Raw genomic sequence first — 56223 nt, 5'->3', positions numbered from 1 at the left:
GCGAGGGTGAGGAGCAGGCGTTTGGCGGCCATCGAACACTGATTCCATTTAGTGCTGGGGAGCGCGGGATACTAACAGCCCACAGGGCTTTTTTGCGGGCATAAAAAAACGGCCTACCTTTCGGTAAGCCGGTTTTAGTTGCGCAGGCATTTGAATGGGGTGGATAAGATCATGATTTCATTTATTTTATATTGTGCGGTTAGGGGTATACGCGGCGCCCGATTGAACGCCATAACGAAGTCTAAACGTAAGAAATCTGCGTTGTACGCAACCAGTGGTGCAGATTTTTAATGTCTGCTTGGCTATCTGCTAAGCGGGCCAGCAGTGCTCGTTCAGCGCTTTGGGTTACGCGTCAATCGAGGGCAAATGCTGTTCGATTACGCCTAGCCACCCCATACCCGGATATGTTTCAAAGCCTGGCGTTATCGAGTAGCCCTGAATGAGGTTTTTACTCAGGACGCTGTATCCGCTCGATTGGGTGGCTTTAGTCTGTAACTCGACGCTTTCGCCCAGATGATTCTGTGTATCTGAGCTAGCAATTATCCTGTGGTTGTCGTCGATTATCATCAATCGACTTCGCGGGCGTTCTTCCTCGCTCAAGCGAACTCCTTTTAGAACGGAATCGGCTTGATTTTTCCAGTCGAAAAAAATCCCGATAACGCCAATCACAGGCGTCTGTTTACCGGCCTTGCTGCGCACAGCAGCACTGAATGCGCAGGTTTGTGAGTCGTTCAGAAGCGGCTCGGCAGTTACTTGGCCAGCGAAATACTGATCACCTGAAGAGTGAAGCATTGCTCTTTTAAACCAAGGCTCGTTCGCGACATTGGCTCCGATGACTCTGCCAAAGGTCCCCGGTCGGCCCGACGCTATGATTCGTCCACTGCTGTCAGCGACCCAGATATCTAAGTACACGGTGTAACTGTCGAGAATGATGCCAAGGCGTTCGCTGGCATAGACGCAGCTTTCTGGTGAGCGATTGGTCAGCGCGTCTACCAACGATGCATCAGTTGCCCACCAGCGCACGTCGCATGTGCGCTCGTAAAGGTTTCGATCGATGATCTCGATCATGTTAAGCGACAGATCAGCCAATCGCTGACCCCGTACGTCAAAGCACATACCGCGACCGAGCGCTGTCAGTTCATTGACCGAAACCTGCAAGTCTTCGGTCAGCCCGCTGGCAATTTTCGAGATACGTTCGGAGATATTTTTGACTTCTTCGGCCACAACCGAGAACCCCATCCCGGCCTTGCCTGCATGGGCGGCTTCAATGAGTGCATTGATTGCCAGCAACCGAGTTTGGCGAGTGATTGCCTGTATATCACTGACACCACGATTCGCCAGAGACTCCACTTCCCGGGAAAGGGAGACGATCCGTTCGGGTTCGATCATTTTCTTTCTGCTTCTACCAGTTATTGATGGCGGCAGTGGGTTGCTTATCAATGAACGAAGAAAATACAAAACTGGGCTATAGCTGCCCTCTAATCGAATGAAGGTTGGGACCCCTCTCACAACAAGATCGGCTGATTTCATTGGGCCATTAGGTGAATCCGAAAAAATTAATCCAAATATTCAAGCCCCGGATCCCTCTTGGCTTGGGTCGTAAGGAATGGGGCCCCCCTGAGCGCTGGCAAGAGCCTAGAGACTCAGCAGTTTGAATACGGCATTCTTGACGTGGTCAGTCCTAGGAGGGCAGGGCGGCGGTGCCGCATAGGGTTGACCCTGTGCGCATCGAGCGCCGAACCTAGACGGTTTCATTCAGAAAACTCAGTGCAGTGCAGGGAGTTGCTTCGGGTGGAGCAATCCCATGAGCATCGTTCAGATCGGATAGATAGCTCTGGTTCTGGTTGTCAGTTGGGTTGCTACCCGTGAAATCTACTTGGTCTTGCACGGATCATCAGGAATATCATCAGCTAAGGGAAAAGACGATGAAGCTTAGTTTTTGGCAGTATATGAGGGGTTACGCAATTGGTATGGCAGCGTTTCGCCTTTGGAAACTCTACCGAGGTGATCCTTTGCCAAGTGTGCTGGCGAATTATGGAATTTCGCTTGTTCTCGGCGCGATTTTTTACGGGATCGGGACGGTTCTCATAGTGAAGCGCGACCAGTAAGGATGAATCGCTGCGCACCACCGGCCCTTGATTGGGATGCGTCTGCGCGTAGATCAGCCGCTTTCTGCCGAGCGAAAGCGCCGCCCACTTCCGGGTAGCCGCCAAGACCAAGCCATGACCATTTGCCGTCTGGCTTCTTGTAGCGTAACTCCCAGGACTTTTGGCCGTTTGGCTTGACCCTGAAATACAGGCCTGGGCTGTCTAGTTCGCGGTATGCCCCGGCCTCAGGCTCCAGGCTGGAAAGTGTCGTGCCAGCGAGAGGGCGCGTCGCTTGATATCGGTGCGTTTCATCCTTGTATGTCTTCAGTTCAATTATTTGTGAAACATACACGTGGGCATAGGCGGAGGGGGATGATAGGAGGATAGAGGTGAACAGCCAGAAACAAGAAAGCCCGCACTAGGCGGGCTTCTTGAGGTGATTCATAGACTGCTGTAGACATCTATGGATCGGTACTTGGTGGTACACAGTCATTTGAACTGGTGTTGTAAGTTGATGTAATTAAAGGGTTTTTTGATTCTATGTTAAATATGGCATACATGTAGGCATACAAGCTGCATGTTTCTGTCTGTTGTCCTCTCGGTATCCCCGCTTGGTAAAGCACCACCAGATGGTCAGTGGAGTAACCCCATTAGTGCGGATATCCTCGTTTACCAGGGCTGTCGTCGTCTCAATCCACGTTTCTCATCGACCTGGGAACTAGAAAGGAAGCTAAATGAAAGTTATCGATTTTGTGCACAACTATCCTGATGGATTCGGGGGGTTAGATCGCGGTATGTGCCGGGTGAGATCATTTGTGACAGATGCAGGGACTGTAGTCTTGCTTACCGAGCTGGATCGAAAAAACGACGGCATGTCAGTCAGTAATGCGATCGAGCGGATCATTCCAGACCTTCAAAAGTTGGGCATTGTCTTAGGGGTGGCGATTTACATTGACCACGATGAACGTAAAGATCCCCTTGATGACAGGTTTGAAATTGTGAGCCTGAGCTCCCTGCGAGGGGCGCAGTGGAAGTCCATAAGTAGACCAGCAGCATTGGAGCTGTTGGGATGTGAACCCGAAGAGCTTGATGAGCGAAGCGAGCAGAACCACCGGATCATTTATCGAGCGGATCAATTGCGCTATTCACGTGACCCATTCATCGACTCTCCTTGGCAGCAAAGTCAATCGACAATCAAGCGGCGCCTCGAAATAGCAGAGTCCATGGTGTCCAGGGCAGAGATTGAAGAGCTAATTGAAGCTGGAGCTGGAGAGCGAGAGATTCAACGTCTTTTGAAACGAGATCTCTCAATTTTTGGTGAGGCCTATGCAAAGCCTGACGATGAGTACATATGCTTTGCAGAGTTTCCAGTCGGTGATGGACAGGTGGACTTCGTTGTGTTTACGGGTCGATCTCGCATGGATGTGATTCTGATAGAGGTGAAGGGTGCGAATTTCAACCTGCTAAATGCTGATCACTACAAGGCGTTCAACCACAAAGTAAACCAAGCAGCAGCTCAGATCAGGGATCGAATTAGCCATATCTACAAAGGCGGCTCGTCTTTTAGGGATCATGTCCATTCTCTTAGGGAGCGAGCGGAGAGTGGGGAGCAGGTCCACAGTGTATTTGTTGGGCCGTATGGTCGGCTTCAGGTTGATCCTCAGAAAGAAATCAACATCCGGACGGTCCTCATAGGTGGGAGGACTGTCGATGACCGGTTGGAGAGCGATAAGAGATACGCTTTTGAACGTGAGATGGTGCCGCCGATTCGAGTTGAGTCATGGGATACCTGGGTGCGCAGGCTCCAGCGACCCTGATTGCAATAGCTTCTCCTCCAGCTTCAGAAAGTCGCTGGGGACCCTGAGGAGTTAACAAGTACACGGGGCATGAAACCCGCGGGATCGTGGTAGCGGCAACCACACCAGCTTACTGAAATTTCAATGTTGAAATTGAAAGGATTTTGAAGAAAAAAGGGCATCGTTACCGTATTGGTAACGGTATTCGCAGATGGCTGAAAGGGTAGGGCATATGCACAGGTGAACTGGAGTTCACCAGGTTCACCTGTTCACTAAGCTGGGTGCCCTTCCGCTAACAAGATCCCGCGGGTTTCCCACTCGTACCTAGTCAGCTGTCCAGGGGACCCTGAGTTTTTCAACCGGGAACAGTATAGCCGTGACTCCAATCGCTGAAGGACTACCCACTTACGGGGCTAGGGGGGGATAAAAGTTGGTGTAACAGGTGTTGCAGGTGTTACATGTCCTTCTATCTATATGATTTATTTAGGTTTTTGCTAAGTTACACTTCCGTGATCTTCGATCTCAATGAGGTGTTACAAGCGGTGCAGGTGTTACATCCCAAGTGATAATCTAGCTCACAGTTCCCAGTATTGGCGTATCTCTATATGAAGACCTTTTCCGGCCATTCGCTGCGGGAAGCTGTCGGCAAAAGCAGACGGTCGAGCGGGCCTTCAATTCTGGATACGCCTACGACGCCTGCTTCGGGTCGATAGCAACTCCGTACTATGATGCCGCCAATTACAGTGGCTATCACCACTGCGAGTTTGACCGAAATATGGTTCTGCTAGAGTACGTCCCTAGTCGTTTACCTTCCGCGCTTTTTGCCTTGCACATCATGGCGTTGGCCGGCGCAGATGGCGACGAGTTTGCGAAAATCACCCAGACCGGCTTGTAGTCCTATACGCGGAAGGTTGCAATGGGGAATGCGGTTGGTGCAGCCAGGCCTCTGGGCATGCACGCGGGGAAGTGCGCTAGGTCGACCATGTATTTGCTTGGACGTTATCGGTCATCTTTAGAGGCTTGAGCAGATATATTCGGTGCTCCGGAACGTCTACGTCAGGAGTCCACACGCCAGCAAGGTGGACCCTAGCGATACTGAATGGCACATAGCTACCCTCTCGGGTACGATTAGGTTCTGAATGACGACTGGAGGCGTACTGGAATGAGCTTTTCCTTGGCTGAGAACCCTGAATTGATCCTGGGCGGCGCGTTGGCCCTGTGTCTGATAGTTGTGGTGAGCATTAAGTTCGTGCGAAATCGAAACGTAAATGTCAAAGCAGACAACGGTTCCGCAGCGTTCAACGGGAAAAACTCTGGCAACATTACGATCAATCATAACAAAGAGAAATAGTAGTGGGTATTAGGGACCTCATCAATCGCCTAGGATGGAAGTCTATTGCCACAAACGTCTCAGCGAAAAATTCGAGCGTTGCTATCAATGGGCCAAATAGTGGCCCTGTGACAATAAATGATGTTGACACGATTGCTGAGGCTCTCTCTAAGTCAAGTGCACTTCAGTACGCAGCATTGGCCCAGGGTGTGGCTGGAGATCTTCAGACTGAGTTTGATCGCCAAGTTGATCACTATCGAGAGCAAATGAACTCCGGGGCTGTAAAGTCGGCCCTGGGATCATTTGAAAAGCTCTTAGTGGACCAAAAAGACAATCTCAGTGATGTTTTAAAGTTTCGTATCAAAGCAAATATTGCACTCTGCCAGCATCAGTTAGGGAATGTTGCTAAAGCTCCAAACCTCCTTCTAGAGGCTTGCACTTACGCACCTGATGACAAGCGGGCTATAGCACTCAAGGCATTGGCATATATCCTTCAGGAGGACTGTGACAAAGCGCTGGAGTATGGGTATGAAAAAATTCGGGAGTACCCCGATAACGAGAATTTAGCAGGATTTATTTTACAAGCCGCTCGTATCAAATATCATAATGAAGATACTTTTGTAGATCCGTTTGACCAGTTCAGTGAACGGCTCCAATTGAACCAGGCGGTTCGTATCGCGCACATTCACCTCCTTGCCTCGCGACGGGTTGAGGGGTGGAGGGCTATGGCCCAGGAGTTCCTAGAAGAGTATCCTGACGATGCACAGGCCAAAAACCTTATAGCTATAGGCATTCTTCATCATTATGTTGATAATCGTCAAACCGCCAATGGCTTCACTTTTACTCAGGATGAGGTGGGCGAGTTAAAGTTAGCTGCCGATTATATAAGTTCTGATTGGAGGCAGTTTAAATCAAGCGACCGTGCTGCTCACGCTAGCGACCTCCAAAATATACAAAATCTCCTCATATTATATAAGCTTTTGGACAATGTCGACGCGCGTGTCAAAGAGTGTTCATACGTGTTGGCTGAGCTGGCAGGCGATCAGGAAATTATTGAGACGATAGCGAGAAGTCTAATTGATCTTCAGGAGGCTGAGCTGTTCGAGCAGGCTGTGCAGAAGGTCGCTGATCCGATCAGCGCAAAAAAACTTCGATTCCTAAATAAATTAGCAAGAAAAGATTGGCATAGCCTGAGTAGTGTTCAAGATTATAATCTTGATAAATTTGATGACCCGTTTGCCAGTCATGCGCGAGTAGTGGTGTACATAGCGAGAGCTTTTGTCGGCAAAGCACGTGGTAAGGATCAGTTAGCTCAGCTTCTCTCAAGCTGCGAGCTAGACAGTCGGGGTAGGTTGCTGCTATTTGAGTTTGCAGCTGCGAGCAAAATCAATTCTATCGCTAACATGGCCCACTCATACGGGCATAGTCGAGTGACGGAGCACAGTGAAACCATTGAGTTCTTTCACTACATGAAACTCGTCCGCTTCTTGATGCTATGGCGAGAAATTGTCCTGCGGCTTGAGTTTCATCCAGCGGCCAATGAAAGTTATGAGCTGAAACATATGCTCGCATTGGGTTTCCTCAACGAACATCCAATAAGAGCAGAAGCAGTCACTTTTTTTGAAAAGCACATCATCCCAAACACTCAAGGCTTCGAGCTTCTGGCTGGGGTTTTTTACTTTAAACGTAATGATTTTCAGCGATCCATCCCCTTGGTCGAAAAGTATCTAAATGACGGTGGAGAAGATTTATTTGCTTTCATAGTGCTATGCGATATTGCCAAGTTAAGTCACGATATTTCGGCTCTGAAGCATCTCTTTCATACGTATAATCTTAGTTCTTTAGACGGCACTCCTGAGCAGCGAATGCATGTGGCGAAGCTACGTGCATCACTTGGACAGGGGGCAGAAGCTCTCGCTGAGGCCTATCAAATATGGGTGAAAAACCCTGATTCAGCTCCTGTAGCACTAGGCTTCTTCAGCATCTTCCTCATGGTTGAGAAAGACGGTATTTTTGATGACTCAATGTGTGTCGGAAATGGATATTTCTATCGCCTTGTCCCTTCAGAGGGGCAGGCAATTGAAAAGTTGGTTGATATCAATACTGAAGACCTTCTAGAGCTATCCCCGGAAAAAGTCGACTTCTATACCCAGCGCGTCTGGGGGGAAGGAGTTGGATACCAATTCACTCAAGAAAAACTTCAAGGCGACATTGCGTGGACGGTTGAAGAAGTAAAGCATCCTTACCTCCATGCGTTCCATGAGATATGCCAGACTTACGAAAACCGGTTTCCAACTGCGGGAGGATTGTGGGCTTTACGCGTTGAAAATGACAACATCGAATCATTGTTAGCATTCATGCAGCGGCAAGCTGAATTGGACGACACTGTATTTGGCGAAATTCTTGATAAGAACATGCCTCTCGAAATTGCTTCAGGATTGAGTAAGAAGAACATCTTCGCTGTTTACGATCTCGTTCGATCCAGAGGCGGCATGATCAGCACCTGTGTGGGTACGAGTGAAGAACGGCAGATTGCCATGACGTTAGTTGATAGCTACCAAGGCAGACCAGCAATTCTAGATACCTATACTGCCAAAGTCTTAGTTGAGTTGGGTATTTTAGACGCTCTGAAGGAGTTTTTCGGCAGTATCATCGTATCGCACAGTACCTTGCAGGCATTGCAGATGATATCTGTTGATAGAGTTGAGTTTCTTAACGGCGCAGCCGCTGACGATGCTCCTATGGTGCAGGTTGTCAATAAGATTCAAGAGGTGTGTGAGATTGTTGAGTATAACTTTCCTAGAGAGTCTGATGAGTTAACGGATCAACTGGTCGAAACGAATGCTGGTGGTATTGCACCATATTTCATCGCTAAAGAGAGGGGGGCGCTGTTTATCTCAGAGGACTCTTATTCAAGGGTATTCGCGGCAAATATTTATCAGGTTGCAGATGGCGTTTGGCTCCAAGTGGTAGTAAATGTTTTATTGCAGCGAGGGCTGATCACAAGGGAGTTATATGCTAGAGCAGTCCTTGGCTTGGCAGAGCGAAAGCATCGATTCGTGTCAGTCTCCCCCATCCTCCTCGAGCATATTTATCAGGCTGATACGACCGCAGGCCTTTCGCAACTATCTACCTTGTGTGAGTTCATAGGAGGGCCTCAAGCTGAGCTTGAGAGTCATTATCAGCTAGTGCTCCAGTTTATTTTGGCGCGCTGGTTGATTGACTATAACCGTAACTACGACTTGACGCTGGAGAGCTTGCTTCTGATCAGTCACGGAAATGCTTTTCCGTCTGCTAAAGCGATGAAAGCGACGTCAATGTTATTAGATAAGCTGATAGCGATACCTGGTGGGAAGCAAAAGCTGTTCGTACTAATGGACTTGCCTGTTTTGAGATTGAAGGACTTTATCATTGGATGGTGGACGGGGCATTTTTACAAAGAGTGACCGTTGCTGGAACCTACCTCAAGTTATGGAAACGCATGGGGTTCAGGCACCTTTCTTCGCCACGTTGATCACCTCTTTTATACCGGTATTGGCACATTGCCCGTGGGAATATCCTCAAGCTGATCATCAGGCTAGTGACCCAAATAGCAGAACTGTTTTTTGGTGTGTAGAGATTTTTGGTGTTTACAGCCAATCGTTAAAGTTGTGAGCGGCCGCTTCTGTCTGGTTGCTGCCCTGCGTTACAGATCAGCGATCTGCCAGAAGCGGACAGTCATCCCAATAAATAAATCTGGCTCCTTTCTGTTGTGACGAAATACGCCGTCACCGAGCTGGACTTTTAAATAACTAAGGTGCTCTTGAAGCCAAGAGCCCCAAATGGGTTTTGAAGTAGATGAAAAGAAAAAATATTACAGAGTATGCTTTTGGCTACATGAATAGTTATACTTCGATGATGACAGCCTATCAGCTCATGTCTGGCGGGAGTCTTATCGAGGGTCAAGACCAGCTTGATAAATGCCATATCTATATAATTGCTACTCGGCCCAATTCATATTTCATTGCCGATAGCTTGACGCATGATGGAAAGCTGTTATCAGGCCAGATTGGCTACAAAATATCTGGCGTAGAAAAACGTGTTGACTTCAAAAACTTTCCATTCGAATTGTCGGATGGTGCGATTGAAATTCGGTGTGACTACCCTTTCCGTGAGCTGTGGACATACAACTCCGCGGGAGAACAGTCCCATTATCTTCCAGCCACACATTTTGCGTCGATATTGGGCGCTTACAATTCTGACGGTGTGCTGAACCGCTTCGAGGTGCTATATGTGGGGCAGGCTATCGGCCAAGGCAACCGTTCGGCACAGCAGCGTCTGATAAGCCACTCGACTTTTCAGAAGATTCTCGCGCTCACCGCCCACGCCACACCTGACAATGAGGTCGTTGTGTTCATGTTCCAGTTCGATCATGAGCAGGTGTTCACATCGATGGATGGTCGAGCTAGCGGTGCTATAGCTGACGACTCGAACGAAAAGCGCTTGATGGGGGCGATCAAAAATCCGCCTGACAAAAAGCAAAAGATAGCGATGGTTGAGGCTGGGTTGATTCGCTATTTTCAACCGCTCTACAACGAGATATTCAAGATCAAATTTCCCTCTATGAAGCATAAGACGTTGCAGTCTTGTAAAGCTCTGGACGTGTCTGCACTAATCGTCGAGCTTGATACCTCTGACCTCGGTTTTACTATGTGGTCGTCAACCGTAAGGGCTAGTGACCACCACATAGCTCGCTACGACCTTGTAAATTTACAGAACCGCATGTCTTTCTTCAATCTGACGGGTATGACTGAGTTTCCCGGTGTGATCAAAACTGAGAAATGAACGACCGCCTACAGCGATGGATGATAAGAATTTTTTCCATAGTGGCTTAAAAGGTTTCACTGAGGCAGAGCTCTACGGAACCTGGGACGATTTTAGGATGGGCAATGAGTTCAAAAATACCTAAAGGGTTACAGCCAGTCTCTGATCCAGCTGAGAAAACCGCGCAGAATCTAGATTCGTCAACAAAAAATGAGCAAGCGCCCGCCGAGCTTGAGCTAGCTACGGTCGAGGACTTTGAGCAGACTAAAGTTGGCTGCTTGCTGGAGTTCATCGACACTCTGGATTTCTACTCGTTGGACTCCAAGCTCAGCGTCCTGTCCAAGAAGGCCCGTGCCGAGGGAAATGAAGGCGGGTTTCGCGCCTACAGGGTGTTGATGGTCGTGTGCAGCTATCACTTTAGCGTCGATCGCGAAGACGCTTTCGGCCCGCGATTTGTCGTAGATGGTATGCGCACCCCTATCCCAAGGGACATCGTTGGGGCACAGAGCCAAGTGCTCGCCACTATTGCAGGAAAAATCGATCACCCGTTGCTGCGTGCCCGTATCGCGGATGTTGCCTGGTACAACCACAGGAACCTGCACCATAGTGCGGGTGTTGCCATCGAGTCTTACTGCCAAGCAATTGAGTACTACCTCGAAGACAAGATGTCCTTCGACTACGAGCCACCTTCAGGCCTTTCCTCGAAGGTTGTTGATCTAGTCGAACGGGTCTTCCATATCCTTTCCGGTATCGGAAAGCGAAAAAAACCTCCTGCGTGCGCTGTCGGAACTTGGAGTCAGCTGTATGCCCGTTCGCAAACACTAAGCTGCTTCCTATCTCTCAGCCGTCTGGCACGGCTTGGCCAGGCGTTTAAGCTCATCGAATGGACGCAGGTGGCTGAGGATGCCGAGAAGGTGGCCCAAAGCGCGGTGCTCAATGACTATGCCATGGCTGTGAAAAGTGTATGGGAACTTGCCGCCCAGGCACATCACCATTCCAAGAACCATGAGGGCTTTAAGCGCTGTAAGCTGCAGTCGGTTCAGCAGACACTCAAGATGCGTGAAGGGGTCACCAGCTTTCTAGTCATGGCGAGTTGGACGCGTGACGCTATCCGGGAACTGCGCACGATTCCGGGGATGCAGAAGGAGTTGGAAGAGCTGAGGCTCGAGTTGCTTGAGCAGCAGGAGCAAGCTGCTCATGAGTTCGCAACTGTTAGTGTTCCCATGGATTTGACCGATGAGCGTCAAGGAACCATTGAGATCTTCAAGGGATTCACGCTTCCTGATTTCTTTTACGAGTTTGCCCGGATATGCAGCGTTCCGGAAAAGATGGCATTGCACACTAGCGTCATCAGCGGCCGAAACGATTCGTTGCTGTCTGACCTGTTCAATGGCCGGATTTACACGGATATCTTGGGGCGGGTCGTAAATAAGGCCCCGTACCTCAACCTAAACGAGGCGCCATCACCTGAGTGGTATGACCATGAAAGCCTGTTACACCTAGACATCCATTATCAGATTGAGGTCGAAAGCCGGATAAAGCCTGCAGCGCGGACCTTGCTAACCAAGTTTGCCGTTGATGACCGGCATTTGATGGCCATTGTTTCTGCCAGCCCGTTCGTAGCTTCCGGGTTTGAGCAAAACTACGCTCTGGGCCTAGCTCGCTTCTTTCAAGGCGACATGATTTCAGCCTGTCATCTGCTGTTTCCCCAGCTTGAGAATTCTTTGCGTCATGTACTCAGCGACGCCGGCATAGACACCTCGAAGCTCGATGAGGAAATGCTGCAGGAAGACCGGACAATCAGCGGACTGCTGAAAAATAGGCGAGGGCAGCTAGAGTCAATTTTTGGCGTCGATCTGATCTACACCATTGACCTGCTGTTCAACCTCAAAGGCGGGCCGTGCCTTCGGCATGAACTCGCTCACGGAAAGCTACTCCCTGGATCATGCCATCTTCACTCTAGCGTTTATGCGTGCTGGCTGATGTATCACATGGCCTGCTTACCGCTGCTGCCCCATTGGCGGACGCACATCGCACCAGAGCTAGAACTGGCAGGCCTATGAAAAAACTATCCGCATGCTCTGCGACTACAGACTGATCGTCCGCTTTTGGCTGATTTTGGCCTTGTCGGGAATACACGCTCCCTACTGTGTCGCGCTCGCGTGTGGAGGCGCGTTCACTCGGGCTTGAATCATTGCAATTGCTCATTTGCACGTGGGTCCTCGCTTTGCACCTGCGGCTGTTGATGCGAGATGTTTGGGAGAGTAAACAGCCCGCGAGGGCGAGCTGTTTAGAGGTCACGCGGCCAGTAGTTCGTCCAGGGAGATGTTACGGGCGACCGCTGCCACTTCGGCACGATCAAGTCTCGAATGGAAGGGGCCGAAGCGAGGCACGTCCAGCCTGGACAAAGCATCGCCCATTCCGCCTTTTTGGTAGCTGACGGCAAGTATCCGTGCGCCTACAGCGAGCAGTTGCTCGGTAGCCGTGTTCCACTCCTCATCCAATGCAAACCCAACCGCGCTCAGTGCGGCTGTCTTGGATTCATCTCCCCGTTGGCGGGCGTTTGTAATTTGAGCCTCGAGGGTATCAAGCTCGACTTGCAGAGCTCCGAGAATCAGGTCTTGCCTTCTGACCTGCTCGTCCGTTGCTGCCAGTTGCTTGGAGGCCTTTTGTATTTCGCTGCTTGCTGATTTTTCCCCTTCTACATCACCGCTTGCGAGGCATTTGGCGTAGAACGTCGCGGCGTCACGCTCAGCTTGTTGCGCTTTGCCCAGTGCTTGATCCGCTTCCGATTGAATCGTCTGAAACCGTTCACTCAGATGCGCTTTTTTTCGTTCCAGCGCTTCGACTTCAGCGGTTGCATCGGTCATTGCTTGAATCGCGTCAGTTTTGATCTGATCAATTTTTTCCAGGTGTTCCAGGTGTTGGATCTTCCGATCAATTGATGCGAGCTCGCCTGGAATCGCATTTATGCGCGATTTGACGCTTGAAACCTTCTCCATAGCTTCGCGACCCTCAGGGCTCCCAATTACGTTGCCATTAGCACTGTATCCGCTTGGAGCATTGCGCCATTCGGCCTCCAGTTGCGGCAGGCTTTCTTCCAGGGTTTCCAGTTCTTGAATCAAGTCGGCTTGTTGCTGTTTTAGCTGGTTCATGTTGCGTTCCTAAAAGCGAAAGGTTGATTGGTTTTTTTCGCTGGCGGGCCAGGCCAAGGTGAGCCTACATTCCTCAAGGCGAGGCCGTTGTTAGGCCGCCTGGGCGCCGTGATCACCTTGTTCTGGCACTGCGACAACCACATAGCAGCGCTGCAAGCCCAGTCCCGGTAGTCGCACTGCGGTCGAGGCTTTGCCATCCTTTCCAGGCTCTAGAACACCTCTTCGCAAAAGTTCTTTATTGACCGCACTCAGGTTCATGCCTCGGAATATTTCGGAGCGCCATGCCTCGGGCAGCACGTAGTAGGTGTTGGTGGTGTGCAGGGCATCGCCCATGCCGTGTTCCATAGTCTTACGAAAGCCCAGCCGATCAATCGTGCGGGGTCCGTGTTCATCGATCTTGGCGGCGGCAGATTCCCAGCGGGTGAAGCGGCTTTCTCCAAACCGCTCGATCACCTGGCGCAGTCGAGCCAAGATTGCATCACCCTCGAAGTTACCGGCGCCGCCACGCTCAGCCAGCCACGCGTGCAAACACACGCGTGCGGCGGTCGTGGCGTTGCCATCCGGCCAGCCTGTGACACCGAAGGCGGTGGCCAACTCTCCGGCCGCTGCTGCGAGGCCAAAGCGAAGGGCGGCACGCTGGGCCTGGCCGCTGGCCGAGGCGGGCAGGTTTTGGGTGATGAACTGCTCCACCGTGCGGCGAACAATCACCGCCCATCTGAGCATTTCTCCAGGCGCACACAGTGCGTGCAGGAAGGCGGTGAGGGGTGTGCCGTAGTATTTGGCGACACGGGCCTTGAGCGCATCGGAGAGGGCAGCAGCATCCTCAAAACCGTTCAGCACATCGAACATGCCGAGACCTTTGCTCGCATCGGCTGGGACTGCGAGCATGCGCACCTCCATACCGGCTTTCAGCTCCTTGTTGGCATCCGCCATGTGCTGCGCCAACGTCTTCTCGCCGGTCGAGAGAAACAGCAAGCGCCACTCCTGCACCTGTCGGCCCGCTTGTCCTCGATCATTCGCCCGGGCCTTGCCGGTGCCATTGCCGAGCATGTAGACCGTCTCGCCGATAATGCGCGGGTCGCACATGCCGATTTCATCCAGCACCAGGAGGCCGTCTGAGTGTGCAGCGGCGATGGACTCCAAGGCGTTATCTGTCGAGCGCCACGAACGCACCAGACGCGGCCCGCCATAAACCGAGGCTGCGACTTGCAAGTGAGTGGTCTTGCCGCCGGAGCTGTCGCCGTAGAGGTGGAAGCCGCCCGACTCATGCCCCAGCAGGTTCAGCAAAGGCCCTGCAAACGCCACAGAGACGACAAACGCCAAGCGGTGGTTGCCAACGCACAGTGCGCCGATTTGCTGCTGCCATTGCTCCAGAGAGCCCGCCTCGCTGATCGGTGGCAACTGCGCACCGGCCTCATAAAAATGCAGGTGTTCGGCGTGCGAGCCAATCTGTTGTTCGGGCAATAGAAACGCCTTGTCGTGCCAGCCCAGGCGCGTTACCAAGCGTGCGCGCTGGGCACTGTCGAAGCCGCCGAGATAACTCTGCAGATCATTGCGTGCGTTACGCCCGGATCGACTTCCTGCAAGGCGCAAACCCATGTCTACCAGTGGACCTAGTACGTCCTTGCCGAAGTCACCGGTCATGGTTCGGGCTGGAATGTTCCAACGTTTTTTAGCGCCGTCCGGGTCATCGAACTCAACCAACAAGCCCCAGTTGTGGCCCTTGTCGTCGCGAGTGCGAGCGATGATTTCGAGAGGCGAACACACGGGGCGTGCCTCACCATCATCGCCGGAATAAAACACCCCTTCAGCGGTCAGGCGAAAGCCGCCCGGCAACAGATCATTTTTCGATTTCGCGGGGCGTTTGACGGGCGCCTTGGCCTTCTGTTCTTGGGGTTCAGTTGGCTCAGCGGCACCGCCGAAAAACTCACCGCTGCGCACCAGCTCGGCTACGTGGCCAGCGGTCCAGCCTTTGGCTAATGCATCCGCTGCATCGTCGCCGTCTGCCCATTTTCCACCCTTGATCAGCGTAGGCTTGCCGCCTTTGCTGGTGGGCTTGAGCTTGAACACGTCGAGCGAGATTCGTTGTACTGAGGCGGCGCCCAGCTCAATCAGTTTGAGCTCGACGGCATCCATGCAGGTCTTCCCGCTGGCATCGTTATCAGGCCACAGCACAACGCTTCGTCCTTTGAGTGGCGTCAGATCGGCCTTGTGCCAAGAGTTGGAGCCGTTCGGCCAGCACGTGGCTACGTGGTCGGGCATCAGTTCAGCGGCGGCGTCAGCAGCCTTTTCACCTTCACACAGCACCACAGGCGCATCGGCGCGCTGTGCCAGCTCATTCAGGCGCAGCAAGGGCCGAGGTTCCGGCAAACCTTGCCAGCGCCATTGTGTGGCTTGCCCATTAGAGCGCTTGCACCAGGTCAACGGCGCAAAGACCTTTCGCGGCTTGTCGTCTTCATCGGGGGGGCAGGTCGAAGCGGTACAGCGCCATGACCGGCTGGCCCTGAACATCGCGATAGATCCACACCTTGGACGGAACACCGTGTTGCCGGTGTTTGGTTGGACACTTGTTCATGGCCTCGGCCGGGATCGGTTGAATCGCCATCCACTCCGGCGTTGCGCTTTTGGCCGGCGCGCTTTTGGTGGTCGCGGAACCAGCGGAAACGCTGAGCAGGTCCGCCAGCTTTTTGCAGGCCTCAACGTCCGTGCCGCCATCGATGTAGCGCACCAGGTCGATCAGGTCACCGCCCTTATCGCCGGTGGCAAAATCCGCCCAGGTGCCTTTGCTCAAATTGACTTTGAGTGAGCCTGCGCGTTTGTCCGTGCGCGTCGGGTTCGGTGCGGTGTATTCCTTGCCACCGTCGACGCGTTTGCCGTTCGGCAGCCAACTAGTAAGGACGTGGTCGATGTTCTTCAGGGCGGCATTTTTTACGTCGGCAAAGCTCGGACGTTTTGAGGTGTTGCCAATGCGCTGAGTCATGGTGTGGTCCTCGACTCAAGCAACGCCTCGTTCACGTCGTCGATCAGCGCTTTGGCCATCTCGCCGAGGTAGAACGCAGGCCAACTAAAACGCTCGCCCGCATCGCTGATGGCGGCGTCAAGGATCAGTTGATTGGCGTGGTGCAGAATCTGGGAGACGGCTTCAAGTGCGTCCTCCAGCGGGATACCGGCATTCACCCGAAACAGGTTTTGGCCGTTACCGTTGGCAGGGGAAAACTCGGAGCGTCCAGGCGTGTTGGAGTGGGTCACAGCGCACCGCCTTTCTGGCCCATCGGCACAGAGGAGGCATCACCGTACATGGCGAGTGTTTTGATCAAGCCCAATGTGCCGCGCACGTCCCAAATTACGGATGACAGCACGCGGTTCGAGAGCTGGGGTTTATCGCTGTCTAAGTGATCTTCCAGCAGCATGAGAACTGAATTGGCACGGTCGAGGGCACAGGTGATGGCGTCGATAGGCAAGCCAGCTTCGGCTTCCTGGCTGACGCAGAGTAGATCTTCGGGGAGTGCAAAGCCTGGGAGCATGCTCATTGGGCACCCCCTGCGGCTTCCAGGGCGCGAGCCTTGGACATATGGGCGTTGTAACGGGAGAGGCGTGTAGCGAGGCTGGAGTTGGCATGTAAAGCGGCGAGAGCCATTGCTCGATGAGCGGCGGCGCGAATTTTGGACGGATTGAGGGCGTGCATGTGGTGAGCTCCTACTTTCAGACTGGAGCCGCCACCGTCCTTCCTACGGGATTGGGTGGCAGCTGTGCACGGGGTAGGAATACCGGGATAGTAGGCACCCGGCCAGGCCGAAGCCTGCCCGCACACAGCCGCCATAACACGTAACTGCGGACGAAAAAAAACGCCGGCAGTTGTGATCTGGGCGCTGATGCGCCTACTAGTTCTCGGGTTCCTACGCCCGGTCGCTGAATTTGCAGCGACAGGCAGAGAGTAACGTCCGTTTTTTGAAAGCGCAACTGTGTGGTTCGCTTGCGGATTTTTTCGAGGCGGCATAAATTGATCAGGCATGTAGATTTACCTCAACGCCTCCGGTTGCCGCCGGGGGCGTTTTCATTTCAAGCATGGATTTCCCAGCTCAGGGAAACAAAGGGCAAGAAGTCGCTATCGAGGCAAGCGCGTGCATCTTCGTAGGCGTCTATCTGTTGGCCTTCATCGACGATGATTGCTCGGGGGGATTGGCAGGGAACTGACAACGCGCACCAGATGCCGTCTGCCCATCGCATCACCATCACGTCCCGATTCAGGCGTTTTTGCTCTTTGCGATAGCGTTCGAAGCGTTGCATCCACCGAGGCGTAAATCCGACTGTTCTGAGTACAGAAAAGGGCTGCAAGATGGCTCTATTGGCGACTCGATTTTTCATGCTGCCACCTGGTCGCGAGCCTCTATCCGGCTTCGTGCCCATGTTTGGATTTCGGATAAAACCCAAGCTACGGGCGCACCGCGGGCGTTGCTGTTGCTCAATTTGACGGGCAGGGGAAAGCCGCTATCTGCGCGCTGCATGAGTTTGTAGATAGTGGAACGCTTCATGCCCACGATCCGCTCGACCTCGGGCATACGGATCAATGTCGACGATGCGTCAAAGATGGGGTTTGGAATGGTTGGGTTAAAGCGGGGAAGTTTGGTGATAGAGGCTTTCATAGGTCTTGCTCTCGACTGGTTAGGACTGAGAGCAATGATCTAGGTGCAGGTTGGTGGCGAGCAGTTCACTTCCAATTGAAATCCGATTGAAATTTCTGGCTTACAGAACGAAATAGCGTTTGAGAATGGCCTCAACTCTTTTGCGTGATAGGGCTTTTTCAGTCTCAAGAGCAAGCCACTCAGGCCGTTGTTTTGGAGGCTTTGCAATCTCACGCTGTAGCCAGTCATGCACCTTCGTCGCAACGTTGCGTTTGGACATCCCCGCTGCGCGGTAGTGAAGCCCCTGTTTAACTATCGCGGCGTCTCGAACGCTTATTTCCTCGTTACGCTCCATACCGCTGATGAGGCCGCCTTTTTTGCGGATGGCATTTTTGATCGCTCGGTCGGCGATGGGTCTTAGTTCATCGTCGGTCAAGCAGGGTAGGGATGTGATCGGTTTCAGATAGAGGGCGTAATCATCAATTGTCTGAATGCGCTCATCCGGATCGACCTGCATCTCGACGAACTGGCAGTAGAGATCCCTGGGCCAGTCGGTGGGAGATTCAGAGACGTGAGACCAAGCCTCTTGATCAGCTGTCTGCATCCAGTTGGCTAACGTTTCCAGCGCTTTTACGGCACAAGCCATGATGTATGCAGAATGAGCATCACGCTCTGATGCCGAGTAGCAATTGCTATACATGCGGACCCAATGCGCGAGGCGTGCCCTGGTGTCGGTGGAGGCATATTGAAAAATTGCCTCCTCATGGATCTTCGTCTGAATGCACATGCTGGCGAGATCTTTGTTGATATCGTCACCATGAATGCGCAGACAGCAGTGGTCGATCAAGCGGCAAGCGTCAGCGACCTGCTCACGGCAGAGGTCATAGAGCGGTTGTGCGGAGAGATAACCGAGCAGGCCCCGGCTTAATGCCAAATGCAAGATGGGTTGGTGATCAGTCATCGCGAAGTGTCATCGTTACCGTGTAACGGAGAGTCCCGCGCCCTGCATTTAAAGCGAGTAGCCAGCGAAAGCCGTTTTGTAGGCATAGGCTTAGACCGCTTGCCCACAGCAGGCATGTAATGACTTTGGCGTTACACGTAGGGGCAGCGTTACATCGCATGTACGTTAAGCTGTTGAATTGTGTAACGGGCGTGAAAGCCAATGAATCCGGGCACTTTGCGAGTGGCGTTACACGAGTAACACGCGTTACACCGGATTTAGAGGGGGGCAGGGTAAGTACTCTCACACTGCCTTCCCAAATTGACCTTGCACAACATTCCCAGCCTCTAGGGAATCGAGATGATCGGCGTACCACTGCATCATCTGTGTGCGTTGCTCAAGGTATTGAGCCTTGTTGTAAATCCCTCGAACACCTTGTGCCTTGTGGCTGAGTTGGGCCTCGATGTGGTCAGCTGGATATCCGTGCTCGTTGAGGATCGTGCTGGCGATGTGGCGGAAGCCATGGCCGGTCTGGCGGCCCTCGTAACCAAGGCGTCTGAGTGCCATTAGGAATACGGTATCGCTGCGGGGTTTAGTGCGGTCGCTTCTGCCTGGAAACAGGAGTGGGTAAGCGCCGGTTACTTGTCGAAGCTCTATTAGTGCTTCCACTGCTTGAGTGCATAGTGGCACCAGGTGCTCACGACCTTTCTTGCGACCCTTGCGCTCGACTGGAACGGTCCACAGCCTCTTGTCGAAATCGAACTCTACCCAGTGTGCTTCTCTGAGTTCGCTGGGGCGTACAGCCATCAGGGTCAACAGCCTAAGGCCAAGCTGAACATCTTTGGCGTGGGGATAGGAACGTATCGCTCGGAGTAACCCTGGAAGCTCATCGGGGGAGACGTGGGCGTAGTTCTCTGCCTTTCCCGAGGACAGAAATTTATGCACACCCTCCAAAGGATTGTTGACGGCTCTGCCCGTCACGCGAGCCAAGTCATAAATATCTTTGCAGTAAGCCCTCACACGGCTCATCTGTTCCAGAATCCCCTGACGTTCAAGACCTCTCAATAGCTCCATCCACTCCATCGACATGATAGAGGTGTAGGGGCGTTTACCGAGCGAGGGGAATACATGGCGTTCGAGTGCGCCAAGTATCCTTTTGGCCGTACCAACATCCCAGCCGCTGAGGCGAGACGTGTGCCACTCCCTTGCCAATGCTTCAAAGGTGTCGTTGGCCGCATCGATCTCGGCGGCTTGGCGAGCTTTCTTTGAGGTGATCGGGTTCTTACCTTCAGATGCGTCTGAGCGCAGATCAGCCGCTTTCTGTCGAGCGAAAGCGCCGCCCACTTCTGGGTAGCCGCCAAGACCAAGCCATGACCATTTGCCGTCCGGCTTCTTGTAGCGTAATTCCCATGACTTTTGGCCGTTTGGCTTGACCCTGAAATACAGGCCTGGGCTGTCTAGTTCGCGGTATGCCCCGGCCTCAGGCTCCAGGCTGGAGAGTGTCGTGTCAGCGAGAGGGCGTCGCTTGATATCTGTGCGTTTCATCCTTGTATGCCTTCAGTTCAATTTTTTATGAAGCATACACGTGGGCATACACGGAGGGGAAGGATAGGGGTAGATAGAGGTGGACAGCCAGAAACAAGAAAGCCCGCACTAGGCGGGCTTCTTGAGGTGATTCATAGACTGCTGTAGACATCTATGGATCGGTACTTGGTGGCTACACAGGGACTTGAACCCCGGACCCCAGCATTATGAATGCTATGCTCTAACCAACTGAGCTATGTAGCCAAGTGGCGCGCATTATTCGCGTAGAACGGAAATGCGTCAAGCGTTTTTGTTGAATTTTTATCTACGCTTTCAACTGTTTAACCGAAAACCGCTGTGACGGCGACGAATGGCGAGGCGGGTGCAGGCTTTATAGCGTTGCAGATCCTATGGGCGCGCGGGCTTGCTCGCCATAGCGCCGTCTCAGCCTGTACCTCCACCCATTGAACAGCAAGCCTGCTCCTCCATTGGGCTTTCGGTGATTTCCAGAGCGCGTTCTTGGCGATGGTGGTGTACGCACAGGAATCGGTACCAGGCAATGTGGGGGTGATCGCGGGGGGGCTTTGGGCTGCTGGCGATTTTTTTGCCACGCGCGGAAAAGGTCTCAATCGGTTGGGCAGATATCCCTGCCGCCCAACGGTTTCCAGCTAGGCTGGCTTACGGGTGCAGTGGGTTGTGGGTGACGCGCTTGAGTTGTTCACGCGCCCGTGACAAGCGTGAGCGCACCGTGCCAATGGGGATGTCCAGGGCGTCGGCAGTGTCCTGGTAGCTGCCGTCGGTCTCCAGTGAGGCGTACAACGTTTTGCGCATCTCCGCCGGCAGGTGCTTGATGGCGATCAGGGTTTTTTCCAGCCGGCGGTTGATCTCGAACTCCCAATCCAGGTTGTGGTTTTCCTCTTGGCCATGCCACAGCGCTTCATCGAATTCGCAATGCACCGGTTTGGCGTACAGGCGCCGAAAGTGGTTGCGAATCAAGTTCTGGGCGATTCCGCACATCCAGGTGCTGAGGGTGGCCTGGCCGCTGAAGCGGTCCCTGTTGCGCCAGGCTTCCAGGTAGGTGAGTTGCAGAATGTCGTCTGCGTCTTCGGGGTTGAGCACACGCTTGTGGATAAAACGTCGGAGTTTTTTCTGATGGTCGTCCGTCAGGTGGAGCATGAATTGAGGCGAGCCGCTGACAAAGTGAGCTAAAGCACCAATAGGGATATCCATGATTTTTTCCTCAGGGTAGACGCTATCGAAATGGTTTCGACGGAAAGCCCTTTAGCACTGCCTGTGCCAAGCGGAAAAAACACATAACTAATTGATTTATATAAATAAATATTCTGAAATCAGCCTGCTTTGCGCAAGGCTTTGCAAAAAGGCGCTTGAGTCCGTGCCGGTCTTTTCAAAAAGCGGGTCAAGAGGGGTTTCAATGGAACCGTAACGGGATTGTTTGCCACACAAGCACACACTTCCTGTCCTGGCACGCCCATGAAAGTCGAATCCCTCCCTGATGTGCAGAAGCTCCAAGGCCTGGATCAATCCGCCCCTGCTAGCGACACCCGCCCCCAAACGCCTGCCGTGTCATCAGATGTCGATGCTCTCGCCAACCTCTTCAGTCAGGAAGTGGTGTCTAACAGCAAGGCCCTGAGTCAGCGTTCAATGGGCGTTCGAGTCACCCCGATGGAGCAACTGTCCCAGCTTTATGACCAGTTGGGGCATCCGGCCCAGGCTACCCTGGCCTCGGTTTCTCGACGTGTCAGGCTGCAATTGCTGCAGCAACCCAGTGTCGGCAAGCTGCTGGAACTCACCGGCAACGATCCGGCGCGTACCTACGTGGTACTCCAGCAGATAACGGCCCAGGCGGAAGCCGAGGTGCGCAAGACCGAAGCGGCATTGGCACGTGATGCCCTGGCCAGGCTGGAGATGCGCTACAAGCGAGAGATCCAGGCCGGCCTGAACATCGCCATGGCCTTGCAGGCGGCCAGTGATGACCCCCAGGAACGTCAGGCGGTGCGCGCGTTGTACTACGCCAGCGTGGTGGTGCGCCAATCCCTGGCGAGCATGATGCAGTCCCTGCTGGGCGTGTACGGCGGCGAGCAGTTCGCGACCGGGCTCAAGGTGATGCGTCGCGCTCTGGCGGACGATATCGCGGCCTGCACTTCGTCGGTTCCGACGGCGCAGTTGCGCACGCTGCTGCAGGGGCTGCAGAGCTGTGGTCAATTGAGCGGGGTGTTGTGCAACTGCCAGTCGTTGATCCTGCGCCTGAAGGTCGAACATGACGCCGTGGTGCTGCTGCAGCGCCTGTTGGGGTATGCCGCAAATGGTATCGCCGCCTCTGAAGTCCAGCGCCTGGCGGAGGCATTGGTGGGGGAGGCGTCGAGCGGCAAGTTGGCCTCGCTGAACGCGCTCTACCCGATGCTCAAGGGGTTGCCATCAGTCCTGTGGCGCGATAGCCGTGGGCGCCAGGAAGGCCTGCATAACTTTTTGCTGGTGATGGATGAGCTTACCCGTCTGGAACAACTGCCGCCGCGACTTGGCGATGACGCGAGGGCCAAGGCGTGACGGCGCTGGCGTCTATCAACCGGGTGCTGCTGAAGGTCGCACAACGTGCCGAAGTGTTGGGCGCCGTGGTGGTGATGGCCATCGTGTTCATTTTTATCGTGCCGTTGCCCACCTGGCTGGTGGATATCCTGATCGCGCTGAACATCTGTATTTCCTGCCTGTTGATCGTGCTGGCGTTGTACCTGCCCGGGCCGTTGGCGTTTTCCTCGTTTCCGTCGATTCTGCTCCTGACCACCATGTTTCGCCTGGCGCTGTCGATCGCCACCACACGCCTGATCCTGCTGGAGCAGGACGCGGGCGACATCGTGGAGGCCTTCGGCAATTTCGTGGTCGGCGGCAACCTGGCGGTGGGGCTGGTGATCTTCATGATCCTCACCATCGTCAACTTCCTGGTGATCACCAAGGGCTCGGAACGGGTGGCCGAGGTGGCCGCGCGCTTCAGCCTGGACGCGATGCCCGGTAAGCAAATGTCCATCGACAGTGACCTGCGCGCTGGCCTGATCGATGGCGCGCAGGCCCGTGACAAACGTGAGCAGCTGTCCCGTGAAAGCCAGTTGTTCGGCGCCATGGACGGGGCAATGAAGTTCGTCAAAGGCGATGCGATTGCCGGCCTGGTGATCGTGGTGATCAACCTGCTGGGCGGCTTTTCCACCGGGATGTTCCAGCACGGCATGAGCGCCGCCGATTCCATGGCGTTGTATTCGGTGCTGACCATCGGCGACGGCCTGATCGCGCAGATCCCCGCGCTGCTGATCTCCTTGACTGCCGGCATGATCATCACCCGTGTCGCCCCGGACGGACGCCGGGGCGTGACCAACATGGGCGCCGAAATCGCCCGGCAGATGACCAGCGAACCCAAGAGCTGGATGATCGCGTCGGTGGGCATGTTGGCATTTGCCGCATTGCCGGGGATGCCGACGGTGACGTTCATCATCATCTCTTTGATGACTGGGTCGATTGGCTACTATCTGGCGTACGAGCGTAAAAAACAGGAGCAGCAAGAGGGCTCGGATGGCGACGCCATCGCCCCGGAGCAAAACGGTGAGGAGGACCTGCGTTCGTTTGACCCGTCGCGGCCCTACCTGCTGCAGTTCCCCGCTGCGCTCAACGGTAGCCGCCTGGCAGTGGAGTTGATGCAAAGCATTCGCCAGACCCGCAATGGGCTTGTCGCCAACCTGGGCTTGACCCTACCCCCCTTTGAAATCGAGTTTTCTACGGTGCTGGCTGAGGATGAGCTGCGCTTTTGCGTACATGAGGTGCCTGTGCTCAGGGCCACTCTGGGGCCGTGGCTGGCGGTGGAATATGCCGCGCTCAGCGAGGTGCCGCATGACGGTGTACGCGGGCAGGTAGCACGGGAAGAAGAGGAGTGGGTGTGGCTGGCAATGGATCATCCGCTGCTCACCGATGAGCATCTGGAGCGGGTCACCGCGCAGAACTTGATCCTGGAACGCATGGAGCGCGCGATGATGCTCAGCGGGCCCCAGTTTCTTGGGGTACAGGAGAGCAAGTCGGTCCTTAGTTGGCTGGAAATAAGCCAGCCGGAACTGGTGCAGGAGTTGCAACGCATCATGCCGTTGTCGCGCTTTTCGGCGGTGTTGCAGCGTCTTGCCAGTGAAGGCGTACCGCTGCGGGCTGTGCGTTTGATTGTCGAGTCGCTGGTCGAGTACGGCCAGCATGAGCGCGAGCCGGATGCCCTGGCCGACTATGCGCGCATTGCCCTCAAGTCGCAGATATTCCATCAGTACAGCGAAGCCGACGGCCTGCATGCCTGGCTGCTGTCGCCCCAGACCGAGAACATCCTGCGTGAGGCGCTGCGTCAGACCCAGACCGGGGTGTTTTTTGCCCTCGACAATGACAGCAGCGCGGTGCTGATCAGCCTGCTCAAGCAAGCCTTCCCCATGCGCTTCAAGCGCAAGCGCGTGCTGCTGGTCGCGCAGGACCTGCGCAGCCCTCTGCGGACCCTGTTGTTGGAGGAGTTCAATCATGTGCCGGTGCTGTCTTTCGCCGAGTTGGGGAGTGCCTCGAAGGTCAAGGTGCTGGGGCGTTTCGATCTCGCCGGCGATGGTCAACTGCATGAGGCGGTGGCATGAGGCAGTGGCATGAGTGTGCGCGGTGATGACTGGCCATTTTCAGCGGTTTCGAGGGCCTGACCATGTTTGAGTTGCGCGTACTGAACGGCTTGCACCAAGGAGCCGCGTTGCCGTTATTTGGCGAGCAGTGGTGCATCGGCTCCAATGCGGAGGCCGATCTGGCGCTTTACGACCCGGGTATTGCCACGCGCCATGCCTGGCTGCGCCAGGTGGAGCAGCGCTGGTGCGTGCAGGCAGAAGAAGGGTTGCTGCACGACGACCAGGGGCAGGTGTTGGCGCAAATTGTTGACCTGGCCCTGGACCGGCCGTTTTCCATCGGCGCCATTCGGTTGTGTGTGTCGCTCACCGATCAGCCGTGGCCTGCGGAGCCTGCGCCTGAACCCAGTGTCGAGATGTTTGAGGTGCCCGCTGAGGCGCCGCCGGAGCTGCGCCTGAGCACCCTGCGCGGGCCTGCACAAAAACGCGTGATCAGTGGGCTGGTGGTATTCGCGGTGCTGGTTGCTGCGGTGGGCGTGATGAACGCCGGCGATCAGGATGTCCAGGCTTCACTGATGCCTGCGCCCGTGCAGAAAATTGATCTGGCCACCGTCGCTGAAGTGCGCCAGCAGTTGCTCAAGATGCTGAGCGAGCGCGAGTTGGCGCAACGGGTCAGCATGCAAGTGATCAATGGGCAGATCTCACTCAACGGTGACGTGTCATCGGAAGAAATGGCGCTGCTGTCGCGCATGCTCGGCCGTTTTGCCGAGCGTTTCGACACCCCCGTGCCGGTCATCAGCCGGGTGAGAGAAGGCAATAGCCAGCCGCCGTTCAAGATTACCCAGATTGTCGGTGGCCCGAACGGTCATGTCGTACTGGAGGGCGGACGCAGGTTGTTCCTTGGGGATGAAGTGGACGGGTTGCGCCTGGTCTCCATTGATAATGCCAAGGTGGTGTTCGATGGCCTGCGTCGCTATGAGGTGCGCTGGTGAGCCAGGACCTGCAGGACCGCCTTGACGCGTGGCAGGCACGCCAGGTCAGTCATCTGGCCAGCTTTGCGCCGGTGGCGGTGCGCGGACGTATCCAGCGCGTCAACGGCATGCTGTTGCAATGCCGGCTGCCTCAGGCGCGCATCGGCGACCTGTGCAAAGTGGATAAATACGGTGATGACAGCATGCTCGCCGAAATCATCGGCTTTGATCACCAGGATGCGGTACTCAGTGCCCTGGGCAACCTCGAAGGCGTGCAAGTGGGCGCCAGCGTGCAGCGCCTGGGCGTGCCGCATCGTGTGCGGGTCGGCCATGAACTACTGGGGCAGGTACTCGATGGTTTCGGTCGGCCGATAGCGGGCGAGGGGCCGGGAGCGTTTGTCGATGATGCCGACACCAAGGACGCGACCACGGTGCTGTGCGAAGCGCCGCTGCCCACTGAGCGCCCGCGTATTCATCAGGCGCTGGCGACGGGCGTGCGCTCGATCGACGGCTTGCTGACACTGGGAGAAGGCCAGCGCGTGGGGCTGTTCGCCGGTGCTGGTTGCGGCAAGACCACCTTGCTCGCCGAGATTGCCCGGAATGTCGAGTGCGATGTGATTGTGTTCGGCCTGATTGGTGAACGGGGCAGGGAGCTGCGCGAGTTTCTTGACCATGAACTCGACGACCAATTGCGGGCCAAGGCGGTACTGGTATGCGCAACGTCCGATCGCTCAAGTATGGAGCGGGCGCGTGCCGCCTTTACCGCCACGGCGCTGGCCGAAGGGTTTCGCCGCAAAGGCCAGCGGGTATTGCTGCTGATCGACTCCCTGACCCGTTTTGCCCGGGCTCAGCGTGAAATCGGTCTGGCTGCGGGTGAGCCGTTGGGGCGCGGAGGTTTGCCGCCGTCGGTCTACAGCTTGTTGCCGCGTTTGGTGGAGCGCGCTGGCTTGACTCGCGAAGGCGTGATCACGGCGATCTACACCGTGCTGATCGAACAGGACTCCATGAGCGACCCGGTGGCCGATGAAGTGCGCTCGCTGCTCGACGGGCACATCGTACTGTCGCGCAAGCTTGCCGAACGCGGGCACTACCCTGCGGTGGATGTGCTGGCCAGCCTGTCGCGGATTCTGAGCAATGTGGCCGAGCCTTCGCACATACAAGCCGGTACCGCGCTGCGGCGCCTGCTGTCGGCGTACCAGCAGATTGAACTGATGCTCAAGCTGGGGGAATACCAGGCTGGCAACGATGCCCTCACGGACATGGCGGTAGACAGTCGGCAGGCAGTCGATGGTTTCCTGCGCCAGGATTTGCGCGAGCCTTCGCCACTGGCGTCCACCCTCCAACAACTTTCGGAGCTGACGGCGTATGTCCCTTTCTGAACTGGAGACCCTGCGCCGCCTACGCAGGCATCGCGCCGATCGCGCCGAGCGCGCGTTGCGTGAAGCGAAGCGGCACCAGCGCGCCCTGCAGGCGCACATCGAGCAGGCCGAGGACGCGCTGGAGCAGACACGACAGCAGGAGGCCAGGCAAAGCGCGCAATTACTGAGCGAGCACCAGGGGCAGGTGGTGTCGGTGTGCATGCTCAAATCCTGGACGGCCAAAGAACACACCCTGTCCGCCGACACCCGCCGTGAAGAGGATCGTTTGCAGGGGCTGCATGGGCAGAAGGAGACGCATGTGATTGAAGTGGAACGCGCACAAAAGCAGGTCAACCAGTGCTTGCGCCAGGTCGAAAAACTCCAGGAGCTTTCTGCTTTGTTGACACAGGAGGTGCTATGACGCAGGTCCCGGCAGGCAAGCCTGAACGCCCCCGCCCATTGCGTGACGAGCGTGAGGCGACGCCAGGTCTCGTATTCCTGTGGGAGCAGGGCCGGCTCTTTGCGAACCTGTGCGCTGGCGAAGGCGGCGGGGAGGGGTTCGGTAGTTCGTTGCACGCCACGCAGGCATCTGCCGATACGGCGATGGTCGAGGCGTTCGCCGAGCAATTGGTACCGCGCCTCAATGCGGCGTCTCAGTGGCCTTTGCAGGCAGTGTTCTATTTGCCGCGGCTGGGCCGCATCGACGTCAACGTACGGCGAGAGATGGGGGCGCTGCAGATTGAACTGGACCCGGAGGAAGAGCGCACGCGGTCGTGGCTGGGGGATATGCGCCAGCGATGCGAGGACCGCTTGAGCGCTGAGTTGAGGCGGCCAGTGCAGGTGTCGGTGACCCTGTCAGGCTGCCTATGATGATTTCGCCTTTGACGCTGCCTGTGGTCGACGGCGCCATCGTTGCCGCCTTGCGACGGCTGGGACGGGGGTTGCGGCTGTCGTATCAGGTGGCGGGCCAGCATGGCGAGCTGTTGCTGGAGCCGGGCCATATGCCCCGCGCGAACGGCTCTTTTGTTTTCGATACCGCCTGTGGGGCGCTGGCGTTCGGTGATCCTGGCCCGGTCCTCAGCTTGCTCGGTGACTGCCCGGTGACATTGGCTGAGCACGGCAATGACCCTGATGCGTGGTTCTGGGCGTTGTTTCAACATCAACTCAGCCCTCAAGTGCAGTCGTTACTGGGGTATCTGCGCTTGCAGGAAAGCGTGCAGCCACACGATTTCAGTTGTCGCCTGACGGTGAGGTTGGGCGAATCCCGAGTGGTGGACCGCCTCTCACTCGCGCCGGATACCTTCCTCGCACTGTGCGATGCCGGCCCCTGGCAATCGCTTGCCCCGTCGTTACCTCATTCGCTGACGCTCTCGGTGTCGGTGCTGCTGGGGCATTCGCAACTGCCTATCAGCCAGGTGAGCAGCGTACGCCCCGGTGACGTACTGATGTTGAAAAACCCGATGTTCAACGCCAACGGTGACGGGCGTTTGCGCGTGGGCCGCCAGGGCTTGCAAGGGCGGCTGGACCATGACACCGGGGTCTTGCGCTTTACTTTTTTTTCTATCGAGGAAATATGTGTGGATGAGGTTTCAGCAGACCAGAACCAGGGCTACGAGTGGGCCGATCCGTCGCCAGCCACCGATCAAGCGCCTGTGGATATATTCGGGCGTGAGCCATTTGACGAACTGGCGATGGGTTTGAGCGTGCGCTGTGGCACGTTGCAGCTGACCTTGGGTGAGTTGCACCAACTCGCGCCTGGTGCCGTGCTCGGCGTCTCGGGGTACGCGCCGGGCATGGCGGGGCTGTATTACGGCGACCGGCCTATAGGGCATGGGCAACTGGTGGATGTGGATGGTCGCTTGGGCCTGCAATTGTCCCGTGTGATTTTTTCCCGATGAACTTCCAGGGGATCGACCCGCTTCTGCTCGCGCTGTTCCTGGGGGCCCTGTCATTGATGCCGATGTTGTTGATCGTGTGCACCGCGTTCCTGAAGATCGTGATTGTGCTGATGATCACGCGCAACGCGATTGGCGTGCAGCAAGTGCCGCCCAGCATGGCCATCAACGGTATCGCGCTGGCGGCGACGATGTTCATCATGGCGCCGGTGGGTTATGAAATCGCCGAGGCCGTCAAGGTAACGCCGGTGGACCTGAGCAGCGTGCACGCGTTTGAGCAGACCAGTGTCAACGCGATACAGCCCTTGAGGGCTTTTATGATGCGCAACACTGACGCGGACATCCTGACGCATTTGGTCGAAAACACCGCGCGCATGTGGCCCGCGGAAATGGCCCAGGCCGCACGTCGTGACGACCTGATCCTGCTGGTGCCGGCCTACGTACTGTCGCAATTGCAGGCGGGGTTCGAGATCGGGTTTCTGATCTATATCCCGTTTATCGTCATCGACCTGATCGTCTCCAACCTGCTGCTGGCGTTGGGCATGCAAATGGTTTCGCCGATGACCATTTCGCTGCCGCTCAAGCTGCTGCTGTTCGTGCTGGTTTCAGGTTGGTCGCGGTTACTCGACAGCCTGTTCCTGTCCTACCTCTGAGGCGCTTATGGACCCGATCATGCTGTTCAAGCAGGGCATGCTGCTGGTGGTGGTGCTGTCGGCGCCGCCGCTGATCGTCGCGGTGATTGTCGGTGTGCTGACGTCCCTGATACAGGCCCTGATGCAGATACAGGATCAGACGCTGCCTTTCGGCATCAAGCTGGTAGCGGTCGGCATCACCCTGGTGTTGACGGGACGTTGGATTGGCCTGGAGTTGATCCAACTGATCAACCTGACCTTCGACATGGTTGCCCGCTCGGCGCTGAACTGAGGTAACACCTGTGCTGCTTTATCTTGATTACTTGCCCAGCCTGGTGATCGCCATGGCGCGTATCTATCCCTGCGCGATTCTCGTACCGGCGTTTTGCTTTCAGCACATTCGTGGCATGCCGCGACATGTCATTGTGATGGTTGTGGCGTTGATGCCGGCCCCTGGGATTCATGCTGCGTTGGCGGGTGCGGATTATTCGCTGTTGATGATCGGCGCTCTGGTGCTGAAGGAAGCGGTGCTGGGCTTGTTGCTCGGTGTGTTGCTTTCGATGCCGTTCTGGTTGTTCGAGTCGGTCGGCGCGTTACTGGACAACCAGCGCGGGGCCTTGACCGGTGGCCAGATCAATCCTTCGCTGGGGCCGGACGCAACGCCCATCGGTCACATGTTCAAGCAACTGGCGATCTTCCTGCTGATGGTAACCCTTGGGCTTGGCGTCCTGACCCAGGTCATTTGGGACAGTTACCTGATCTGGCCTCCCACCGCATGGTGGCCGGTGCCGGCGGTCAATGGCTTTGGCGAGTTCCTGGGGCTGCTGGGCGATACCTTCATGCATATGATGCTGTACGCCGCGCCCTTTATCGCGGTGCTGTTGCTGCTGGAATTCGGGGTAGCGTTGCTCAGTTTATACAGCCCGCAATTGCAAGTGTCATCGCTGGCGATGCCCGTCAAATGCCTGGCTGGGCTGGCGTTCCTGCTCTTGTATTTGCCTCTTCTGCAAGACTTGATCATGGGCAGGATGAGTCTGTTGGGCGACCTTAAGCATTCTCTGGGCTTGATGTTCCAGGGGGCGCAGCCGTGAGTGACTCTGGGGAGAAAAAACACGCCGCGACTCCCAAGAAGCTGCGTGACCAGCGTAAGAAAGGCCAGGTTGCTCAAAGCCAGGACGTGGCCAAGCTTCTGGTACTGACGGCCTTGAGTGAAATTGCACTGTTCACCGCCGAAACCAGTATGCAGCGTTTTCAGCAACTGCTGGTGTTGCCCATGGCGCGCATGGGACAACCTTTCGTGCGCGCACTGGAAGAGGTCCTGTTCGAAGGCTTGCTGGTGTTTTTCTCTTTTGCCCTGCTGATGGTGGGGGTGGCCATCGCGGTCAAATTGATCAGCAGCTGGATGCAGTTCGGTTTCCTCTTCGCCCCGGAAACCTTGAAACCAGATTTCAATCGGCTCAACCCCCTTAACCAGGCCAAGCAGATGTTTTCCGGCCAGTCGGTGATGAACCTGTTGATGGGGTTGGCCAAGGCCGTGCTGCTGACGCTGATTCTGTACGTGGTCATTGGCCCGTCGTTGAGCGCGTTGGTGAGCCTGGCCAGTGGCGACCTGCAAAGTTATGTCTTGGCGCTGATGACGCTGTTTCGACACTTGCTGCACATGTGCCTGGGCTTGCTGCTGGTGCTGGCAATCGTTGACCTGGCGTTGCAGAAGTACTTTTTTGCCAAGCGCATGCGGATGACCCAGGTGGAAGTGGTCAAGGAGTACAAGGATATGGAGGGCGACCCTCACGTCAAGGGCCAGCGCCGTCAGTTGGCCTACGAGTTGGCGAATGAGGAGCCCAAGGTCAAGCTGCCCAAGCTGGAAGAGTCCGACATGCTGGTGGTCAACCCGACGCATTTTGCGGTCGCTTTGTACTATCGCCCTGGCAAGACGCCGCTGCCGCAGCTTGTGGAAAAAGGTACGGACGCCCAGGCCCGCAAACTGATCGACCGATGCAAGTCGGCGGGCATACCCGTGATTCAGTGTGTCTGGTTGGCGCGCACGCTCTACAAGCAGAAGTTGGGAGGCAACATTCCCCGTGAGACGCTGCAGGCCGTTGCTTTGATCTACCGTACTTTGCGTGAACTGGACGATGAGGCCAAGCGAGAGACCCTGGAGTTGCCCGAACTGGACCAGCGTTGAGCCATCGTGTGTTCAACGATTGCAGTGTCGATCCAGGGCTTCAAGTTCTGCGAGCGAGAGCAGGCGGCTGAGGATTTGATCCAGGGGAATATCGGTAGATACCACCGGGTGCCAGAGAATCAGGGCTCCCCCGGCATTCGAAAAGACAAAGCAGCCATCGAACGCCAAGGCCTGTTCGAAGCGGCGTTCCAGCACACGCTGGAACTGGCCGGCCTGTAAGACACGCGGTGCAATTTGCAGGGCCAGGCCGAGCTGTTCCCCGGCTTTCAGCGCACACAGGTGGATGCCTTTTGACAGGTGCAGGTGAGTGGCAGCGCCACTCACCAGGTCATTGAGGAGTACCCGACGATGTTCGGCGTCTGTGGGTATTTCCATAGGGGTCATCGTTCCAGCGAAACCGTCTGGTGATCCGAACGTTCCCCGGAGGGGCCGGGTTGCACACGCATGTGTTCCGGCCACCAGATCACCATCTTGTCGGCGCTCGATTGTGGACGTGAGCACGAGTCACCCCGGCAGGTGGGGGTGCAACCGGCGACAAACAGCACCAGGCTGATCAATGTAAAGCTGGAGAGTAGGCGAGTCATTCTGGTTTCTTTCCGTTAGGTGCGATCAACGAGGGACGAGAAACGCCAATGTGTTCGTCTTTCACCACAGGGCGCATGGCGATGAACACTTCCGCTTCTTCACCCGGTTTGAGCCAGGCACGCGGCCAGGCGGTCACTGCCAGGGTCTGCGAATTGCTGCACTCTTTCTCATCGATGCGCACATGGCGGTCGTACTGGTTGCGCAGTACCACGACGGCGACGTTGAATTGCGGGCCGACATACCATTGGCTGCGTTCGGTATTGAGTGCGAGCAGGTCGCGGGTGGTGCACAAGGTATCCAGGCCCAGTGGCATCGGGGTCGCCTTGAAGGCTTTGGGGACTTGCCCGGTGACGAGTGTGGCCATGGCATGGATCAAGTCGTTGCGCTTGATTTCCGGTGCGTGGGGCGTCATGCGCCGTGCCAGTGGTTTGAGGGCTGTTTGCAGTTCCAACTGATCGGCCTGGGGCAAGTAGCGCGAAGGGTCGGCCTGGTCGCCAATGACCCTGGGCGTGATGATGAACAGGCGCTCGCGTCGATTGTTTTTGCGTTCAGTGGACGAAAACAGCGCCTTGCCCAGCAACGGGATATCACCCAGCAGGGGAATCTTGTTGAGCTGGTCAGTGTTATCGGTGACGTGGAAGCCGCCCACCACCAGCGAACGTTTTTCGGCCATGACCGCTTGGGTGCTGACCGCGCCCTTGCGCACATCGGGCCCGATGCGGTTGGGGTTGGATTCGTCGAAATTGCCGTCTTCGATATCGACCGCCAAGTGGATCTGATGGCTGCCACGCGAAGTGATCACCCGTGGGACCACCTGGAAGCTGGTTCCCACGGTGATCGGCAGGATGGTTGCCACTTCGGAGCCGGCCGTGAGGTACTGCGTGCGGTTGAAGTCGATCACTGCCGGTTGGTTTTCCAGGGTCAATACGGATGGGTTCGACACCAGGGTCGCCAGGCCACGCCGCTCCAGCGCCCTGACAGCGGCAAAGAATCCATCCCGGTTATTGATCGCCAATTGCGACGAGGTGCCTGGGGCGATGTTGTTCACGCCGCCCTGGAAATTGCCATTGCGAAACCCCCAGTTCACGCCGAGCTCACGCATCTGCGTGCGTTCGATGTCGAGGATGATCGCGTCGATTTCCACCAACTTGCGCGCGACGTCCAACTGGGTGATCAGGTCGCGGTACATCGCGTGGCGTTCCGGCAAGTCGTAGATCATCACGGCGTTGTTGCGCACATCGGCTTCGACGCGAATTCGCCCGGGCGAGACCCGTGCGCGCGGGGTCAGGGACATGCCCGGGTCGGCGGTCGCCTGGCTCGTCGGCGGGGTGAGCATCTGGCCCAATAGAGGGTTGCCGAGCCGGGGAAAGCCCTGGGCCAGGGGCGATATTACAGGGGCGCCTGACGCGGCTGAGGGGCGCTGGGTAACCTGCGCGGCAGCTGAGGGAGAGCGAGGTTCAAGCAAACCCTGCAGCATGCTGGCGATACCGGGGATGAGCATTTTCTCGCCGCGATAATCGATCTGGCGGTCTGCCGCATTGGCGAATTTCAGCGGGTAGGTCAGCACGCTCTGTTTTTCGTCGGTAGAACGGCGCTGGCTGCTGAATTGTTTGATCTGTTCTATGTAGCGCTTGGGGCCGGACACCAGCACCACGCCGTCCTCGGGCAATTCGCCCCAGCCGAAACGGCTATCGAGAAGGCCGATATCGGTGAGTGCCTGCTTCAGGTCGGCTACGGTTTCGCTCGACACTTCCAGGCGCGCGGACTCCTGCTGGTCCAGGGTGCTGATGTAGAGGGTGTTGTTGTACAAGTACCACTGGAAGCGGTGTTCAGTCCCCAGGCGGTCGAGCAGTGACTGCGGGGTATTCGCGCGAATCTTGCCGTTGACGTTGCCTTCCAGCAGGCCTTCGATCTGCAATTGCGTGCCAAACGTCTGGGCGAAATCATCGAGTACTTCGCGCAAGGGTTTGTGCTCGGCCTCGTAGGCGTAGGCGGTGTTTTTCCACTCTGGGGGGATGGCGGCAAGGCTGCTGTGCAGCGGCGCCAGCAAGAAGGGCAGGGCCAGCAGGCAACGCCACTGAGTGGGTTTTACGGCTGCAACGGGCGAGCATGAGCGCAAGCGGGGGTGCTTGTGGATCTTGTTAGGCATGGCAGGTTCTCGGTTTCAGTACGGCAACTTACGTAGCGAAAGGGACCTGGACGGGGGGCCAGGCCTTGCCAGGCGCGCGACTACGCTGCGCCAGGTGTCGCGTTGGTTGAAAAGCGCTTCAAGGGATTTCAACAGGTGCTCCTGACTGCAATCCCGAGGCAGGCCTTGCAGCAGCCAGAGGTGGCCGGTTGCGGGAGCCAGGGCCAGGGCGCCCTGGAAATGCGCGAGACTGGACTGACCGAGACGATGCCAAGACTGCAACGAGTAATGTTCGAGGCGTGAATGCGTCAGTTGAACGCCCAGAAGTACGCGGTGTTCAGAGCATTGCACGCTGACTTCATCGTCCTGTTCAAACAGCAGCACATGCTGTTCGCGGCCAGCCAAACAGTCAGCCAGTTTTTGCTGGCAACTACTGGATACCATTGATGACGGCTTTTATCGTGTCGTGTTTGTAGCTGAGATAGCTTGAGCTTGTGGCAAAACTGGACACCAGGTTCGACTTCACCTCGATCATCTGTTCAAAAAGCCGTTGAGCCTCTTCACCGCCTTCGCTGTTATCAACATCGGCGCTGATTTGACTGAGCTGCTTTTCGGCCTGGGCCTGCTGCCGGTAGTGCCTTATGAGTAAACGGTCATCAAACGTCATCGGGGTTTCTCCTCGTTGGGGCTACCCCTGAGTGGCAGCCGATTTGTGACAAGTTCCATCCACCGATTTATTTGTTTTAAAAAACAACCCGCGCTCGCCAAGTCGTATCGTTACTTGATATTGGCCTTGGTGGAGGGCGTCACCAGGTTGTCCAGGGTATCGGTCCAATTGATGTGAAACCCACCGTCTTCTGTTTCCAGGACCAGCGATTGGGCGGCGAGCGTGCTTTCGACTCGAAGCGTCCAAGGCACACCGCAATGGCGGCTGAGCCACTGTTCGACCGGCTCGCGGTCCAGTGGATTGCACAGCAAGCTTGCCTTGATCGGCGGCAACTGGGCATCCAGCAGCTTGTTGAGCAGCGCGGTGAGGCGTTGAGCGGGTAGGGTTTCTTCCAGGAAACTTCGGATCGCTGTGTTTATGACTGACGTCGCGACCTGCTCCAGCTTTTCGTACATCGCCTGGCGTTCCGATTCCCAACGATGCAGTTGGGCGTTGGCGCGCTGCCAGAACTCATGCCCAGCGCTTTCCAGTATTTTTTCGCACTCTGCCTGTGCTTGGCAGGTGAGTGCCTGTGCGTGGGCTTCTGCCTGTTCGATCAATTGACGGGCCTGCGCATAGTCAGCCAGCATTTCTCTGGGAATCAGCGCCGTGGGCAGGTTGGGCGTGAGGGTGTGCAGCTCAATCGTGTGGGCGCAAAACATGGCGGGAGTTCTCGCGTGGGGCGTGCGGGGCATCATCGAAGGGAGCAGAGGTGGCGCGCCAGAGAGCGGCTTGCCACAGGGTGTCCAACCGGCCTTGACTATCCATCAGCTTGGGCTGCCGCTCGACTTCAAGTACCCGTGGGGGGGCAAAGCTCAAGCGCAATCGTCGCCAGATGGCGGGGGCCACCCATGCGCGCAGGTAGTGCAAAGGGTCGTCGATGTTCATCTGTGTCGGGTCGGGTGCCAGTGCCTTGGCCAGGCGCTGGCACCAGAGAAGTTGTTCCTGGTTCAAGCGGCTGTCGTTGGGCGCGTTGTAGACCTCATTGACCAACACCAAGACGAGGTCTCGTTGGGGGGCGCTGGCGAGGACCAGTTGCAGCAAGGCGGGCGAAGGGGCAGGGGGGAGCTCGGGTTCGATGTCGAACAGGAGGCTCATCCTGCCGTGATGACTGCGTGAAAGCGCCTCTGTTTGTTCAACGCCCGTATGAGTACGCCAATCCGGGTGGGCATGTTTCCAAGGCGAGGCCCACCATCGTACCCAGGCCAGATCCTCACTCATGGGCGTGATCGATTGCCGGTTTTGAGGTGGGAGCATGCATTGTCCTGCGCCGCCAGATCACCCATCCAGCGCCTGCCAGTACCAGGGCGACAAGAGGGGCGGTAACGCTGGTACGCCAGAACCCGAGGTCTTGTTCCGGCACCAGGAAGGGGCCGAGATAGGTCAGCTGTTGCTGCTCCTGATAGGCTGCCGCCGGTACGAAAACGACGGTCAGTTTTTGCGTATTGTCGATGGCCGACGTCATGCCGGGGATGCTGCTGGCCACCATCCTGCGTACCCTGGGGCGAATATTGTCGGGGTCCAGCCGAGGGTCATGCTTGATGAAAACGGAGGCGGATGCCGGTTGCACCGGTTCGCCGGGCGCCACCCGCTCCGGCAGCACTACATGGACGCGCGCAACGATGACACCGTCTATGTTCGATAAGGTCGCCTCCAGCTCCTGGGACAGCGCATAGATGTAGCGGGCGCGCTCTTCCAACGGGGTGGAGATGACACCTTCCTTGCGAAAGATATCCCCCAATGTCGAGCGGGTCACTTTAGGCAGGCCAACGGCTTCAAGCGTGCGGACCGCTCGGCTGATGTCATTTGCCCTGACACGAACGATGACTCCGTCTTTCGCCGGGACTTTCTGGGCACGGATCTGTTTGTCTGCCAACTCCGCAATGACTTCGTTGGCTTCCTGCTCGGATAATTGGCGATGAAGCTCTACGCTTTCACCGCAGCCCGCTAGCAGCAACACCGATGAAAAAAACAACGTAGTGGTTAGACGGCGGGACATACACCTACCCCATGCTGGCGACTTTATCGACGCCTTTCACGATTGCGCCGAGTACCTTGACGCCTGCCACCACGTTAACGTGCGATTCGGAAAGCGACTGGGCGAACTCATGTGCGTCCTTGGTTTTCTTGTTCAGGCTCATGTCCCGAAACCCCTTGGACACTCGTTTCGATAACGTCGCAGACTCAGCAGGCCCCAAGGTCAAGGGGAGGCCCATACCCGTGGGCGCGGTACCTTTGCCTGGCCGCTCGGAGAGGTTCAGTTGCGCGGTGAAAAAATTGCTGTCGGACGTCCCGTCGAGCGCAGCCGGCGTTTCAGCCTGAGTGATGGTGTTCCCGTTTCCCGGGCCCCCTGCGTTGTTGGTGTACATATGAACCTCCAGCGAGCGCGTCGATTGTTGCATCTGTTGGGCAGTGGAGACCTCCTCTGCCGGATGGGCAAAGGAGGTCGGTTCTTACTTAGGCGAATCTCAACGATTTTACGCGGCCCGCTTTTGCTGTAGTCAGTTCTTGCTCAGCGGTTTTTGCAGCCTCTTCGACAACTTTCTTTTCTTTGTCGGCGTTGATTCGGTCCAGTTGTGCTTGAGCGCCAGCGCTCACTCCACCGGTAGGTATTGAGGAGGACATAAGAGTTACCTTCGTATTTGTCTGGATTGAAGTGCGGACAACGCTTGTTCGTTGTCTTTAGTGTTCTGAGCAACAGTGCAGTTGCTCATTGGCTAGGTGGTCAGCGACAAGAAGAACGTTCCGATATATAAATAAGTTATTTGTTTTTAATTATTTCTTGTGAGACCGGGGTTCATGCGCTTCGCGATGGGCGATCAAGTGTTATTGCAATGTTGATGGATTCATATTCAATATGCTTTTTGTTATTGTTTGTTTCGTAGCAAGGGCGCTCCGGTGGTTTGTTGCAGCACTTTGCATTGTCAGGAGGGGCATCGTTTTGCGGGGGGCGTTTGATGTTGGTGATTAAACTCATAAAGTTGTTGATCAGGGTTAAGCACATGAAGTTTTCCTGTTGGCGTGTGAGTTAAGTCGCTCTAGAGGCTCACACGTATGTGGGAAATGCCTTCTGCTTCGTTCCAGGCACCCTACGCCAGTGATATTTCGAGTTGCTTCATCCGGTAGTAGAGCGTGCGTTTGGCAACACCGAGTTCTGCTGCAACGTTATCGACACTGCGTGCGTGACGGCGCAGCGATTCCTCTATCAAGGCTTTTTCAATTTGCTGCAACCTTGCCTTCAGGTTTATTGGCGTGCTCTGTCGATTGGCCAGCGAGGAGGAGAGCGGGGGCAGGCCCAATACGAATCGCTTGGCGGTCGAGCGCAACTCACGCACGTTGCCCAGCCACGGGTGGCACAGTAACTGTTGCAACAACGCGGGGGGCGGAGGTGTTGCGGAACACTTAAAGTAGTTGGCCTCCTGCTCGATCATGTCCATGAACAAGGGGATGATGTGTTCACGCCTGTCACGCAGGGGGGGCAGGTGGATGTTGACGACATTCAGACGGAAATACAGGTCACGTCTGAAGGTGCCTTGCTCCACCATTTCATGCAATGCGTGCTGGGCCGAGGCAATGACGCGCATATCGACCTGGATGGATCGGGTCGATCCAAGGCGCTCGACGCCACGAGATTCCAGTACCCGTAACAGCTTGGCCTGTAACGAGAGTGGCATGCTATCGATCTCATCCAGATACAAGGTGCCCAAGTGGGCGGCTTCTACAAAGCCGGCGCGGGATTGCAATGCGCCGGTATAGGCGCCGCTGTTGACCCCGAATAGTTGGCTTTCGGCAAGGGTTTCCGGGATGGCAGCACAATTGACCGCGACGAAGTTACCCTTGCGCCGCGATAAACAGTGAATGCGTTGTGCCAGGGTGTCCTTGCCAGTGCCGGTTTCTCCAAGAAGCAAAATGTCGATGTTAAGAGGGGCGGTATTGTTGATGGTGGTTTCGATGATGGGGCAGTCGGTGAAAGGTATATCAGTCATAAGTTCATACTGATTGAGGGCCGACATAGTGCGAGTGCTCCAATGCAGTTGTCGCTTTGTTGAAGTTTAAGTTGGCGGTGGGCGCTCGCAAGTAAACCGGAAAACAGCTGCATTGTCATCGTGTTTTCGAACTGAGTTAGCCTTTTTGGAATGTGAGATGTAGAAGATTTTTAATGTGCGAATTCTATTTGGAGCCGGCGGGAATTGTGGTGTAAGAAAAGTCTTAAATATGCTTTGAATGGTTTTAAAGTATGCATTTTTTTGAGGGCGGGCTGGAAATTGGCCACTGACGATATCTTTGTTAAAGATGCAGGGGAAGGCCGGGATGACAAATAGAACGCCCACAAAAAAGCCGATGCAGTGCATCGGCTTTTTATTGAAGCGGTAACGCTTACACGTTGAAACGGAAGTGCATTACATCGCCATCTTTAACGATGTATTCCTTACCTTCCAAACGCCACTTACCGGCTTCCTTGGCACCGGCTTCCCCCTTGAACTGGATGAAGTCGTTGTAGGCAATCACTTCGGCGCGGATAAAGCCCTTTTCGAAGTCGGTGTGGATCACGCCGGCAGCCTGTGGTGCGGTAGCACCCACTTTGACGGTCCAGGCGCGGACTTCTTCGACACCGGCAGTGAAGTAGGTCTGCAGGTTGAGCATTTCGTAACCGGCACGGATCACGCGGTTGAGGCCAGGCTCTTCCAGGCCCAGGGCCTCGAGGAACATGTCCTTCTCTTCGCCGTCATCGAGCTCGGCGATTTCCGCTTCGATCTTGTTGCATACCGGCACCACGATCGCGCCTTCTTCGTCGGCAATGGCCTTGACCACGTCGAGCAGCGGGTTGTTTTCGAAGCCATCTTCGGCGACGTTGGCGATGTACATCACCGGCTTGGTGGTCAGCAGGTGGAAGCCCTTGACCACGGCCTTCTCGTCAGCGCCCATGCTCTTCATCAAGCTGCGTGCCGGCTTGCCCAGGGTGAAGTGTGCGATCAGCTGCTCCAGCAGGCCTTTCTGGACCACTGCGTCCTTGTCGCCACCCTTGGCGTTGCGCGCGACTTTCTGCAATTGCTTCTCGCAGCTGTCGAGGTCGGCGAAGATCAGTTCCAGGTCGATGATCTCGATGTCGCGTTTCGGGTCGACGCTGTTGGAGACGTGAATCACGTTCTCGTCTTCAAAGCAGCGGACCACGTGGGCGATGGCATCGGTTTCACGGATGTTGGCCAGGAACTTGTTACCCAGGCCTTCACCTTTCGACGCACCGGCCACCAGGCCGGCGATGTCGACGAATTCCATGGTGGTCGGCAGGATGCGCTTGGGATTGACGATGAGCGCCAGTGCTTCCAGGCGCGGATCGGGCATCGGTACGATACCGCTGTTGGGTTCGATGGTGCAGAAGGGGAAGTTCTCCGCCGCAATACCGGACTTGGTCAAAGCGTTGAACAAGGTGGATTTGCCGACGTTGGGCAGGCCGACGATGCCGCAATTGAATCCCATGGTGTTTCCCCTCGGTAAGAGTCAGGCCTTCTGGCTGTGCAGGTTTTTCATCGCGCGGTTCCATTCACCGGCGAAGATATCCGGCAGCACGCCGAGGGCAAAATCGATGCTGGCATCGAGTTTTTCCTGTTCGGCGCGTGGCGCACGACCCAGGACGAAATTTGAAACCATACTGGCAACGCCTGGGTGGCCAATGCCGAGCCGCAGACGGTAAAAATTATTCTGATTGCCCAACTGCGCGATGATGTCGCGCAGGCCATTGTGCCCGCCATGCCCGCCGCCCAGTTTGAGTTTGGCAACGCCGGGTGGCAGGTCCAGTTCGTCATGGGCCACCAGGATTTCCTCGGGTTTGATCCGGAAGAAGCCCGCAAGCGCCGCGACAGCCTGGCCGCTGCGGTTCATGTAGGTGGTGGGAATCAGCAGACGAACATCCTGACCCTGATGCGAGAAGCGTCCGGTCAGGCCGAAATATTTGCGATCGGCCACCAGGTTTACACCTTGGGCGTGGGCGATACGCTCAACAAAAAGGGCCCCCGCGTTATGCCGGGTCTGTTCGTATTCGGCGCCTGGATTTCCCAGGCCAACGATCAGTTTAATGGCAGTCACGACAGGGGCCCTTCCTTTGGAGTTGTGGATAACATCGCCGCAACCGGTGTGCGGCGAAAGTGGACAACAAAAGATCATTTACTCAAGAGTAAACGCCGCGTTATCGCCCGCTTTCTCGCTACGTTTCGGTCCGCGATGTTTCCTCAAGCTCCGGCAATACAGAGTGAATTACTCTGCAGCGCCTTCTTCAGCTTCTGGTGCAACGCGTGGAGCGTGAACGTTTGCAACAGCTTTGTCATCACCGTGAGCCAGTGCAACAAACTCAACGCCTTTAGGGGCTTTGAGGTCGGACAGGTGAATGATGTCGCCGATTTCCAGAGCCGACAGGTCGACTTCGATGAACTCAGGCAGGTCTTTCGGCAGGCAGGTCACTTCGATCTCGGCAACAACGTGCGAAACTTCGCCGCCTTTCTTGACCGGAGCGTCTTCACCAACAAAGTGTACAGGCACGATAGCGGTCAGTTTCTGGCCGGCTACGACGCGTACGAAGTCAGCGTGCAGCACGTGACCTTTAGCTGGGTGACGTTGCAGGGCCTTGATGATGACGTTCTGCTTGGTGCCACCAACGTTCAGCTCGATAATGTGGCTGTAGGCCGCATCGTTTTCCAGCAGTTTGGCAATTTCTTTGGCCAGCATGCTGATGGACTCAGGGGCTTTTTCGCCACCGTAGACGACAGCTGGAACCAGGCTTGCGAGACGACGCAGGCGGCGGCTCGCACCTTTCCCCAGGTCGGAACGCACTTCAGCATTCAGGGTAAAATCGTTCATGTTGTATCTCCAAAATAACCACATTCGCCCCAGCGTTTGCGACCAGCGCTAAAGGCGATATGGGCAAAAAAGCCCCGCCCCAACAGTATGCTGGGGCGGGGCGCTTTTCGTCAGTGAGGTGTTCCGTTGGTTTGACCCTTAACGGAACATCGCGCTGATCGATTCTTCGTTGCTGATACGGCGAACCGCCTCGGCAACTACCGGTGCGATATCCAGTTGACGGATACGCGAACAGGCTTGAGCAGCTGCGGACAACGGGATGGTGTTGGTCACCACCAGTTCGTCCAGCATTGAGTTTTCGATGTTCTCGATCGCTCGGCCCGACAGCACAGGGTGTGTGCAGTAGGCGAAGACTTTAGCCGCACCGTGCTCTTTCAAGGCTTTGGCCGCGTGGCACAGGGTGCCGGCGGTGTCGACCATGTCATCGACCAGAATACAGGTACGCCCTTCGACATCACCGATGATATGCATCACTTCAGAGTGATTGGCTTTCTCGCGGCGTTTGTCGATGATCCCGAGGTCCACGCCCAGGGATTTGGCAACAGCCCGTGCACGCACGACGCCACCAATGTCCGGGGACACGATCATCAGGTTTTCAAAGCGCTGGTCTTCGATGTCATCCACCAATACTGGGGAGCCGTAGATGTTATCTACCGGGATATCGAAGAACCCCTGGATTTGGTCAGCGTGCAGGTCAACCGTGAGGACACGGTCGATACCTACCACGGTGAGCATGTCAGCCACGACTTTCGCGCTGATAGCCACACGTGCGGAACGCGGACGGCGATCCTGACGGGCATAACCAAAGTAAGGGATTACAGCTGTGATTCGAGTCGCTGAGGAGCGGCGGAAGGCATCAGCCATCACGACGAGTTCCATCAGGTTATCGTTGGTCGGAGCGCAAGTCGGCTGAATAATGAAGACGTCTTTACCGCGAACGTTTTCATTGATCTCGGCGGTAATTTCGCCGTCGGAAAACTTGCCGACAGAGATGTCACCGAGAGGGATATGCAGCTGACGTACGACACGTCGAGCCAGATCGGGGTTGGCGTTCCCCGTAAAGACCATCATCTTGGACACGCGCAGTACCTAGAGGCTGAGGGTAACCTGGATGAGTATAGGAAAATGGCAGGGGCGGCTGGATTCGAACCAACGCATGGCAGGATCAAAACCTGCTGCCTTACCGCTTGGCGACGCCCCTGTATCTGTTGCAACGAGTACCCAGTACTCGATTCCTTTTAGAGCAGACTTTGCAGCTTGCGATGCAACATCGAAACGTTGCTTCCCTTTGCTACAAACCCTGTAAGGGTCTCTGTAAGAAGGGCCGAGACTTTATCAGCTTCAGCTTTGCTTGGGAAGCCCCCAAACACACAACTTCCAGTGCCGGTTAATTTTGCTTCGGTAAATTTACCTAACAAATTCAAAGCGTTACGTACCTCTGGATAACGCCTTGCTACAACCGGTAAGCAGTCATTTCGACTGTTTCCCTTGGGAACGGGGCGCACTTTAATGGGAGGAGAGTTACGTGTCAACAGTGGATCTGAAAAAATTTCTGCTGTACTTACAGATACTTGCGGGACAAGCACGACGTACCACGGCTCTTCGGGGTATTCGGGGGTGAGTTTCTCCCCCACGCCCTCGGCAAAAGCGGCGTGCCCGCGCACGAAAACCGGGACGTCGGCGCCCAGTGTCAGGCCCAGCGCAGCGAGGCGATCGAGGTCCCAGCCCAGCTGCCACAAGTGATTCAAACCCAGCAGTGTGGTCGCCGCATTCGAGCTGCCGCCACCGATGCCGCCACCCATGGGCAGGATCTTGTCGATCCAGATATCGATGCCGAGGGCGCATCCAGATTGTTCCTGAAGTTTTTTCGCCGCCTTCACGATCAGGTTGCTGTCGTGAGGCACGCCTTCGAATTCGGTATGCAGATGAATCACGCCGTCGTCGCGCAAGGCGAAGGTCAGTTCGTCGCCGTAGTCGAGAAATTGAAACAGCGTCTGCAACTCGTGATAGCCATCTTCACGGCGACCGAGGATGTGCAGCATCAGGTTGAGTTTGGCCGGGGAGGGCAGGGTCAGTTTCTGTGCTGTCACGTTATTGCCCCAGTTTGCGCGGTTGCCAGTCCTTGATCACCAGCGTGACGTCAAGGTCGGGGCCGTGCAGCTTGATGCGCTCGGGCAGCCAGTAGCCGTTTTGTTGCACGTAGCTCAAATATTCGACGTGCCAGCCATCCTGTTCCAGGGTGCCCAGGCGGCTGTCGCCATCAAGGCTCAGGCGGCTCTTGCTGTCAGGTGCCGGCAAGCCGCGTACCCACCACACCAAGTGCGAGACGGGCAGCTTCCAACCGATCTGTTGTTCCAGCAGATCTTCCGGCGAAGTCGCTTCATAACGGCCCTGGTTGGCCACTTCGAGGCTGACCTGCCCCGGTCGACCCGTCAGGCGGGCCGCGCCACGCCCCAGCGGGCCGGATAGGCGAATGTCGTAGTAGTCCTGGCGTTGCAGCCAGAACAGGGTACCGCTGCCCGAATCTTTCGGTGCCCGCACCCCGACCTTGCCTTCGATCTGCCAGCCATCGATGCTGCTGAGCTGATCCTTGTGTTGCTTCCATTGTGCCGGGTTGCCCTGGCCCTCAACGGATTCACGGGCGCCGAAGCCTGCGCAACCGGCGAGCAGGGCGATGAAGCTGAAAACGATAACGTGGCGCAAGAACATAAGCTTAAAGGGTCTCGGATCCGGTCAGGCGTTTGATGGTGCCGCGCAGAATGGCGCTTTCGGGTTGTTCCTTGAGGAACTTTGCCCAGATTTGTCGAGCTTCGCGCTGCTTGCCATTGGCCCACAGCACTTCACCCAGGTGTGCGGCGACTTCCTGGTCGGGGAAGCGTTCCAGTGCCTGGCGCAGCAGGCGCTCGGCTTCGTCCAGATTGCCCAGGCGGTAGTTCACCCAGCCCAGGCTGTCGAGCACGGCCGGGTCTTCCGGGTTCAGCTTGTGGGCTTGTTCGATCAGCACCTTGGCTTCGGCGTAGCGTGTGGTGCGGTCGGACAAGGTGTAGCCCAGGGCGTTCAGGGCCATGGCGTTGTCCGGGTCGCGCTTGATGATCAGGCGCAGGTCTTTTTCCATCTGCGCCAGGTCATCGCGTTTTTCCGCCTGCATGGCGCGCGTGTACAGCAGGTTCAGGTCGTCCGGGTATTGCAGCAAGGCTTGTTGCAACACCTTCCAGGCGCGCTCGCCCTGATTGTTGGCCGACAGTGTCTCGGCCTGGATCAGGTACAGCTGGATCGCGTAGTCCGGTTCGGCCTCGCGGGCAGCCGCGAGGCGTTTTTCCGCCTCATCCGCGCGCCCGTTGCTCATCAGGATATCGGCCTGGCGCAATTGCGCGGGCAGGTAATCGTTGCCGGGGCCGACCTGGGCGTATTCGAGCAAGGCGGCCTGCGGGTCGTTGCGCTCTTCAGCGATGCGGCCCAGGTTCAGGTGCGCCGAGTCCACATGGCTTTCGCGGGCAATCAGGTCTTCCAGGTAGCCCTTGGCCTCATCCCAGGCCTTGGCTTCCAGGCACACCAGTGCCAGGGAATAGCGCAGTTCGTCGTCGTCCGGGTATTGCTGGACCAGGTTGGCGAACTGCACCTTGGCGTCCTCCATACGGTCCTGCTCGACCAGCGTGCGCGCGTAAGTCAGGCGCAGGCGTTTGTCTTCCGGGTACTTCTTGATGCTTTTTTCCAGCAGCGGAATCGCTTCCTTGCCGCGATTGAGGTTCTGCAGCAAACGTGCGCGCAGCAGGATCGGGGCGATCTCGCCGTCTTCCGGCGGGTTCTTCTCCAGCAGTGTCAGGGCTGCTTCGGGCTCGTCGTCCTGTTGCAGCAGCAAGGCTTTGCCGAACACCAGTTGGCTGTTCTTCGGGTGTTTTTGCAGCAGGCGGTCGAAACTCTTCATCAACCCGTTGCGCGTGTCCTGATCGGTGTCGGCCGCCGACAGCGCCAGGAAGTCGAAATGGGTGTCGCCCTTGCCCTGCAAGACTTTTTCCATATAGACCATGGAATCGTCATAGCGCCCGGCGCGCGCCAATTGAATGGCCGCCGCCCGCTGGGCTTCCAGGTCGTCCGGTGCGTTTTTCGCCCAGATCAGTGAAGTGTCCAGCGCCGCCTGGTCTGCCCCCAGGTACTCGGCGATGCGAAACGCGCGCTCAGAGATCCCTGGGTCCTGGGTGTTGATGGCCTGGGTCACGTAGTTATCCAGTGCAATATCGAAACGATTGCGCTGGCCGGCCAGTTCTGCGGTCAGCAGGCTGTACACCGTTTCTTCACTGAACGAGGAATAAACCTTGGGCTTTTCAGGGGCGGGGGTGCTGTCCTCCACCGGCGGTGTACCGTCCGGCGACACGGGTGCCATGGCCTGGCAGCCGCTGAGGAAGACAAAAGCAAGGAGCAACGCGGAGGATCTATTCATATAGGAAGAGGACGACTAACCTGCGGTCGGATCATCATGACACAAGCCTTCGGCCAAACATAACCGGGGCGCTCTTAATGCGTGTATTGCTGTCCCTGTAGGAGCGGCCTCGCTCCCGCGGTGACGTATTTATAGGCACAAGGTATAGGGACAATAGACGACGGTGGTTGTTCTGAATCTTTCGAAGTAGGACAATTGCCGGCTTCCCGACATCATCAGCGATATTGAATGGCCTTCCTCGCACTCGGTATTAACCACAAGACTGCCTCTGTAGACGTGCGCGAGCGCGTGGCGTTTACGCCAGAGCAGCTGGTTGAGGCGTTGCAGCAGCTCTGCCGTCTCACCGACAGCCGCGAAGCTGCGATCCTTTCGACCTGCAATCGCAGTGAGCTTTATATAGAGCAGGAACATCTCAGCGCGGATGTCGTGCTGCGTTGGCTGGCCGATTACCACCATTTGGACTTCAATGACCTGCGCGCCAGCGCGTATGTGCATGAAGACGATGCGGCAGTTCGTCACATGATGCGCGTCGCTTCCGGCCTCGATTCGCTGGTGTTGGGCGAGCCGCAGATCCTCGGCCAGATGAAATCCGCCTACGCCGTGGCCCGTGAGGCCGGCACCGTGGGGCCGTTGTTGGGGCGCCTGTTCCAGGCCACCTTCAATTCCGCCAAGCAGGTGCGCACCGACACCGCCATCGGTGAAAACCCGGTGTCCGTGGCTTTTGCCGCCGTCAGCCTGGCCAAACAGATTTTCAGCGACTTGCAGCGCAGCCAGGCCCTGCTGATTGGCGCCGGCGAGACCATCACCCTGGTCGCCCGCCATCTGCACGACCTGGGTGTAAAGCGTATCGTGGTCGCCAACCGCACCCTGGAGCGCGCGAGCATCCTCGCCGAGCAGTTTGGCGCCCATGCCGTGTTGTTGTCGGATATCCCGGCCGAGCTGGTGCGCAGTGATATCGTCATCAGCTCCACCGCCAGCCAATTGCCGATCCTCGGCAAAGGCGCGGTCGAGAGCGCGTTGAAGCTGCGCAAGCACAAGCCGATCTTCATGGTGGATATCGCCGTGCCCCGGGATATCGAACCCGAAGTCGGCGAGTTGGACGACGTTTACCTCTACAGCGTTGACGACCTGCACGAAGTGGTTGCCGAAAACCTCAAGAGTCGCCAGGGCGCTGCCCAGGCGGCCGAGGAAATGGTCAGCGTCGGCGCCGAAGACTTCATGGTGCGCCTGCGTGAACTGGCGGCGGTGGATGTGCTCAAGGCGTATCGTCAGCAAGGCGAGCGCCTGCGTGATGAAGAATTGACCAAGGCCCAGCGTTTATTGGCCAATGGCAGCAGCGCCGAAGACGTGCTGATGCAACTGGCCCGTGGCCTGACCAACAAGCTGCTCCACGCGCCGAGCGTACAGCTTAAGAAATTGACTGCCGAAGGCCGCCTCGATGCGCTGGCCATGGCCCAGGAACTCTTTGCCCTCGGTGAGGGCGCGTCAGATAGCTCTTCGGATAAAAAACCGCAATGAAAGCGTCACTGCTCAATAAACTGGACGTGCTCCAGGACCGTTTCGAAGAACTGACCGCCTTGCTCGGCGATGGCGAGGTCATCTCCGATCAGACCAAGTTCCGCACCTATTCCAAGGAATACGCGGAAGTTGAGCCCATTGTGGCTACCTATAAAAACCTGCTGAAAGTGCAGGCCGACCTCGAAGGCGCCCAGGCGCTGCTCAAGGACAGCGACCCGGACATGCGCGAAATGGCCGTGGAAGAAGTCCGTGAAGCCAAGGAAAAACTCGCCGAGCTGGAAGGCAACCTGCAACGCATGCTGCTGCCCAAGGACCCTAACGACGGGCGTAACGTGTTCCTGGAAATCCGCGCCGGCACCGGTGGTGACGAAGCGGCGATCTTCTCCGGCGACCTGTTTCGCATGTATTCGCGCTACGCCGAGCGTCGCGGCTGGCGCGTCGAGATCCTCTCCGAGAACGAAGGCGAGCACGGCGGCTATAAAGAAGTCATCGCCCGGGTCGAAGGCGACAACGTTTACGGCAAGCTCAAGTTCGAATCCGGTGCGCACCGTGTGCAGCGGGTTCCAGCGACTGAATCCCAAGGCCGTATCCACACGTCGGCGTGCACCGTCGCTGTGTTGCCAGAGCCGGACGAACAGGAAGCCATCGAGATCAACCCAGCCGACCTGCGGGTCGACACCTACCGCTCGTCGGGTGCCGGCGGCCAGCACGTGAACAAGACCGACTCGGCGATCCGTATCACCCACTTGCCGTCGGGCATCGTGGTGGAGTGCCAGGAAGAGCGTTCCCAGCACAAGAACCGTGCGCGGGCCATGTCCTGGCTGTCAGCCAAGCTCAATGACCAGCAGACCAGCGCCGCTGCCAACGCGATTGCCAGCGAGCGCAAGTTGCTGGTGGGGTCGGGGGACCGTTCCGAGCGTATCCGCACCTATAACTTTGCCCAGGGCCGGGTGACCGACCACCGGGTCAACCTCACGCTTTACTCGCTGGATGAAATCCTCGCCGGTGGTGTCGACGCGGTGATCGAGCCGTTGCTTGCCGAATTCCAGGCCGACCAGTTGGCGGCCATAGGTGAATAAATGACCATCATTGCCAGCCTCCTGCGTGCCGCAGAACTGCCCGACTCGCCCACCGCGCGCCTGGATGTGGAACTGTTGCTGTCGGCTGCCCTGGGTAAGCCGCGCAGTTATTTGCATACCTGGCCGGAGAAGATCGTCAGCAGCGAGCACGCATTGATCTTTGCCGACTACCTGCGGCGTCGCCGCGCCGGTGAACCGGTGGCCTATATCCTCGGCCAGCAAGGCTTCTGGAAACTCGACCTGGAGGTTGCGCCTCATACCCTGATCCCGCGCCCGGAGACCGAGCTGCTGGTGGAGGCCGCCCTGGAGCTGCTGCCGGCGAGCCCTGCCAAGGTTCTCGACCTGGGCACCGGCAGCGGGGCCATCGCCCTGGCCCTGGCCAGCGAGCGCCCAGCCTGGGACGTCACCGCCGTTGACCGCGTGCTCGAAGCGGTGGCCCTGGCCGAGCGCAATCGCCAGCGCCTGCAGCTGACGAACGCTACGGTACTGAACAGCCATTGGTTCAGCGCCCTGCAAGGCCATACCTACGACTTGATCATCAGCAACCCGCCGTATATCGCCGACAACGACCCGCACCTGGTCGCGGGTGATGTGCGCTTCGAGCCCGCCAGTGCCTTGGTCGCGGGCCATGATGGCCTGGACGACCTGCGCCTGATCATCACCCAAGCCCCGGCCCACCTGGCGGCGGGTGGTTGGCTGTTGCTCGAACACGGCTACGATCAGGCCCCGGCCGTACGTGACCTGTTGTTGGGCGAGGGATTTGAGGATGTCCACAGTCGTGTCGACCTCGGTGGCCACGAACGTATCAGCCTGGGACGCCGTCCATGCTGAGCGATCAGGAGCTGTTGCGCTATAGCCGACAGATTCTGTTGCAGGCTGTCGACATCGACGGTCAGTTGCGTCTGAAAAACAGCCGCGCGCTTATCGTTGGCCTCGGTGGTCTCGGCGCTCCGGTTGCGCTGTACCTGGCCGCTGCCGGTGTGGGTGAACTGCATCTGGCGGACTTTGACACGGTCGACCTGACCAACCTGCAACGCCAGATCATCCATGACACCGACAGCGTTGGCTTGAGCAAGGTCGACTCGGCCATGCGCCGCCTGACGGCGATCAACCCTGAAGTCACATTGCTGGCCCATCGCACCGCGCTGGATGCCGATTCTCTGTCGGCGGCGGTGACGGGTGTGGATGTGGTGCTCGATTGCAGCGATAACTTTTCCACCCGTGAAGCGGTCAACGCTGCGTGCGTCGCCGCCGGCAAGCCACTGGTCAGCGGGGCGGCGATTCGCCTTGAGGGGCAATTGTCGGTGTTCGACCCGCGCCGCGCCGAGAGCCCCTGCTACCACTGTTTATATGGGCACGGCAGCGACACTGAATTGACCTGCAGCGAGGCCGGCGTGGTTGGCCCGCTGGTGGGCCTGGTCGGCAGCCTGCAGGCCCTGGAAGCCTTGAAACTGCTGGCCGGGTTCGGCGAGCCGCTGGTGGGGCGCCTGTTACTGATCGATGCCTTGACCACGCGGTTCCGTGAGTTACGCGTCAAGCGCGACCCCGGTTGCAGCGTCTGTGGGACGCAGCATGGTTAAGGACGCGCCAATTGGTGTGTTCGACTCCGGCATCGGCGGGTTGACGGTGCTGGAGGAGATTCAGCAGCTATTGCCCCATGAGTCGCTGCTGTACGTGGCCGACTGTGGGTACATCCCCTACGGTGAGAAAAGCCCGGCTTTCATTCTTGAGCGTTCCCGGCAAGTGGCGGGTTTTTTCCGTGAGCAGGGCGCCAAGGCGTTCGTGATTGCCTGTAATACCGCCACCGTTGCCGCTGTCGCCGATTTACGCCTGGATTACCCCGACTGGCCGCTGGTGGGCATGGAGCCCGCCGTCAAACCCGCCGCTGCCGCCACTCGCAGTGGGGTGGTCGGCGTGCTGGCCACGACCGGTACCCTGCAAAGCGCCAAGTTCGCGGCCTTGCTCGACCGGTTCGCCACCGATGTGCGGGTGATCACCCAGCCTTGCCCGGGCCTGGTTGAACTGATTGAAAGCGGTGACTTGAGCAGCCCGGCCCTGCGTCAGCTGTTGCAGGTCTACATCGACCCGCTGCTCAGTGCCGGCTGTGACACCATCATCCTGGGCTGCACCCATTACCCCTTCCTCAAGCCGCTCCTGGCGCAGATGCTTCCCGCGAGCATCATCCTCATCGACACCGGTGCTGCCGTCGCGCGCCAACTCAAGCGCCTGCTCGGCGAGCGCGACCTGCTGGCCACTGATCCGGCGCAGCCGGCACAGTTCTGGACCAGTGGTGATGTGTATCACCTCAGAAATATCCTACCAACACTTTGGAAACATCCTGGAGTTGTGCGAAGCTTCGGTTCGTGAAAATTTCGTTAAAAATCGCGATTAGAAGCTGAACTTCTGGCTACGCGTCAGCTTCTATTGCCCGTTAGTCTGTACAAAACCCTATAACTTCGTTCGGAAAGGATGTTTCTTATGAAGCGCTTGTTCTGTTTGGCTGCGATTGCGGCCGTAGTGGTGGGACACTCTTTTTCGGCGCAGGCCGCCGGCCTTGAGTTTGGCCTGGGGGCCACCAGTGATTCGACGCTGACCTATCGATTGGGGCTGACGTCGAATTGGGACAAGAGCTGGATGCAGAGCGATGTGGGTCGCCTGACCGGCTACTGGAGCGGCGCTTATACCTACTGGGAAGGTGATGAGCGTGCAGGTGCGAGCAGCCTGTCGTTCTCGCCAGTGTTTGTGTATGAATTCGCCGGGCAGTCGGTAAAACCCTACGTCGAGGCCGGGATCGGGGTGGCGGTATTCTCCCGCACACGCCTGGAAGACAACAACATTGGCCAGGCCTTCCAGTTCGAAGACCGTCTGGGCTTTGGTTTGCGCTTTACCGGCGGGCATGAGGTGGGCATTCGTGCCACTCACTATTCCAACGCCGGGATCAGCAACCACAACGACGGCGTAGAAAGCTACTCGCTGCACTACACGATGCCGCTGTAATTTCAGAACCCTGCAAAACCTGTGGGAGGGGCAAGCCCTGATACCAGTCCGTTAAGGCTTTTTTGTAGGAGCGAGGGGGACGCCTAGTTCCAACAGAAGGCGATGTACGCTTAACTGGCAGGCATTAGGGGAAGCCCCCTCCCATATTGAGCGTTTCTTCGGCTTGGGATCAGCGATACGCCGTCGTAATCCCTTCACGCTCGACCAGGCACTCCGGCGCACCCATCTCGAACTCCCGGCAAATCAGCGGCCGACGCTCGTAAATCGTGCACATCATCGTGTCGCGATCCAGCGCCGCGCACCAGCCATCATCCAGGCGCAGCATCACCTCGCCGCCCCAGTCATCGGTATCGATATAGCGCTGCGGTACGCCGGTGTCGGTGATCAGCATGACCTCCAGCTGACAGCAGCAGGCCGCGCACGTTGAGCACGTCACGGTGGGTTCGGCGATTTGGGTATGCGGGATGTTGGTCATAGGCGCGCAGTGTAAGGCAAGTGGGTGACACAGGTGTGAAAGGGCTGACAGACGTCAGCGTGCCAGCCGGTGCAAGCCGACGAACACCGCCGCCCAAAGCAGCGCCAGCCCCGCCATGGTTGGCCACAATGCGTAGCCAAACTGCACGCCCGCCAATTGGCTCCCTGCGTAATACGAGAATGGCCCGCCGAAGGCTCCCAGCACAGCTGCACGCCACCAGGGCCGGGCGCTCCAGGCCAGGCAATGGCGCAAGGTGGTTGCCAGCGTCGCCCACAGCAGGATCAACCACAACGGAATCAGCGGCCCCGGCTCGTTGAACTGAAAAACGCCGAGGTTGCGCAGCAGCGTATCCAGCACCGTACCCACCAGCGTCACGCGGATGATCAGCGCAGCATCCTCGGCCCACGAACTTATCCACAGCAGGTGGACTGCCAGCACCGCCACCCCCACCAGCAGCCAGGGGCTGTCGCCTCCGAGTACGCAGGCAAGCCAGCTGCACTGGAACAGCGCGGCATTGGCGACGGTTTTAAGCACTGAACCGCCCGAGCAGGGGGGGCGTGATGGCCGAGGGCTTGGCCAGCAGTAACTGTGCGGTGCCGATGGTGCGCTCCATAAAGCCGCCTTCGCAGTAGCACAGATAGAATTCCCACAAGCGCAGGAAGTATTCGTCGTAGCCCAATTCTGTCAGGCGGCCATGGGCGCGGCGAAAGTTCTCATGCCACAGGCGCAGGGTTCGCGCGTAATGCAGGCCGAAATCTTCCATGTGCAGCAGGTTCATATCGGTGTTGCGGCTGACGATATGCAGCATGTTTTGCACGCTGGGCAGGGCGCCGCCGGGGAAGATATAGCGCTGGATAAAGTCGACGCTGTTCTTGGCCTGCTCGAAACGCTGTTCGCGAATGGTGATGGCTTGCAGCAACATCAGGCCGTCACTCTTGAGCAGGTGTGCGCATTGCTTGAAGTAGGTCGGCAGGAAGCGATGGCCCACCGCTTCGATCATTTCGATGGACACCAGCTTGTCGTATTGGCCGGTCAGGTCGCGGTAGTCCTGCAGCAACAGCGTCACCTGGTCCTGCAAGCCCAGGGCCTGGATGCGTTTTTCGGTGTAGGCGAATTGCTCCTTGGACAAGGTCGTGGTGGTGACCTTGCAGCCGTAATGCTGTGCGGCATACAAGGCCATGCTGCCCCAACCGGTGCCGATTTCCAGCAGATGATCGCTGGGCTTGAGCGCCAGTTTCTGGCAGATGCGCGCAAGCTTGTTCAGTTGCGCCTGTTCCAGGGTGTCATCGGCCGTGAGGAACTGCGCCGCCGAATACATCATGGTCGGGTCGAGGAACTCTTCGAACAGGTCGTTGCCCAGGTCATAGTGGGCGGCGATGTTTTTCTGCGAGCCTTTGCGCGTATTGCGGTTGAGCCAGTGCACACCTTGGGTGAACGGCCGCGCCAACTTGGCCAGGCCACCTTCCAGTGCATCGAGTACTTCCAGGTTGCTGACCATCACGCGTACCACGGCGGTCAGGTCTGGGCTGCTCCAGTAGCCATGGATAAACGCCTCGCCCGCGCCGATGGAACCGTTGGCCGCCACCAGGCCCCATACCGCCGAGTCGAGGATCTGGATTTCCCCGAGCAGGTGCGCTTCCCGTGCGCCGAAGACCTGGCGTTCGCCGTCCTCGATGATCACCAGTTGGCCATGGCGCAATTGACTGAGCTGGCGCAGCACGCCCTTGCGCAACAGCGCACTGGTCAGGCCGTTGATGTTCAGGCGGCTGGATTTGACCGATAAGCTAGGGGATTTCATGGCGGCGATCCTTGGTATAACCGACTGCTGTGCGAGAGGCGCCATCGGCGGCCTGATGGGAAAAAATCGGTATGCGCTTGAGTAACAGGCGCAGGGCCTGCCAGTAGATGGCCAGGCAGGTCTTCGCGGTCATCCACGGAAAACGCCACAGGTAACGGTGCAGGCTGGTGCGACTCAGTGCCTCTCTTTGCAGGCTCAAGGTCGCGTCGAAGATTTTTTGCGAGCCCTGCCAATCGGCCATGTGCACGCCAAGCCTGGCGGCGGGTGGGCTGAAGCTCATGCGGTATTCCAGGTTGCGCGGCAGGAACGGCGAGACATGAAACGCCTTGGCCACGGCGAAATGCTGGTGCTCGCCGGCGGCGAGGGCCTGGGCCGGGAGCACATAGTGATAGCGCTCGCGCCATGGGGTGTTGGTCACTTCACACAGGATCGCCGCCAATTGTCCGTCGGCTTCGAAGCAGTAGAAGAAACTCACCGGATTAAAAGCCAGGCCCCAACTGCGGGCCTGGGTCAGCAGGCAGATAGCGCCCTGGGGTGCACGCCCCAGGGCCTTGCCGACTTCCTGGCGCACGGCATCGCTCAAGCTCATGCCGTGGCGTGTGAATTCACGCAGGTAATCCTGCTGGCGAAAGCCGAAGGGCGCCAGGCGACGCGTGCCGGCCAGGGGCGAAAGCCCAAGCACTTCGTCTTCTTCGCTCAGGTCCAGGTACAGCAGGCCGATGCGGTAGCGAAAGGCGTGGGCCTTGGGCGCGAACCGGCGATGGGCGATCCAGCCGCTGTACAGGGCACTGTTCACAGGGTTTCTCCAAACGCCTTGCCCACGCGCAATGCGCTGACCACGCCGTCTTCATGGAAACCATTGGCCCAATAGGCGCCGCAATAATAGGTGTGCTGCGCGCCGTTCAATTCTTCCCAGCGCGCTTGGGCGGCCACCGCTGCCAGGCTGTATTGCGGGTGGGCGTAGGTGTAGCGGGCGAGGATCTTCAGTGGGTTGATCATCGGCGTCTGGTTGAGGCTGACGCAAAACGTGGTGGTGCTGTCGATGCCTTGCAGGATGTTCATGTCATAGGTGACTGCCGCCTGGGTCTGCGCGTTGCCGGTCAGCCGGTAGTTCCAGCTGGCCCAGGCCAATTCGCGATCGGGCAGCAAGCGGGTGTCGGTGTGCAGTACCACGTCGTTGTCGGCGTAGGGCAGGGCGCCGAGGATTTGCTGCTCGGCCTGGCTGGGATCACCGAGCAGCGCCAGCGCCTGGTCGCTGTGGCAGGCGAACACCACCTTGTCGAAGGCTTCGGTACCGGCGGCGCTGTGGATGATCGCGCCCTCTGCGTTACGTTCCACCCGGCGCACCGGGCAATTGAGGCGGATCTGTTCACGAAAGCTTTGCGTCAGCGGTTCGATATAGCGGCTGGAACCGCCCTCGATCACACACCATTGCGGGCGGTTGTTCACTGATAACAAGCCGTGGTTCTTGAAGAACCTTACGAAGAACTGCAAAGGGAATCCGAGCATGTCGGCCAGGGACATCGACCAGATCGCCGCGCCCATCGGCACGATGTAATGCTGGATAAACCGCGGGCCGTAGCCGCCGGCGGTGAGGTAGTCGCCCAAGGTCATGTCGGCGTTGATGCGTTGTGCTTGCAGGTCCAGCGGTGCTTGGCGATTGAAGCGCAGGATATCGCGCAACATGCCCCAGAACCCCGGCGACAGGATATTGCGTC

Annotated in this window: 55 protein-coding genes, 2 tRNA genes and 3 pseudogenes (2 of these 60 cut by a window edge); 24 read left to right on the top strand and 36 right to left on the bottom strand. The window is 57.1% G+C overall.

The window, feature by feature from the left end; genetic code table 11:
- The 3 genes and pseudogenes from QU606_RS13735 to QU606_RS13725 all read right to left on the bottom strand — a co-directional run.
- Positions 1-32: the beginning of a DUF2388 domain-containing protein gene (locus QU606_RS13735; RefSeq protein WP_168232472.1), read on the bottom strand. The gene continues 295 nt to the left of window position 1, outside the view; the window shows 32 of its 327 coding nt (coding positions 1-32); the start codon lies at positions 30-32; its stop codon lies beyond the left edge, outside the window.
- Positions 33-345: 313 nt separating this feature from the next.
- Entirely contained in the window at positions 346-1389 is a 1044-nt protein-coding gene (locus QU606_RS13730; RefSeq protein ID WP_168232471.1) for a methyl-accepting chemotaxis protein, read from the bottom strand.
- 744 nt (positions 1390-2133) lie between these two features.
- Positions 2134-2399 (bottom strand): annotated as a pseudogene (locus QU606_RS13725) (Arm DNA-binding domain-containing protein); the annotation flags it as partial.
- A 422-nt stretch (positions 2400-2821) separates the two neighbouring features.
- Here QU606_RS13725 and QU606_RS13720 point away from each other — a divergent pair.
- The 5 genes from QU606_RS13720 to QU606_RS13700 all read left to right on the top strand — a co-directional run bounded on the left by QU606_RS13720 (position 2822) and on the right by QU606_RS13700 (position 12079).
- Entirely contained in the window at positions 2822-3904 is a 1083-nt protein-coding gene (locus QU606_RS13720; RefSeq protein WP_304998448.1) for a Shedu immune nuclease family protein, read from the top strand.
- Between the two features lie 1141 nt (positions 3905-5045).
- Positions 5046-5234 carry a hypothetical protein gene (locus tag QU606_RS13715; protein ID WP_016966904.1) on the top strand — a complete coding sequence of 63 codons (189 nt, stop codon included), beginning with the start codon at positions 5046-5048 and terminating at the stop codon, positions 5232-5234.
- Between the two features lie 2 nt (positions 5235-5236).
- On the top strand, positions 5237-8659 hold the full coding sequence (locus QU606_RS13710) for a hypothetical protein (protein WP_304998446.1): 3423 nt from the start codon (positions 5237-5239) through the stop codon (positions 8657-8659).
- A 391-nt stretch (positions 8660-9050) separates the two neighbouring features.
- Positions 9051-10037, top strand: coding sequence for a hypothetical protein (locus tag QU606_RS13705; RefSeq protein ID WP_304998445.1), 987 nt, complete (start codon positions 9051-9053; stop codon positions 10035-10037).
- 104 nt (positions 10038-10141) lie between these two features.
- Positions 10142-12079, top strand: a complete 1938-nt coding sequence (locus QU606_RS13700; RefSeq protein WP_304998444.1) for a hypothetical protein — start codon at positions 10142-10144, stop codon at positions 12077-12079.
- Between the two features lie 234 nt (positions 12080-12313).
- Here the strand turns inward: QU606_RS13700 and QU606_RS13695 are convergent, their stop codons facing one another.
- The 9 genes and pseudogenes from QU606_RS13695 to QU606_RS13655 form a co-directional block, all read right to left on the bottom strand.
- Positions 12314-13171, bottom strand: coding sequence for a hypothetical protein (locus tag QU606_RS13695; RefSeq protein ID WP_304998443.1), 858 nt, complete (start codon positions 13169-13171; stop codon positions 12314-12316).
- Positions 13172-13261: 90 nt separating this feature from the next.
- Positions 13262-16151 (bottom strand): annotated as a pseudogene (locus QU606_RS13690) (DUF927 domain-containing protein).
- On the bottom strand, positions 16148-16420 hold the full coding sequence (locus tag QU606_RS13685) for a DUF3077 domain-containing protein (protein ID WP_304998442.1): 273 nt from the start codon (positions 16418-16420) through the stop codon (positions 16148-16150). Before QU606_RS13685 ends, QU606_RS13690 begins: the two are co-directional and overlap by 4 nt.
- A complete protein-coding gene (locus QU606_RS13680) occupies positions 16417-16701 on the bottom strand; it encodes a hypothetical protein (protein WP_304998441.1) in 285 nt (94 codons plus the stop codon). Before QU606_RS13680 ends, QU606_RS13685 begins: the two co-directional genes overlap by 4 nt.
- A gap of 529 nt (positions 16702-17230) precedes the next feature.
- On the bottom strand, positions 17231-17536 hold the full coding sequence (locus QU606_RS13675) for a hypothetical protein (RefSeq protein WP_304998440.1): 306 nt from the start codon (positions 17534-17536) through the stop codon (positions 17231-17233).
- Positions 17533-17814 (bottom strand): AlpA family transcriptional regulator, encoded by a 282-nt coding sequence (locus tag QU606_RS13670; protein ID WP_304998438.1) that lies wholly within the window; start codon positions 17812-17814, stop codon positions 17533-17535. The genes QU606_RS13675 and QU606_RS13670 overlap by 4 nt, the downstream gene beginning before the upstream one ends.
- A 100-nt stretch (positions 17815-17914) precedes the next feature.
- Positions 17915-18754: a hypothetical protein gene (locus QU606_RS13665; RefSeq protein ID WP_304998437.1), complete on the bottom strand. Its 840-nt coding sequence runs from the start codon at positions 18752-18754 to the stop codon at positions 17915-17917.
- A gap of 282 nt (positions 18755-19036) precedes the next feature.
- The gene (locus tag QU606_RS13660) at positions 19037-20278 is read right to left on the bottom strand and encodes a tyrosine-type recombinase/integrase (protein WP_304998436.1); all 1242 of its coding nucleotides are present in this window, start codon (positions 20276-20278) and stop codon (positions 19037-19039) included.
- A 166-nt stretch (positions 20279-20444) separates the two neighbouring features.
- Positions 20445-20521, bottom strand: a tRNA-Met gene (locus QU606_RS13655).
- A 246-nt stretch (positions 20522-20767) separates the two neighbouring features.
- Between QU606_RS13655 and QU606_RS32935 the strand changes: the two are divergent.
- A pseudogene (locus QU606_RS32935) lies at positions 20768-20896 on the top strand (MFS transporter); the annotation flags it as partial.
- Positions 20897-20935: 39 nt separating this feature from the next.
- Here the strand turns inward: QU606_RS32935 and QU606_RS13650 are convergent.
- Positions 20936-21487: an RNA polymerase sigma factor gene (locus tag QU606_RS13650; RefSeq protein WP_024073270.1), complete on the bottom strand. Its 552-nt coding sequence runs from the start codon at positions 21485-21487 to the stop codon at positions 20936-20938.
- 261 nt (positions 21488-21748) lie between these two features.
- On the opposite strand from QU606_RS13650, the gene sctW reads away from it, so the two are divergent.
- From sctW to sctU, 11 genes are all read left to right on the top strand, one after another.
- Positions 21749-22822 carry a type III secretion system gatekeeper subunit SctW gene (gene sctW, locus QU606_RS13645; protein ID WP_304998435.1) on the top strand — a complete coding sequence of 358 codons (1074 nt, stop codon included), beginning with the start codon at positions 21749-21751 and terminating at the stop codon, positions 22820-22822.
- Positions 22819-24912: a type III secretion system export apparatus subunit SctV gene (gene sctV, locus QU606_RS13640; protein ID WP_024073272.1), complete on the top strand. Its 2094-nt coding sequence runs from the start codon at positions 22819-22821 to the stop codon at positions 24910-24912. Before sctW ends, sctV begins: the two co-directional genes overlap by 4 nt.
- A gap of 62 nt (positions 24913-24974) precedes the next feature.
- A complete protein-coding gene (locus tag QU606_RS13635; protein WP_024073273.1) occupies positions 24975-25880 on the top strand; it encodes an FHA domain-containing protein in 906 nt (301 codons plus the stop codon).
- The gene (locus QU606_RS13630; RefSeq protein WP_024073274.1) at positions 25877-27238 is read left to right on the top strand and encodes a FliI/YscN family ATPase; all 1362 of its coding nucleotides are present in this window, start codon (positions 25877-25879) and stop codon (positions 27236-27238) included. Before QU606_RS13635 ends, QU606_RS13630 begins: the two co-directional genes overlap by 4 nt.
- A complete protein-coding gene (locus tag QU606_RS13625; RefSeq protein WP_304998434.1) occupies positions 27225-27638 on the top strand; it encodes a YscO family type III secretion system apparatus protein in 414 nt (137 codons plus the stop codon). Before QU606_RS13630 ends, QU606_RS13625 begins: the two co-directional genes overlap by 14 nt.
- The gene (locus tag QU606_RS13620; RefSeq protein ID WP_024073276.1) at positions 27635-28087 is read left to right on the top strand and encodes a type III secretion system HrpP C-terminal domain-containing protein; all 453 of its coding nucleotides are present in this window, start codon (positions 27635-27637) and stop codon (positions 28085-28087) included. The genes QU606_RS13625 and QU606_RS13620 overlap by 4 nt, the downstream gene beginning before the upstream one ends.
- Entirely contained in the window at positions 28084-29115 is a 1032-nt protein-coding gene (locus tag QU606_RS13615; RefSeq protein WP_304998433.1) for a FliM/FliN family flagellar motor switch protein, read from the top strand. Before QU606_RS13620 ends, QU606_RS13615 begins: the two co-directional genes overlap by 4 nt.
- Positions 29112-29765 (top strand): type III secretion system export apparatus subunit SctR, encoded by a 654-nt coding sequence (gene sctR, locus QU606_RS13610; protein ID WP_024073278.1) that lies wholly within the window; start codon positions 29112-29114, stop codon positions 29763-29765. The genes QU606_RS13615 and sctR overlap by 4 nt, the downstream gene beginning before the upstream one ends.
- A gap of 7 nt (positions 29766-29772) precedes the next feature.
- Complete coding sequence (gene sctS / locus QU606_RS13605) at positions 29773-30036, top strand: type III secretion system export apparatus subunit SctS (protein WP_024073279.1); 264 nt, start codon at positions 29773-29775, stop codon at positions 30034-30036.
- A gap of 10 nt (positions 30037-30046) precedes the next feature.
- Positions 30047-30835, top strand: coding sequence for a type III secretion system export apparatus subunit SctT (sctT, locus tag QU606_RS13600; RefSeq protein WP_069075222.1), 789 nt, complete (start codon positions 30047-30049; stop codon positions 30833-30835).
- Positions 30832-31929, top strand: a complete 1098-nt coding sequence (sctU, locus tag QU606_RS13595; RefSeq protein WP_024073281.1) for a type III secretion system export apparatus subunit SctU — start codon at positions 30832-30834, stop codon at positions 31927-31929. The genes sctT and sctU overlap by 4 nt, the downstream gene beginning before the upstream one ends.
- A gap of 12 nt (positions 31930-31941) precedes the next feature.
- On the opposite strand, the gene QU606_RS13590 is transcribed toward sctU, so the two are convergent.
- From QU606_RS13590 to sctC, 3 genes are read right to left on the bottom strand one after another with little or no spacing between them, the layout of a single operon-like run.
- Positions 31942-32304: a transcriptional regulator gene (locus QU606_RS13590; protein WP_310168555.1), complete on the bottom strand. Its 363-nt coding sequence runs from the start codon at positions 32302-32304 to the stop codon at positions 31942-31944.
- A gap of 5 nt (positions 32305-32309) precedes the next feature.
- Positions 32310-32513 carry an HrpT family type III secretion system protein gene (gene hrpT, locus QU606_RS13585; RefSeq protein WP_024073283.1) on the bottom strand — a complete coding sequence of 68 codons (204 nt, stop codon included), beginning with the start codon at positions 32511-32513 and terminating at the stop codon, positions 32310-32312.
- Positions 32510-34663 (bottom strand): type III secretion system outer membrane ring subunit SctC, encoded by a 2154-nt coding sequence (gene sctC, locus QU606_RS13580; protein WP_024073284.1) that lies wholly within the window; start codon positions 34661-34663, stop codon positions 32510-32512. The genes hrpT and sctC overlap by 4 nt, the downstream gene beginning before the upstream one ends.
- Positions 34664-34945: 282 nt before the next feature.
- On the opposite strand from sctC, the gene QU606_RS13575 reads away from it, so the two are divergent.
- Positions 34946-35089: a hypothetical protein gene (locus tag QU606_RS13575; RefSeq protein ID WP_024073286.1), complete on the top strand. Its 144-nt coding sequence runs from the start codon at positions 34946-34948 to the stop codon at positions 35087-35089.
- Here the strand turns inward: QU606_RS13575 and QU606_RS13570 are convergent.
- The 15 genes from QU606_RS13570 to QU606_RS13500 all read right to left on the bottom strand — a co-directional run bounded on the left by QU606_RS13570 (position 35073) and on the right by QU606_RS13500 (position 46638).
- Positions 35073-35309, bottom strand: coding sequence for a hypothetical protein (locus QU606_RS13570; RefSeq protein WP_024073287.1), 237 nt, complete (start codon positions 35307-35309; stop codon positions 35073-35075). The two genes, QU606_RS13575 and QU606_RS13570, sit on opposite strands and share 17 nt — an antisense overlap.
- 110 nt (positions 35310-35419) lie before the next feature.
- Entirely contained in the window at positions 35420-36010 is a 591-nt protein-coding gene (gene sctL / locus QU606_RS13565) for a type III secretion system stator protein SctL (RefSeq protein ID WP_069075219.1), read from the bottom strand.
- Positions 35988-36569 (bottom strand): hypothetical protein, encoded by a 582-nt coding sequence (locus tag QU606_RS13560; protein ID WP_041160835.1) that lies wholly within the window; start codon positions 36567-36569, stop codon positions 35988-35990. The genes sctL and QU606_RS13560 overlap by 23 nt, the downstream gene beginning before the upstream one ends.
- Complete coding sequence (gene sctJ / locus QU606_RS13555) at positions 36562-37347, bottom strand: type III secretion system inner membrane ring lipoprotein SctJ (protein ID WP_024073290.1); 786 nt, start codon at positions 37345-37347, stop codon at positions 36562-36564. The genes QU606_RS13560 and sctJ overlap by 8 nt, the downstream gene beginning before the upstream one ends.
- Before the next feature lie 4 nt (positions 37348-37351).
- Positions 37352-37717, bottom strand: coding sequence for a hypothetical protein (locus QU606_RS13550; RefSeq protein WP_024073291.1), 366 nt, complete (start codon positions 37715-37717; stop codon positions 37352-37354).
- Between the two features lie 88 nt (positions 37718-37805).
- Positions 37806-37973 (bottom strand): hypothetical protein, encoded by a 168-nt coding sequence (locus QU606_RS13545; protein WP_024073292.1) that lies wholly within the window; start codon positions 37971-37973, stop codon positions 37806-37808.
- Positions 37974-38437: 464 nt separating this feature from the next.
- A complete protein-coding gene (locus QU606_RS13540) occupies positions 38438-39361 on the bottom strand; it encodes a sigma-54-dependent Fis family transcriptional regulator (RefSeq protein ID WP_024073293.1) in 924 nt (307 codons plus the stop codon).
- Positions 39362-39725: 364 nt separating this feature from the next.
- Entirely contained in the window at positions 39726-40826 is a 1101-nt protein-coding gene (gene ychF / locus QU606_RS13535; RefSeq protein ID WP_024073294.1) for a redox-regulated ATPase YchF, read from the bottom strand.
- Between the two features lie 21 nt (positions 40827-40847).
- A complete protein-coding gene (pth, locus tag QU606_RS13530) occupies positions 40848-41432 on the bottom strand; it encodes an aminoacyl-tRNA hydrolase (RefSeq protein ID WP_010213318.1) in 585 nt (194 codons plus the stop codon).
- Positions 41433-41600: 168 nt separating this feature from the next.
- Entirely contained in the window at positions 41601-42200 is a 600-nt protein-coding gene (locus tag QU606_RS13525; protein ID WP_024073295.1) for a 50S ribosomal protein L25/general stress protein Ctc, read from the bottom strand.
- A gap of 138 nt (positions 42201-42338) precedes the next feature.
- Positions 42339-43280, bottom strand: a complete 942-nt coding sequence (locus tag QU606_RS13520; RefSeq protein ID WP_003208392.1) for a ribose-phosphate pyrophosphokinase — start codon at positions 43278-43280, stop codon at positions 42339-42341.
- A gap of 46 nt (positions 43281-43326) precedes the next feature.
- Positions 43327-43401: transfer RNA gene (locus QU606_RS13515), tRNA-Gln, on the bottom strand.
- 37 nt (positions 43402-43438) lie between these two features.
- Positions 43439-44242, bottom strand: a complete 804-nt coding sequence (ispE, locus tag QU606_RS13510) for a 4-(cytidine 5'-diphospho)-2-C-methyl-D-erythritol kinase (RefSeq protein ID WP_206379620.1) — start codon at positions 44240-44242, stop codon at positions 43439-43441.
- Between the two features lie 49 nt (positions 44243-44291).
- Positions 44292-44909, bottom strand: a complete 618-nt coding sequence (gene lolB, locus QU606_RS13505; protein ID WP_024073297.1) for a lipoprotein insertase outer membrane protein LolB — start codon at positions 44907-44909, stop codon at positions 44292-44294.
- 4 nt (positions 44910-44913) lie between these two features.
- The gene (locus tag QU606_RS13500; protein WP_024073298.1) at positions 44914-46638 is read right to left on the bottom strand and encodes a tetratricopeptide repeat protein; all 1725 of its coding nucleotides are present in this window, start codon (positions 46636-46638) and stop codon (positions 44914-44916) included.
- A 228-nt stretch (positions 46639-46866) separates the two neighbouring features.
- Between QU606_RS13500 and hemA the strand changes: the two genes are divergently transcribed.
- The 6 genes from hemA (at position 46867) to QU606_RS13470 (ending at position 52232) form a co-directional block, all read left to right on the top strand.
- Complete coding sequence (gene hemA, locus QU606_RS13495; protein WP_024073299.1) at positions 46867-48156, top strand: glutamyl-tRNA reductase; 1290 nt, start codon at positions 46867-46869, stop codon at positions 48154-48156.
- The gene (gene prfA / locus QU606_RS13490; RefSeq protein ID WP_024073300.1) at positions 48153-49235 is read left to right on the top strand and encodes a peptide chain release factor 1; all 1083 of its coding nucleotides are present in this window, start codon (positions 48153-48155) and stop codon (positions 49233-49235) included. Before hemA ends, prfA begins: the two co-directional genes overlap by 4 nt.
- A complete protein-coding gene (prmC, locus tag QU606_RS13485) occupies positions 49236-50066 on the top strand; it encodes a peptide chain release factor N(5)-glutamine methyltransferase (protein WP_102624911.1) in 831 nt (276 codons plus the stop codon).
- Positions 50060-50815 carry a molybdopterin-synthase adenylyltransferase MoeB gene (locus QU606_RS13480; protein ID WP_024073302.1) on the top strand — a complete coding sequence of 252 codons (756 nt, stop codon included), beginning with the start codon at positions 50060-50062 and terminating at the stop codon, positions 50813-50815. Before prmC ends, QU606_RS13480 begins: the two co-directional genes overlap by 7 nt.
- Positions 50808-51602, top strand: a complete 795-nt coding sequence (gene murI / locus QU606_RS13475) for a glutamate racemase (protein ID WP_024073303.1) — start codon at positions 50808-50810, stop codon at positions 51600-51602. Before QU606_RS13480 ends, murI begins: the two co-directional genes overlap by 8 nt.
- A gap of 111 nt (positions 51603-51713) precedes the next feature.
- Positions 51714-52232: an acyloxyacyl hydrolase gene (locus QU606_RS13470; protein ID WP_024073304.1), complete on the top strand. Its 519-nt coding sequence runs from the start codon at positions 51714-51716 to the stop codon at positions 52230-52232.
- A gap of 169 nt (positions 52233-52401) precedes the next feature.
- Here QU606_RS13470 and QU606_RS13465 read toward each other — a convergent pair whose 3' ends face one another.
- The 5 genes in view from QU606_RS13465 to QU606_RS13445 are tightly spaced (at most 54 nt apart) and all read right to left on the bottom strand, a layout consistent with a single transcriptional unit that may run on beyond the window.
- Positions 52402-52707 (bottom strand): YkgJ family cysteine cluster protein, encoded by a 306-nt coding sequence (locus tag QU606_RS13465; RefSeq protein ID WP_024073305.1) that lies wholly within the window; start codon positions 52705-52707, stop codon positions 52402-52404.
- A gap of 54 nt (positions 52708-52761) precedes the next feature.
- Positions 52762-53241: a DUF2878 domain-containing protein gene (locus QU606_RS13460; protein ID WP_277379124.1), complete on the bottom strand. Its 480-nt coding sequence runs from the start codon at positions 53239-53241 to the stop codon at positions 52762-52764.
- Complete coding sequence (locus QU606_RS13455) at positions 53234-54505, bottom strand: cyclopropane-fatty-acyl-phospholipid synthase family protein (RefSeq protein ID WP_024073307.1); 1272 nt, start codon at positions 54503-54505, stop codon at positions 53234-53236. Before QU606_RS13455 ends, QU606_RS13460 begins: the two co-directional genes overlap by 8 nt.
- Complete coding sequence (locus QU606_RS13450) at positions 54492-55301, bottom strand: DUF1365 domain-containing protein (protein ID WP_069075215.1); 810 nt, start codon at positions 55299-55301, stop codon at positions 54492-54494. The genes QU606_RS13455 and QU606_RS13450 overlap by 14 nt, the downstream gene beginning before the upstream one ends.
- Positions 55298-56223: the 3' portion of an NAD(P)/FAD-dependent oxidoreductase gene (locus tag QU606_RS13445; protein ID WP_304998432.1), read on the bottom strand. 322 nt of this gene lie beyond the right edge of the window; 926 of the gene's 1248 nt are visible here — the last part of the coding sequence; its start codon lies beyond the right edge, outside the window — the gene reads right to left on this strand; the stop codon is at positions 55298-55300. The genes QU606_RS13450 and QU606_RS13445 overlap by 4 nt, the downstream gene beginning before the upstream one ends.

The organism is Pseudomonas sp. OVF7 (assembly GCF_030644265.1).
Lineage (GTDB): Bacteria > Pseudomonadota > Gammaproteobacteria > Pseudomonadales > Pseudomonadaceae > Aquipseudomonas > Aquipseudomonas gorinensis.
Note: the sequence above shows the minus strand (reverse complement) of the source record. Positions and strands in the feature narration are given on the sequence as shown.

Excerpts from the sequence above, each read along its gene's own strand:
- ispE (WP_206379620.1), bottom strand. The coding sequence starts at position 44,242 with ATGCTGCACATCCTCGGTCGCCGTGAAGATGGCTATCACGAGTTGCAG.
- QU606_RS13500 (WP_024073298.1), bottom strand. The coding sequence starts at position 46,638 with ATGAATAGATCCTCCGCGTTGCTCCTTGCTTTTGTCTTCCTCAGCGGC.
- QU606_RS13680 (WP_304998441.1), bottom strand. The coding sequence starts at position 16,701 with ATGAGCATGCTCCCAGGCTTTGCACTCCCCGAAGATCTACTCTGCGTC.
- sctL (WP_069075219.1), bottom strand. The coding sequence starts at position 36,010 with ATGTTTTGCGCCCACACGATTGAGCTGCACACCCTCACGCCCAACCTG.
- QU606_RS13570 (WP_024073287.1), bottom strand. The coding sequence starts at position 35,309 with ATGACGTTTGATGACCGTTTACTCATAAGGCACTACCGGCAGCAGGCC.
- sctJ (WP_024073290.1), bottom strand. The coding sequence starts at position 37,347 with ATGTCCCGCCGTCTAACCACTACGTTGTTTTTTTCATCGGTGTTGCTG.
- QU606_RS13715 (WP_016966904.1), top strand. The coding sequence starts at position 5,046 with ATGAGCTTTTCCTTGGCTGAGAACCCTGAATTGATCCTGGGCGGCGCG.
- QU606_RS13635 (WP_024073273.1), top strand. The coding sequence starts at position 24,975 with ATGTTTGAGTTGCGCGTACTGAACGGCTTGCACCAAGGAGCCGCGTTG.
- ychF (WP_024073294.1), bottom strand. The coding sequence starts at position 40,826 with ATGGGATTCAATTGCGGCATCGTCGGCCTGCCCAACGTCGGCAAATCC.
- QU606_RS13720 (WP_304998448.1), top strand. The coding sequence starts at position 2,822 with ATGAAAGTTATCGATTTTGTGCACAACTATCCTGATGGATTCGGGGGG.
- QU606_RS13545 (WP_024073292.1), bottom strand. The coding sequence starts at position 37,973 with ATGTCCTCCTCAATACCTACCGGTGGAGTGAGCGCTGGCGCTCAAGCA.
- QU606_RS13575 (WP_024073286.1), top strand. The coding sequence starts at position 34,946 with ATGCGTCAGTTGAACGCCCAGAAGTACGCGGTGTTCAGAGCATTGCAC.
- sctS (WP_024073279.1), top strand. The coding sequence starts at position 29,773 with ATGGACCCGATCATGCTGTTCAAGCAGGGCATGCTGCTGGTGGTGGTG.
- QU606_RS13660 (WP_304998436.1), bottom strand. The coding sequence starts at position 20,278 with ATGAAACGCACAGATATCAAGCGACGCCCTCTCGCTGACACGACACTC.
- QU606_RS13465 (WP_024073305.1), bottom strand. The coding sequence starts at position 52,707 with ATGACCAACATCCCGCATACCCAAATCGCCGAACCCACCGTGACGTGC.
- prmC (WP_102624911.1), top strand. The coding sequence starts at position 49,236 with ATGACCATCATTGCCAGCCTCCTGCGTGCCGCAGAACTGCCCGACTCG.
- QU606_RS13625 (WP_304998434.1), top strand. The coding sequence starts at position 27,225 with ATGTCCCTTTCTGAACTGGAGACCCTGCGCCGCCTACGCAGGCATCGC.
- QU606_RS13730 (WP_168232471.1), bottom strand. The coding sequence starts at position 1,389 with ATGATCGAACCCGAACGGATCGTCTCCCTTTCCCGGGAAGTGGAGTCT.
- QU606_RS13550 (WP_024073291.1), bottom strand. The coding sequence starts at position 37,717 with ATGTACACCAACAACGCAGGGGGCCCGGGAAACGGGAACACCATCACT.
- QU606_RS13670 (WP_304998438.1), bottom strand. The coding sequence starts at position 17,814 with ATGAAAGCCTCTATCACCAAACTTCCCCGCTTTAACCCAACCATTCCA.
- QU606_RS13650 (WP_024073270.1), bottom strand. The coding sequence starts at position 21,487 with ATGGATATCCCTATTGGTGCTTTAGCTCACTTTGTCAGCGGCTCGCCT.
- hrpT (WP_024073283.1), bottom strand. The coding sequence starts at position 32,513 with ATGACTCGCCTACTCTCCAGCTTTACATTGATCAGCCTGGTGCTGTTT.
- QU606_RS13700 (WP_304998444.1), top strand. The coding sequence starts at position 10,142 with ATGAGTTCAAAAATACCTAAAGGGTTACAGCCAGTCTCTGATCCAGCT.
- QU606_RS13705 (WP_304998445.1), top strand. The coding sequence starts at position 9,051 with ATGAAAAGAAAAAATATTACAGAGTATGCTTTTGGCTACATGAATAGT.
- sctC (WP_024073284.1), bottom strand. The coding sequence starts at position 34,663 with ATGCCTAACAAGATCCACAAGCACCCCCGCTTGCGCTCATGCTCGCCC.
- QU606_RS13525 (WP_024073295.1), bottom strand. The coding sequence starts at position 42,200 with ATGAACGATTTTACCCTGAATGCTGAAGTGCGTTCCGACCTGGGGAAA.
- QU606_RS13665 (WP_304998437.1), bottom strand. The coding sequence starts at position 18,754 with ATGACTGATCACCAACCCATCTTGCATTTGGCATTAAGCCGGGGCCTG.
- QU606_RS13615 (WP_304998433.1), top strand. The coding sequence starts at position 28,084 with ATGATGATTTCGCCTTTGACGCTGCCTGTGGTCGACGGCGCCATCGTT.
- QU606_RS13620 (WP_024073276.1), top strand. The coding sequence starts at position 27,635 with ATGACGCAGGTCCCGGCAGGCAAGCCTGAACGCCCCCGCCCATTGCGT.
- QU606_RS13455 (WP_024073307.1), bottom strand. The coding sequence starts at position 54,505 with ATGAAATCCCCTAGCTTATCGGTCAAATCCAGCCGCCTGAACATCAAC.
- lolB (WP_024073297.1), bottom strand. The coding sequence starts at position 44,909 with ATGTTCTTGCGCCACGTTATCGTTTTCAGCTTCATCGCCCTGCTCGCC.
- murI (WP_024073303.1), top strand. The coding sequence starts at position 50,808 with ATGGTTAAGGACGCGCCAATTGGTGTGTTCGACTCCGGCATCGGCGGG.
- QU606_RS13675 (WP_304998440.1), bottom strand. The coding sequence starts at position 17,536 with ATGAAAAATCGAGTCGCCAATAGAGCCATCTTGCAGCCCTTTTCTGTA.
- QU606_RS13540 (WP_024073293.1), bottom strand. The coding sequence starts at position 39,361 with ATGTCGGCCCTCAATCAGTATGAACTTATGACTGATATACCTTTCACC.
- QU606_RS13480 (WP_024073302.1), top strand. The coding sequence starts at position 50,060 with ATGCTGAGCGATCAGGAGCTGTTGCGCTATAGCCGACAGATTCTGTTG.
- sctR (WP_024073278.1), top strand. The coding sequence starts at position 29,112 with ATGAACTTCCAGGGGATCGACCCGCTTCTGCTCGCGCTGTTCCTGGGG.
- QU606_RS13695 (WP_304998443.1), bottom strand. The coding sequence starts at position 13,171 with ATGAACCAGCTAAAACAGCAACAAGCCGACTTGATTCAAGAACTGGAA.
- sctW (WP_304998435.1), top strand. The coding sequence starts at position 21,749 with ATGAAAGTCGAATCCCTCCCTGATGTGCAGAAGCTCCAAGGCCTGGAT.
- hemA (WP_024073299.1), top strand. The coding sequence starts at position 46,867 with ATGGCCTTCCTCGCACTCGGTATTAACCACAAGACTGCCTCTGTAGAC.
- prfA (WP_024073300.1), top strand. The coding sequence starts at position 48,153 with ATGAAAGCGTCACTGCTCAATAAACTGGACGTGCTCCAGGACCGTTTC.
- QU606_RS13560 (WP_041160835.1), bottom strand. The coding sequence starts at position 36,569 with ATGAGTGAGGATCTGGCCTGGGTACGATGGTGGGCCTCGCCTTGGAAA.
- QU606_RS13470 (WP_024073304.1), top strand. The coding sequence starts at position 51,714 with ATGAAGCGCTTGTTCTGTTTGGCTGCGATTGCGGCCGTAGTGGTGGGA.
- QU606_RS13590 (WP_310168555.1), bottom strand. The coding sequence starts at position 32,304 with ATGGAAATACCCACAGACGCCGAACATCGTCGGGTACTCCTCAATGAC.